This is a genomic window from Enterococcus sp. AZ078 (assembly GCF_051714985.1).
In the GTDB taxonomy this organism is placed as follows: domain Bacteria; phylum Bacillota; class Bacilli; order Lactobacillales; family Enterococcaceae; genus Enterococcus_B; species Enterococcus_B hirae.
Map to the genome: position 1 here is coordinate 807099 of NZ_JBIOSW010000001.1, position 57671 is coordinate 864769.

The following is a 57671-nucleotide window of genomic DNA, read 5'->3' on the forward strand; positions in this document are numbered from 1 at the left end:
TGCATCGATAAATAAATTTTTCGATGCATTGGATCTTCAATGGCATGTGTTTCTCTAAAAGAATGTTCTAAGACATGAATCAGTATTTGGGTCAAGTCATCATCATTGACGGTCAATACTTCTGGTAGTTCGGCTTGAAACTTCACTTTGATATTTCGCTTTGATGCAATTTCTTGATAACGAGCTAAAATAAGATTAGTGAGTTGGTGAGAGGAGTAAGAGAAAATAAATTCAAAATTTCGAGCATTAGTTAAGATAGTTTGCACATAATTTTGTACTTCATCGGTTTCTTCTTCCTTGACCAAATGTTCTAAGTTTTCCATAGTTTGGATAAACTCAGTTCTTAATGTACTGATTTCTTGAATGTGATCACGTAGCTGATCATAATGCTGTTCAAGTAAATCCGATTTTGTTTTCAAGAAATTAACAGTTCGCTGATGCTTATCAAAGCTGATGATGTACTCGATAATATTATAACAAATGATAATAATCAGAATAATCATAAATAGAATAGTAGACCAATTAATATTTGCATTATAAATACCTAATGATGGTTGGATATAAAGCATACAATGGAAAATGGCAATCAGCACAATCCACGGTGTACAAGCAATGAAAAAACGATTATTCCGATAGGCTTCCCCAACACAGACAAGGGAAGTAACTAATGTACTGATTACACTAACCGCATTAACAATGGGCATTAGTTCAGTTAATTCTCCTACTGTCATCAATGAATAAATAAGGACACCTATTTGGATGGAGACTTGCAGAAAACAAAAGAGACCATATATTTTTTGATAATGTTTCATTCGGGATAAATAATACAATACCAGAAATACTGAAGTTAAAATAGTAAATGTATCAGATAAAATCGAATGAACGATTGGTTCAAAAAGGATGCCGCTTAATATATCTTCAGAGATTGATTCAAACCCTAAGACTAACGCAAAACAACTGAGAATGATCAGTGAAATATCTAGTGTCTTTTTTTTGTAAAGCTTAAAAATGGCGTACACCAATATCCCAATTCCTAAAAAGATGGCAATGATCATGGTAACTACTTGAGGAACAGATTGGGAAAAAATAAAGCTGATGATTGGTCCCGTATTTCCAACATAAACTTTTGGTGGAATACCCGAATAGTTTTCATATGGTGAAGTAACTTCGATTTTTAAGTGTTCACCAGCATAATGTGTAGGCAGATCAATAACTGCCAAAGATAAACCAGGATGAAGTTGGTCTTGTTCATTTGTTCGATCATATAAAAGTTGATCATTTAAATAAACTTTTATCCATTGGTTGTTTCCCCGAATCACTAAGTTCGAATCATCCATCTCTTCTTTTAATATAGTTTCCATCACAAAAGTTTCATTTCTTTCAACTGTTGGAAGGTAACTAATATAATGACTATCAAAACGAAAATCAGGTTCATTTTTTAAGTAAAATTCCCATGAATTTTTTATTTCTTTGACCTTTCCACTATCAGAAGGAGTAAAAATATAATAAAAGAAATATACTGTTATCATTAAAAATAACGTTGATAATAGAATGGTGAAAAACCATTTTATCTTTAATGAGTTCGCTTTTTTAAAATATTCAATGTTATTAAAAAAGTTCATAATGTGTCCTTTCTAAAAGTAACATTTTTTTTAGGGTAAACGTTTTTTGTTTTCTAGTCAATCATAAACCTGCATAAAGTTAGATAACCAGAGTTATTTTTTAGATTTTTTTTAAAATTCTTTCAATTCGTTGTAGAAGAAATAGAGTTAAAATTGATAAAATTAAATCGTTATTATATGATGGGAAATAAGAAATGAGTAAAGGGAGTGGAAACTAGTGCCATTTTATAAAAAAATAACCTATATTAGTTCAATTACACTGATTGTTATTTTAGCGATCATTTTGAGCATTATTTTACTTCCTAAAATAGCTGGTCTATCAACCCATATTATTGAAGATCGTGGTATGAGTCCTTACTATAGCCAAGGAAGTTTGATCTATGTACGTCCGAAGAAACCAGAAGAATTGTTGGTTGGTGACGTGATTACGTACTATGAAAACTCAGGAGAGCAAATAACCACCCGACGAGTGATCGCAGTGGAAAAAGACCATCAAGACTTTTATACTAAAGCAGATAGTTCTACGCAGACCGAATCCGGTGTAGTGGGGAGAAGATACATCATTGGAACGCCCATTTTTCAGATTCCCTATATTGGCATTCTTTTATCAAAGTCAGCATTTACTTGGATGCGCTGGCTATTTTTTACCATCGCCTTTTGTTTGACAGGTATTACAGCTTGGAATATGCTAGATGAATTTGAAAAAAAGAAAAGTTTCAATCGGTTTTTTACTCATAGCCAACGAAAAGGAAAGTGAGTGTAAATTTGTTTGCAACTTGTGGATTTGTCAGGTTCTTCGTATAATAATTTGGAAGAGGAGGCAGATTATGCGTAATGAAATGATGCATCGTCCGGTAGTAAAAGAAGAGTTAGTTGATTTTATGCGGACAAAACAGAAAAAACTGTCTGGAGAGCTTGGTTTGATTGAAGAAGAAGCCCATTTAGCGGAAGTACCGATCATTCCCCATGAAACAGTCGTATTCATGCAGTTTTTATTAGGGCAATTAAAACCAAAGAATGTTTTAGAAATTGGTGCAGCTATTGGTTTTTCTTCTAGTTTAATGGCTCAATTAATCAGTGAAAAAGGTCACGTCACGACGATCGATCGTTTTGATGTTATGATCAAAAAGGCCAAGGCAACTTATGAAAGACTTGGCTTAACCGAAAAAGTTACTTTACTAGAAGGACAAGCGGCTGATATTTTACCAGAACTAACTGGGCCTTATGATTTTATTTTTATGGACAGTGCCAAATCGAAATATATTGAGTTTTTACCAGAATGTTTACGTCTGCTAAAAAAAGGTGGCGTATTGATGGTTGATGATATTTTTCAAGGCGGAACGATTTTATTGCCTGATGAAGAGATTCCTAGAGGCAAACGTGCCATTCATCGTAAATTAAATGAATTTTTACAGGTCGTCATGACCCATCCAGACTTGACTTCCACATTAGTGCCGCTAGGTGATGGTGTGATCTTGATAACTAAAGAAAAAGAGCAAATTCATCTACCTTAAGAGTATTTACCTAGTGTCCGACAAAAAGCTTGCTTTTTGTCGGACACTAGGTAAAAGAGGAACGCTTTCTATTGAGCAATCTTTTTTATTGATAAAATAACTATTTCATATTGACAGAACCAAAATGATTCTATATAATTATTTTTGTTCCGAAAAAGCTGTCATAGTAGCTCAGCTGGATAGAGCATCCGCCTTCTAAGCGGACGGTCGGGGGTTCGAATCCCTCCTGTGACGTAAAAAAAACCAAAACCGGTAGAAACGAAAGTTTCTACCGGTTTTTCTTTGTTCTGGTAGTTGGATCAAATGGGTACGTAGCAAGTATTCTTATGATACGCAGTCTAATCAGGTAGGACCTAGGTATGTGTTAAAAAAGAATATATTGGATGTTTTTCTAAGTAAAAGGAGTAGGTAAAATTTTTACTCTACAAATTCATACATTCGTGTATTTTAACTTCGTTTAAGCAGAAATCAGTCCATCCTCTATAGGTGGATGATGTTTGATATCAGGGGATTCAAGGCTTTTTTAATCGCTACAAGTGTGTTTGTTTTTTTATTTTTGAACGGTTCGGCTATACTTATTCTAAGCCGATAAGCAGAAATGAATAGGGGGAGAAAATATGTCGATTATTTCACAAATTATCATTACATTAGTTGCAATTGAATTTTTTTATATCATGTATTTAGAAACCTTTGCTACAACTTCTAAAGCAACTGGCAGAGTATTTAAAATGAGTCAAAAAGAATTAAGTAATTCGTCGGTACAAACGTTATTTAAAAATCAAGGTGTTTATAATGGATTGTTAGGTATTGCTTTATTGTATGCCACTTATATTTCGTCTGCACCAAAAGAAATGGCAAGTTTGTTATTGGTTTATATTGTATTGGTCGCAGCTTACGGTAGTATCACTAGTGACAAACTAATTATTTTGAAACAAGGTGGTCTGGCAATCATTGGATTACTGACTCTTTTGATTTGAGTTAATCTTATTTTATAAAAATTTTCATGAAAACGCCTATAACTTTGTGAAAAAGCTGACATGAGTTAGAAAAATATGCTATTCTAGTAGTTGCGTGTTTCGTAAAATTTTTATAAAAAAGGAGTCTCTAGGTTGTTCAAAAAGTATATTTTTTTACTAAATGAAGAATTTGACGGATATGATCGTCAAAAATTCCAAAAAGATTTATTAGCTGGTATTACTGTAGCTGCAGTAGCTTTACCTTTAGCGTTGGCGTTTGGCGTGTCCAGTGGTGCAAATGCTGCGGCAGGATTAATTACAGCGGTTATTGCTGGACTTATTATTGGTGGCTTGTCAGGTGGTTTTTATCAAATTTCAGGACCAACAGGCGCAATGGCTGCGATCTTGATGTCGATTGCAGCTACTCAAGGGATGTCTGGGGTGTTACTGGCGACATTTTTAGCAGGACTATTATTGCTAGTGGCAGGCATTTTTAGATTAGGAACATTGACCTCTTTTATTCCAGCTCCAGTGATTACTGGATTTACTTCGGGAATTGCTATTATCATTGCCTTGGGTCAAGTGGATAACTTGTTTGGTGTCCATTCAGAAGGTGCAAATGTGATTGAGAAGTTTCTTAGCTATCAGACCTTTGGCTTTTCGATAAATTTTTCCTCCTTTATTATGGGATTATTAGTGATCATCGGAATGATTATCTACCCCAAAAAATGGGCTCAAACTATACCAAGTTCTTTGATGGCAATTATTCTTGCAACGGTTGCGATGTTCTTGTTTCACTTGCCGATAGCAACCGTGGGAAAAATTCCACAGACGTTGATCAGTAGCGATCGCTTAACGTTTGCAGCCTTTCATCTTGATTCTTTAAAAGAAGTGATGGTGCCAGCGATTAGCATTGCCTTGCTTGGCATGGTGGAAAGTTTGCTCTGTGGTGCTTCTGCGGGACGAATGGCAAACAAACCATTGGACAGCAACCAAGAACTTGTTGCGCAAGGAATCGGAAATCTAGTTTTACCATTTTTTGGAGGCATTCCAGCGACAGCTGCGATTGCCCGAACAAGTGTGGCAATTAAATCAGGGGCACAGACTCGTTTAGCTGGTATCATTCATGCTTTGGTTTTGTTTTTATCTATGATTATTTTTGCACCAATTATGTCAAACATTCCTATGCCAGCTTTGGCAGGAGTGTTGATTGTTACTGCTTGGCGCATGAATGAATGGGAAACGATCAACGTCTTGCTCACTAAGAGATATTGGTCTGGCATCTTATTATTTTTGATTACTATGGGATGTACTGTGATTTTTGATTTAAGTATTGCGATCGTCATCGGCATTATCGGTGGCTGTATTTTCTTTGTGATCAAAAGTGCGGCAATCACGATCTCGGTTGAAACAATCGATTGGGAACGAATGGATTTGCCAGAAACAAAAAAATTAGATAATTGGACAGTTGTCTATATTAGCGGACCACTCTTTTTTATGTCTGCTGAAAAATTAAAAAATACATTAGCTGATTTAAATCAAAAAGAGGGGATCATTTTTTCTATGCGTGGTGTTCCAAGTATTGATTTAACTGCCCGGGCTGTTTTTGATGAGTTTCAAGAAAAAGCTGAAATGCGAGAACAAACGATTATTTACACCTCGCTACAACCAGAAGTAGAAAAACAACTACAGCATTTATGGCAAAAAGCTGGCTTTGAGCAACACCAAACAGTAGCGCATGCACTCTCAGCGCTGCATGAACAATATACGTAATCAGTCATGAGCAGGAGAAATGTTTTTGAGAAGCAGGGCAAACAAAGTGTTTTTTGCAGTGTTTAATTAAAATAAGCTATAAAAATTCAAAAATCCCGAAACAGCTTTTTTCTGTTTCGGGATTTTTTACCTATGGAAGCTGTGGCTATTGATTGCTAGGATCTTTCTCGAGATAGTTTGCTAAGGTAAGCCAGTCTTTGCGGATCACGTCAGCTAATGTTCGATTGTAAAAAATAGCTGCAGGATGGAAAAGCGGGAGGATCTGGTAGCTTTTATCACTCCACTCGTAAGCATCTTTTTGTTGATTCAGTTTTAAAATAGGCCCAGTATAAAGCTGACCATGATTTTTAGAGATCGTATAAGCAGAACCTAATAACCGTTGCAAACCGATATTGCCTAATGTAGCAATCAAATGGGGCTCGACATGTTCGATTTCATAATCTAGGATCGGCGCATGAGCGAATACTTCCGCTTTCGTTGGTGTCCGATTCGGATAAACAGTTTCTGCTTGCTGAGTTCGTTTATTGAGTCGTTGGACTGTCCGATAAGGTCGACTTCTGACTGCACTAGTAATATAAACATCTTCTCTTGTCAAACCAGCTAGAGCAAGAGTTTGCATTAGTTCTTTGCCTGCTTGTCCGCTAAAAGGAATATGATTATCGATTTCTGTTTTGCCAGGAGCTTCACCTACCAGCATGAGTTTTGGGTGGAGTGGGCCTTGACCAGCAACGAAACCTTCTACCGCACGACCTTGCATACGAATCGTTGCTTCTTGAACCAATTCATCAGGATAGATCATTCGTTTACCTCCTTCGTCTTCACTAACATTATAATGAGCAAAAGTGAAAATTGCGATTGATTGACTTAAGAAAAGTTCTAGAATCTAGAGTTGACGAATGCGCTGGTTTCTGGTAATCTAGTACTGTTGTAATTGTGGACTCCACAGCTACAACCGCACAGAACGAGTTTGTAAGTACAGGTAACTGTCACTCTGGATGGCGAGTCTAAGTCTATTATAAGGAGGTGCTTTATAGCATGTACGCAATTATTAAAACTGGTGGTAAACAAGTAAAAGTTGAAGTTGGACAAGCAATCTACGTTGAAAAACTTGACGTTGAAGCAGGTGAAAAAGTTGTTTTTGACGAAGTTATCTTAGTAGGTGGCGAAACTACAAAAGTAGGCGCTCCAATTATTTCTGGTGCAACTGTTGAAGGTACTGTTGAAAAACACGGCAAACAAAAGAAAGTCGTTACTTTCAAATACAAACCTAAAAAACATTCACACCGTAAACAAGGTCACCGTCAACCATACACAAAAGTGGTTATCGACGCGATCAACGCTTAATTAGCGCTTGAGAAAGAAGGCCTGAATAATGATCAAAGGAACATTTAAACGTAATGACGCTGGTCAAATCGTTTCATTTACTTTGACAGGGCATGCTGATGCTGGTCCTTATGGGAGTGATATCGTCTGTGCAGGAGTTTCTGCATTAGCGATCAGTACTGTCAATGGGATTGCCTCATTAGCTGGTTTTGAACCAATTGTCGAAATGAATGAAGAAGAGGGCGGTTATTTATATACCGAAGTCACTTCAGGATTGACACAAGAGCAAAACAATATTGCCGAGATTCTATTAGAAAATCTCTTGTTGGGATTACAATCGATAGAAGCTGAAAATTCAGAATATATCCAAATTAAAACAATTAATGATAAATAGGAGGTGCAGACCATGTTGTTATCAATGAATCTACAATTCTTTGCCCACAAAAAAGGTGGCGGTTCTACATCTAACGGACGCGACTCAGAATCAAAACGTCTAGGTGCTAAACGCGCTGACGGACAAACAGTTACAGGTGGATCAATTCTTTACCGTCAACGCGGTACAAAAATTTATCCAGGTGTGAACGTGGGTATTGGTGGAGACGACACTTTATTTGCTAAAGTTGACGGAGTAGTACGTTTCGAACGTAAAGGCCGCGACAAAAAACAAGTGTCTGTTTATCCAGTAGCTCAAGAAGCTTAATGAACAGTTTGCTCTATCCCTTATTACGTAAAGGATAGAGCTTTTTTTATGACTTTTAATGAAAACGGTTGATAAAAAAGGTGCCTAAACATAAAAATCAATACCATTCTTTACTTTTTTATTCAAAATCCTGTGCTTATCATTAGTTAAAATGGAAATTACATATTAAAAAACGAACGTCATTCTAAATGATCGGTTTGAAAAAAATAAAAAACGTTTCTCGTTTGAAGTATAACAATATATGAGTGGAAAAAATCACTACTATTTGTGAATGGTGTATTGTATACTGGGATTTAAAAAGGAGTGATGAATAAAAAAATGAATTTAAATAACGTTTCAAAGCGTTTGTATAAATGGGACAATTTAAAGGCTTTATTAATTTTCCTGGTTGTAGTAGGTCATTTAATTGATCGAGCGAATCAAAAGAGCGACTTGTTAATGAAAATTAACTATTGGATATATATGTTTCATATGCCAGCATTCATCTTTGTTTCTGGTCTATTCAGCAAGAATACAATTCGTAACAAGGATTTCCGTAAAAGTTTTAGATATCTCAAATGGTTTTTCATTTTAAAAATTATATTTTTGATTAGCACTTTTCTCTTCTCAGGTTCTTTAAGCTTTTCCTTTTTAACAGAAAGCGGACTGCCGTGGTATTGTTTTGCTATTTTTGCTTTTCAATTAATCAGCATGGTTATTGATGGATATGACAAATACTGGGTGCTAGGCATAGCTGTTGTAATTGGTTGTTTGGCAGGATATGATGCAAATTTGGGAGATTTTCTATGTTCTTCAAGAATCTTAACTTTCTTTCCATTTTTTTATGCTGGATACTTAATTGATTATCAAAAAATGTCAAATTATCTAAACAATTTTAAGATCAAGTTGTGCGCGTTGTTCCTTTTGTCAGGAAGTTTTTTTGTCGTTTATTTTAAGTTATATGGCACCTCGCTGACGATGGGATTTTTGACCGGTAGAAATGCTTATGCGAATGTAAGCGAATTAGTAGGTCTTTATGGTGGTTTTTTCCGATTTATTTACTATATTGCAGTCTTCCTTATAATCAGTAGTTTGGTTGCTTTGATAAGTAATAAACGACTGTTTATTACGAGTTTTGGAGAATTATCCTTGATCATATATATGTTGCATATACCTATCGTCAGAATAGTGAATGATAAACTTCATTTGGATTTGTTTATTAAAAGTTTTGGTGTACCGCAGAGTATTACGATTCTAATAGTAACTATATGTATTTTCTTTTTGTGCAGAATGGAGTGGGTTCATAAGCCGTTAAACAAAATTCTCTATTTTAATGTTCCTGAAAAAACAGATAATTTGGTAAAAGGAAATGGGTATTTTAAAAGCTTTTTTTATGACCGTACTTTGACCATACTTGATAGTAAAAATGAAGAATAATTAGATGGTATGATGAGCGTATTATTATAGAAGACAAGTGTTTAGGTTATACGATCGGAGTTAATAAAAGTTCACTAGAAAATATTGAATTGGAAGTGATTGTTTATCCGAGCACTCAATAAACAGAATAAATTGAATAAACAATGAACTAAACTCAATGAAAAAAGTTCTCTCTTGTTGATTAAGAGGAGAGCTTTTTTTGTCTGTGTTTCATTACAATAGATAAAATGGTTTATCGGCGCAAGCACTTCGATCCGATCATTTTAAAGAAAAGCTTTAAGTTGAAGGGGACGTTTTTGGATAATTCTAATGAGGCAAAGAGTAGCTGATCCAGTCAATACTTCTTTTAATAAGAGATATTTACTGTAAATAGTTGACGAAATGGAATTAAATTTATAGTATTATGTTTTGAAGCCAGTTAATGAAAAAGGGGCGAAACCAAATGGCGAAGCGCATTGATCGAATTTATACGTATGTCAAAGAAAAAACGGCTCATCTAAAACCGATTGAATATGATCAAGGGGTCACAACGAAAGAGATAGCTGAGGTTTTAGGAATCCAACGGACCAATAGTAGTAAAGATTTGAATCAGTTGGTACGTGAAGGAAAATTGTTGAAAACCGATGGACGACCTGTACGTTACATATATCAAAAAAATGTTGCCTATGAACAACCGACCGCCAAACATGTCATAAGCTATAAAGAAGAAAGAGTACCAGTAGAAAAAGCAAGGATTCAGATTGATACGAAAGATATTTTTGCTAAGATCATTGGCGCAAATGGGAGTATGAAAAACTCGGTTGAGCAAGCGAAAGCCGCCATTTTATATCCGCCGAGAGGTCTGAATTGTTTGATCACTGGACCAACTGGATCGGGGAAAACCTACTTTGCACATGCGATGTTTCATTTTGCCAAAGCCAATCACGTCATTAGTGAAGACAACGAGTTGATCGTCTTTAACTGTGCCGACTACGCTAATAACCCGGAATTATTGATGAGTCACTTGTTTGGGTATGTCAAAGGTGCTTTTACTGGAGCAGAAGAGGAAAAAACCGGAATCATTGACCAAGCAGATGGAGGAATGTTGTTCCTAGATGAAATTCACCGGTTACCACCTGAAGGGCAAGAAATGATCTTTTACTTCATGGATCATGGTACCTATAGTCGATTAGGAGAAACAACAAAATCTCATGAAGCAAATGTTCGGATCGTGGGAGCGACAACTGAGGACCCTGGTTCTTCTCTATTAGAGACCTTTGTTCGAAGAATACCGATCAATATCAAGTTGCCATCTTTTGAAAAACGCCCTGCAAATGAAAAAATCGACCTGGTTAAAATTATGATCGCCCATGAAGCCAACCGTATCCAGCGGCAAATTTCGCTAACTGAAGATGTTGTTAAAGCGTTGATCGGTAGTGTAACCTATGGGAACATCGGTCAGTTGAAATCGAATATCCAATTGATTTGCGCTCGTGGTTTTTTAAATCATATCAATTCTCCAGAAATCTCGATTACGATCGATGATTTGACGGAAGGGATTAGAAGTGGATTGATCCAATTAGCAAGTAATCGAGTAGCGATGTCCGAACTATCGAAGCTATTGGAGCCTAAAATTACGGTGTACCCTAACGACACAATCATGAAGATTCAATCTGATTCTTATGAACTACCCTATAACCTTTATGACATTATTGGGGACAAAGCAGCACTATTAAAGTCTGACGGATTAGATCAAGAAGCCATCAATCATTTTATTTCAACGGATATCAACATCCATTTGAAATCTTTTTACAAGGATCATGGATTCTCGTTCAATGCCGATAATAAACTAGCTGAGTTTGTTGATCCTAAAATCATCGAAGTCACCAATCAAATATATATAATGGTAAAAAATGCTTTGCCATATGAGTTTCAGCAAAATTTTATCTACGCAATGAGTCTGCATATCAGTTCTTTTTTAAAAAGAATCAATATCGGTGAAGAGCGCCATACGAATGATAATATACGTGAAATGGCAATTGATTTTCCGGTGGAATATGAAGTAGCGAAAGAAGTTAGAAAGTATATTGAGGAGTATTTCCAAGTAACGATTCCAGATAGCGAAGATTACTATCTCACTGTCTTGCTTGTGTCGCTAAGGGCAAATCAAGCAAGCGGTCGTATTGGGGTAGTCGTGGCAGCTCATGGTAATAGTACAGCAAGCAGCATGGTTCAAGTGGTCCAACAATTATTAGATGCAGACAATGTACGAGCGGTCGATATGCCATTGGATATGGATCCTAAAACGGCGCTTAGTCGGATCGAACGAATGGTGCAAGAGGTGGATGAAGGCAGTGGAACGATCTTATTAGTGGATATGGGTTCGCTTGCTTCATTTAATTCTCAGATTCAGCGAGATACAGGAATTCCTGTGCGGACAGTTGACATGGTGACGACCTCTTTGGTATTAGAGACGGTTCGCAAAGTTTCTGTGTTAGGTACGGATTTAGATATGTTATACGATTCCTTGAAAAATTTCCGTGGTTATGCAGAAATTTCGATGGAAAAAACACCTGAACCGACCGCACTCAGAAAAAAAGCCATCTTAGCTATTTGTGCATCTGGTGAAGGAACCGCACAACGAATCAAAGAATTGATCGAACGTTCTGTAAGTAAACGGCAAGATGTCGAGTTGACTGTTTTGGCACTCTCTGTTTTAGAATTGGAAAAAGAATTGCCTAAATTAATCGAAAATTACCAAGTCATTGCGACTACTGGAATTACAGATCCGCAGATTGCTGCGCCATTTATTCCATTGGAGCGGTTTATCGATCAAAATATCGAGTTGATTTTAGATCAATTATTACTTGAGGCAGAATTAGATGAAACAGAAGAAGTGCCATTGAGTGAAGAAACTGCAAAACAGACTTGTGTGAAATTTATTGAACAAAATTTTACATTTATCAATGGAACCAAATTGATTGATCCTTTATGGAATTTTAGTGATCAAGTGTCTGAGAAGCTATCGATTGAGAATCATGGATATAGTTTTAAAATCAATTTAGTTTTACACACAGTGGGGATGATTGAACGGATTTTATTAAACGAGCCATTGAATGTTGAATCAGACGAACTGGAAAAAGCGATGGAAGATCCATTGTTTTCGTCTATCCAACAATTGTTATCCCCGTTGGAAAAGACCGTCAGATTTGAAACACCTTCATCTGAAGTTTATTATTCATTAAAGCTGATTCGTAATGAATTGGCAAAAAATGAATACACTAAATGAAAAATACACAAAAAAGATACACTGTTATTAGTGTATCTTTTTGTGTATTGCTTCGAAACGCCTTAAAACCCTTTAGTGTATTGATAAAAAGTTGGCACGGTTCTTGCTTTTATATAAATGTGCCAATAGATGGTTATACACACAGAAAATGAGAGGGGTTTCTGTGAAGTAGTTTAACAAAAGGAGATTTGCTGATGGATATTCGGTTAGCGCGTATAGATGATCGTTTGATCCATGGACAAGTTGCAACGGTCTGGTCAAAATTGACCGGCGTGGAACGCATCATTGTTATTAGTGATTTAGTAGCCCAAGATAAATTGAGAAAGTTTCTTTTAAAAGAAGCTGCTCCACCAGGGATCATCGCAAATGTGATCACGGTGAAAAAAATGATTCAAGTTTATCAAAGCGGTTTACTAGCAACGACGAAAGTGATGCTTTTATTCACTAATCCTCAAGACGTTGAGAAAATTGTCTTAAGTGGTGTACAGCTGGATTCATTGAATATCGGTGGGATGAGTTTTTCTGAGGGGAAGACGATGATCACAAATTTTGTGTCAGTCGACCATAAAGATATTGCATCGTTCCAATTCTTGAATCAGCAAGGTGTAGAATTAGAAATTCGCAAAGTACCCGCAGATAGAAAGATCCTTTTGATGGAATTACTAGCAAAAGCCAAAAAGGCATAATATTGTTGTTGGAAAATGGTCAAATTCATCTGTTGTAATGGTTAGCAATTATTTTAATATTTGATTTGTTACAACAAAAAGAAGTAGGAGGTATAAATATGGTAGGGATTATCCTTGCAAGTCATGGACAATTTGCTGAAGGTATCTTGCAATCAGGTTCAATGATTTTTGGCGAACAAGAAAACGTCAAAGCAGTCATTTTAAAACCAAGCGAAGGTCCAGATGACTTGAGAGCCAAATTAGAAGAGGCTGTTGCTTCTTTTGATAATCAAGACGAAGTATTGTTCTTAGTTGATTTATGGGGCGGAACACCGTTCAATCAATCAAACACATTGTTTGAAGAACACAAAGACAAATGGGCAATTGTTAGTGGTTTGAACTTGCCTATGTTGATCGAAGCTTATGCGTCACGTTTTTCAATGGAATCTGCTCAAGAAATTGCAGCACATATCATTGAAACAGCAAAAGATGGTGTGAAAGTGAAGCCAGAAGAGCTTGAACCACAAGAAGCACCAAAAGCAGAAGTTTCTGATGGACAACCTAAAGGTGCATTACCTGAAGGAACAGTAGTTGGCGACGGTAAGATTAAATATGTTTTAGCACGTGTTGACTCACGTTTATTACATGGTCAAGTTGCTACTGCATGGACAAAAGCTGTTCAACCAAATCGGATCATCGTTGTTTCAGATGCTGTATCAAAAGATGATTTACGTAAGAAATTGATCGAACAAGCTGCTCCTCCAGGGGTTAAAGCAAACGTTATCCCAATTTCTAAAATGATCGAAGTTGCTAAAGATCCAAGATTTGGGAATACAAAAGCTTTGCTATTGTTTGAAAATCCTGAAGACGTGTTGACAGCTGTTGAAGGCGGCGTTGACATCCAAGAATTAAACGTAGGTTCAATGGCCCACTCAGTTGGGAAAGTTGTCGTAAGTAAAGTTTTATCAATGGGCCCTGAAGACGTAGAGGCATTTGAAAAACTAGAAAGCAAAGGAGTTAAATTTGATGTACGTAAAGTACCAAATGACTCTCGCGACAATATGGACGAAATTCTTAAAAAAGCTAAGTCTGAATTATCTAAAGCATAATTCAAAAAACTAATATTTATAGGAGGCTTATCATGTCTATTATTTCAATGATTTTAGTCGTATTCGTTGCCTTTCTAGCAGGGATGGAAGGGATTCTGGATGAATTCCAATTTCATCAACCTCTAGTGGCATGTACATTAATAGGTTTAGTAACAGGTAACCTTGAAGCAGGTATCGTATTAGGTGGTACTCTTCAAATGATCGCTCTTGGCTGGGCAAATATCGGAGCTGCTGTAGCACCAGATGCTGCATTGGCATCAGTTGCATCTGCAATTATTTTAGTATTAGGTGGTCAAGGTGTTCGAGGCGTTCCATCAGCTATTGCTATCGCAGTACCACTTGCTGTTGCTGGTTTGTTCTTAACAATGATCGTACGTACAATCGCTGTTCCTATCGTTCACTTGATGGATGCTGCTGCTGAAGAAGGTAACATCCGCAAAGTTGAAATGTGGCACATCATTGCAGTATGTTTACAAGGTATCCGTATTGCAATTCCTGCTGGAGCATTATTATTCATCCCAGCTCAAACTGTTCAATCTTTCTTAGAATCAATGCCTGCATGGTTAACAGACGGTATGGCTATTGGTGGGGGAATGGTTGTTGCTGTAGGTTACGCATTAGTAATCAACATGATGGCAACTAAAGAAGTATGGCCATTCTTCGTTATCGGTTTTGTTGTAGCTGCAATTACTCAATTAACATTGATTGCCCTAGGTGCTTTAGGTGTTGCTTTAGCTCTTATCTACTTGAACCTTTCTAAAATGGGAGGCTCTTCAAATGGTGGCGGAGGAAGCAACTCAGGTGACCCTCTAGGCGACATTTTGAATGACTATTAATCTTGAAGGAGGAAAATAAAAATGGCAGAAGAAAAAATTACTTTATCTAAAAGAGACCGTTTAGCTGTTGCATGGCGTTCTACCTTCATTCAAGGTTCATGGAACTATGAACGTATGCAAAATGGTGGTTGGGCTTTCTCAATGATCCCAGCAATCAAAAAATTATACAAAACGAAAGAAGAGCGCACAGCAGCTCTTAAACGTCACTTAGAATTTTTCAACACACATCCATATATTGCTTCACCTATCTTGGGTGTTACGCTAGCATTAGAAGAAGAACGCGCAAATGGCGCTCCTGTTGACGATGTAGCGATCCAAGGGGTTAAAGTTGGTATGATGGGACCTCTTGCTGGTGTTGGTGACCCAGTATTCTGGTTTACTGTTCGTCCGATGTTAGGAGCTCTTGGTGCTTCTCTAGCAATGGGTGGTAATATTCTTGGACCAATCATCTTCTTCTTAGGTTGGAACATTATTCGTTGGTCATTCATGTGGTATACACAAGAATTTGGTTACAAAGCTGGTTCTAAAATCACAGATGATTTATCTGGTGGATTATTGCAAGACGTAACAAAAGGTGCATCTATCTTAGGGATGTTCGTATTAGCCGCCTTAGTACAGCGGTGGGTATCGATTAAATTCTTGCCAGTTGTATCAACTGTTAAGTTAGATAAAGGTGCTTACGTTGAGTGGGATAAATTACCTGCTGGTGGCGAAGGAATCAAGAGTGCTTTTGAACAAGTAAACAGTGGTCTAGCACTTAGTCCTGAAAAAGTAACAACTTTACAAGATAACTTAGATCAATTGATCCCAGGGTTAGCTGCTTTAGCATTGACATTACTATGCATGTGGTTATTGAAGAAAAAAGTTTCTCCAATTGTCATTATCTTAGGTCTATTCGTTGTCGGTGTAGTTGGCCATGTTGTTGGTCTTTTATAATAAGAATCTAGCTCGGGCGTAGCCCCGAGCTTTTTTTATCAAAAAGTGGATGCTACTTGAGATTTCAACATTGAAACGATAGTATACTAGATAGATAAAATAATAGGAGTGATTAAATGGTTCAATCAATCAATACAAAAGTTGATTTGGTAATTGATGCCACTGCGTTTACTGGTTTGACTGATTATGGGAAAATCATGATTGGAGACCGAGGATTCGAATTTTATCATGCAAGAGACACTCGGAAATTTGTTCAAATCCCTTGGGAAGAGATTGATTACGTCATCGCATCCGTTATGTTCAAAGGAAAATGGATTCCGCGCTATGCCATTCAAACAAAGAAAAATGGTACATATACATTTTCTTCTAAAGAACCCAAAAAAGTACTTCGCGCTATCAGAAAATACGTAGATCCTAGTCGTATGGTTCAATCCTTGAGCTTTTTTGATGTAGTGAAACGTGGTGTCAAAAGTATCTTCAAACGCAAGTAGAAAAACACGAATGGATGCTCTTCGCAGCATGTCATTCGTGTTTTGTTTTGTGTTTCGCTTTTTCTTTTGTGTGCGTGTCATTATCTAGGTCAGCTTCAACGCTGGTTCAATCATTTGCTCCTAATAATTTTCCTATGCTAGAATGAAACTGTAAAGAAGGAGGTTATTAGTATGGGTTGGATATGGACTTTAATCGTTGGTGCAGTCATCGGAGCCATTGCTGGAGCAATTACCAGTAAAGGAAATTCTATGGGTTGTATCACAAATATCATTGCTGGATTGATTGGTTCAAGTATCGGTCAAGCAATTTTTGGTAACTGGGGACCACATGCAGCTGGTATGGCACTTATTCCATCAATTTTAGGCGCAGTTATTTTAGTGGCAGTTGTTTCATTCTTTTTTGGGAAACGATCATAATCAAATAGATTAACGCTTAGCCAATAGTTTTGCAGATAGAAGTAAATAGTTAAGGCAGATCTGAAACTGATTTGTCTTAACTATTTTTGTTTTACTAAGTTTATTAAGAAAATTTGTTTTATCTGCTGTGTCAGAAAGAAAATTTGCTATAATAGAAAAAAGAGAGCAAAGAAAGAAGGAATTTCATTTATGATGCTACGAGTAGAAAAATTGCGTAAAAAAATGCAAGAAGAAAATTTAGATTCATTTTTGATCACTAGTCCATACAATCTTCGTTATTTGACTAATTTTACTGGTACGACAGGCTTAGCGGTCATCACATTGGAAAAAGCCTTTTTTATTACTGACTTTCGTTATACCGAGCAAGCAGCAGCTCAAGCTCAAGGATTTGAGATCATCAAAAATGTAGGACCGATTTTTGAAGAAGTAGCTGACTTAGTTCAAAAAGAAGGACTACGTGAACTTGGTTTTGAAGAAACAACTGTTTCCTTCTTAGAATATTCGGTATTAGAAGAGATCATTGATGCGCAACTGATTCCTATTTCGGGCATGATTGAAGAACTTCGAGAAATCAAAGACGAAGAAGAAATTGCGATTATTGAAAAAGCTTGTAGTATTGCAGATTTGGCATATGACCATATTCTCAAGATGATTCAACCGGGAATGACAGAGATCGAAGTTGCCAACCAATTAGATTTTTATATGCGTTCACTAGGAGCGTCAGGTGTTTCTTTTGAAACAATCGTTGCTAGTGGTTTACGCTCAGCTATGCCGCATGGAGTTGCTAGCAAAAAAATCATTGAACAAGGCGATTTGATCACAATAGATTTTGGATGCTACTATGAAGGTTATGTTTCTGATATGACACGAACATTTGCGATTGGTGACCCAGGAGAACAATTAAAAGAAATTTATCAAATCGTTCTTGAAGCCCAGCTAGCAGTTCTGGAAGTAGCTAAACCAGGAGTTACCGGTAAGCAACTAGATGCTGTAGCTAGAGATTACATTACGAAACATGGTTATGGCGAAGCTTTTGGACACTCAACAGGACATGGAATTGGCTTAGAGATCCATGAAGGACCCAATGTTTCAGTTCGAGCTGAGAAACAATTTGTTCCAGGAAATATTATTACCGACGAACCAGGCATTTACTTACCAGGTATCGGTGGCGTTAGAATCGAAGATGATTTATTGATTACTTCTGATGGAAATCGCGTGTTGACGCATTCACCAAAAGAGTTGATTATTTTATGATGAGCGTAGCCTAAAGCATCATTCACTCAGACTTTGTTATAGAAAATCACTTGATTTAATGATACACTATAGAAGACAGCAAGCTTTGAAAACAAAGCGTAATTTGTTTGAGAAAAAGACTCTCAAATAGGCAAGTGAACAGTTTACCTTTATACGTTTCGAATGAAGAATAAGTGAAAGAACGGTTCATTCGTAGGCAACAATCTGTGTAGAGGCAAAAGGAGGAATAGATAAAATGGCAGAGGACAAAAATTTAATTTTGAATGCGACTCAAGAGCTTGGTGAAATTGTCATTGCGCCAGAAGTCATTGAAGTGATTATTGGTATCGCTGCTTCAAAAGTAGAAGGCGTTTATGGGATGCGTGGAACATTTGCCAGCAACGTAACGGAATTATTAGGGCGTGCAGCGCATGGTAAAGGTGTCTATTTAGTAAATGATGAAGATGGGTTAAAAGTAGATCTTTATTGCTATTTAGAATATGGGGTTTCTGTTCCCAGAGTAGCGATGGAAATGCAAGAACGCGTGAATCAGCAAGTTCTTTTCATGACAGACATTGCTTTAGCAGAAGTCAATGTTCATGTGGTAGCAGTCGTACCGGAAAAACTAGAACAACCAGCAATTGAAGAACTTTTTGAAGACGAAGAGGAAGAAAATGAATAAAGAATTATCAAGACACGAAATTCGTGAAATGGCTTTACAAGCATTATTTCCATTAGATTTTAATGCTGATTTGACCAAAGAAGACGCAATTTTCCATGCAATTGAGTTGGATCACAAAGAAATGATCAATGAAGAGGAGTCAGAGTTTGTTCCTGTTTATTTAGATACATTGGTTGGCGGTGTGTGTGCGAAAAAAGGCGAATTAGACCAAACCATTGAGAAGCACCTCAAAGGAAACTGGCGCATCAATCGTATCTCTAAGATGGATTTGATCATCTTGCGTATCGCCATCTTTGAAATGAAGTACATTGAAGATGTACCATCCGCAGTCGCATTGAATGAAGCCATTGAATTAGCCAAAACTTTTAGTGATGATCAATCACGTAAGTTTGTCAACGGTGTATTATCTAATGTTTTAAAAGAGATTGAAGCTGGGGCATAGTCCCAGCTTTTTTCTATGAAAACAAGGAAACGGGTTCTAAAAGCTTGTTTATCTATGGTAGAATGAAAGCACAAAAAAATCTGGGAGTGATCGTATGGCAGAATTGATTAATGGAAAAGAACTAGCTGAAAAAATGCAAGCAGAGATTGCGATAAAAGTGAGCGAATTAAAAACAAAATCGATCTCCCCCGGATTGGTCGTTTTATTAGTAGGAGAAAATCCAGCCAGTCAGGTTTATGTACGTAATAAAGAGCGTTCCGCAAAATCAATCGGGATCCATTCAAAAGTTGAACGTTACCCAAGCACGATCTCTGAAGAAACGTTGTTAGCTGAAATCGAAAAATATAATCAAGACCCAAATTTTCACGGGATTCTTGTTCAGTTGCCATTGCCAAAACACATTGATGAAGAAAAAGTCTTATTAGCAATTGATCCTAAAAAAGATGTAGATGGTTTTCATCCAATGAATTTAGGACGATTATTAGCTGGTAACCCGGATAAGATTCCTTGTACGCCATATGGCATCATGAAAATGTTCGCAGCTTATGATATCGATTTGGCAGGGAAGCGGGCGCTGGTGATCGGACGTAGCAATATTGTAGGGAAACCAATGGCACAATTATTATTGATGGCAGATGCTACAGTAACGATTGCTCATTCAAAAACGGCTAACCTTGCTGAACTTGCAAAAGAAGCTGATATTTTAGTCGTAGCGATTGGGCGAGGCCATTTTGTTACTAAGGAATTTATCAAACCAGGCGCAGTGGTGATCGATGTTGGTATGAATCGTGATGAGCATGGGAAATTGATCGGTGATGTAAAATTTGATGAAGTAGAACCTTTAGCAAGCTATATCACTCCAGTGCCTAAAGGAGTAGGACCTATGACGATTACGATGCTGATGTATCAAACCGTGCTGGCTGCTGAAGCAGGTGAGTAGATGACACAAGAATATTTAACAGTAACCACATTAACCAAGTATTTAAAAAGGAAATTTGATGTAGACCCTTATCTTGAAAGGGTCTATTTAACAGGTGAAATCTCGAATTTTCGTTTGAGAGCAAATGCACATCAATATTTTAGTTTAAAAGATGACCATGCGAAAATCTCAGCAATCATGTTCAAAGGTGCATTTCAAAAATTACGTTTTCAACCTAAAGAAGGGATGAAAGTATTAGTTGTCGGACGGATTTCTCTTTATGAAGCTTCTGGTTCTTATCAGATTTACGTTGAACACATGGAACCTGATGGTGTAGGAGCGCTATATCAAGAATTAGAAGAACGAAAAGAAAAATTGCGAAAAGAAGGTCTTTTTAAGCCGGAACATAAGCAAGCTCTTCCACGTTTTCCAAAAAGAATTGCAGTTTTGACCAGTCCAAGCGGTGCAGTTATCCGAGATATCATCACAACTGTCAAAAGACGTTACCCCATCGCCCAACTCGTCCTATTCCCAACGGTGGTGCAAGGAAATCAAGCAGCTGACAATATCGTTGAAAATATCCGTCGTGTTGAAGAACTGGGAGATTTCGACACGATGATCATTGGACGTGGCGGCGGATCGATTGAAGACTTGTGGCCATTTAATGAAGAAAGAGTAGCACGTGCCATTTTTGAGGCACGAACACCTGTGATTTCTTCAGTTGGACATGAGACGGATACTACTATTGCTGATTTAGCAGCAGATGTACGAGCAGCCACACCGACGGCGGCAGCTGAATTAGCTGTTCCTGTTTTATCTGAAGTATTGTTGAAGCTGAAAGAACGGCAAGCAAGGCTTGAACAGGCCTTTTTGCGTCAAATTCAACGCAAACAAGAACGTTTTGAACGAGCAAAACAATCATATGTTTTCCGTCAACCGGAACGTCTGTATGAAGGACAAACAATTAAGCTTGATCAGTTCAAACAGCGCTTGTTCCAAGCGACACAACAAATTTATCATTTGAAAGAAAAACAAACGGTTCGTTTGAACCATCAGTTGGTACAAGTTGCACCGACTTATCGAGTGAAATCTGCCAAGCAAGAAACAGACTACTTAGAGAAGCGGTTAGCTGAAAAAATGGAACAATATATGCAGAGCCAGCAGCAACGTTTCCAACAAGCGATTCAATCATTAGATTTGCTTAGTCCGTTGAAAATCATGGGGCGAGGATACAATTACACAACAATCGAAGGTCGTGTCGTGAAAAGTGTGACAGAGATGAAGCCTGAGGATACGATCACGATCCATTACCAAGACGGACAAGTGAATGCTACGGTACAAGAAGTAGAAGAAGGAGAATGATCAATATGGAAAATCCGACATTTGAGGAATCATTACAAGAATTAGAAAAAATTGTCATGGAATTAGAACAAGGTGATGTACCTTTAGAATCTGCTTTAGATGCTTTTAAACGAGGAATGGAATTAAGTAAGCATTGCCAAGATACTTTAACTAAAGCTGAAAAAACCTTGACGAAAATGATGTCAGAGGCAAATGAAGAAGTTACTTTTGAAGGAAATGAGGAAGCATAATGAAGTTGGCTGATTTTTCAACGATCCATCTATCTTCTGTAGAAGAAGAAATTTTTTCTTTTCTAAATGACTACACTTCTGATGAACAGTTGAAAGAAAGTATGCTTTATTCCGTTCGCGCTGGAGGCAAACGGATTCGTCCTTTGCTTTTACTTAGTACAGTAGCTGCGTTTGGCGAATCGATCAATACAACAACTTATCAAGTAGCAGCTGCTTTGGAAATGATCCACACGTATTCGTTGATTCACGATGATCTTCCGGCAATGGACAATGATGATCTACGCCGCGGGAAACCAACAAACCATAAAGTCTACGGGGAAGCACTGGCTATTTTAGCAGGAGATGGGTTATTGACAGGTGCCTTTCAACTCATCAGTATGGCTCATTTAGCGCACTCACCAAAACTTTTACTGCTGCAACAATTAGCAATCAATGCGGGAACCCAAGGGATGGTTGCTGGTCAAGCAGCGGATATCGAGGGAGAAACAAAACAATTAACATTAGAGGAATTAATGTTTATCCACGAAAGAAAAACTGGTCGCTTGATGCACTACGCTTTATTAGCGGGAGGAGTTTTAGCAAATCAACCGGAGGAAGTTTTAGCTAGCCTACAAAAATTAGCCAGTCATCTAGGCCTTGCTTTTCAAATCCGTGATGATCTGCTCGATGTGGTTAGCACGACTGAAGTATTAGGTAAAACAGCTGGTAAAGATGCTAAAATGGAAAAAACGACTTATCCAGGTTTATTAGGTATCGAAGAAACAAAAAGCGCACTTGAAAATGAGATTGATGCGGCGAATCGAATGATTGATCAGTTAGAACAAACGGTGTGTTCATTTGATGGGCAACTTTTACGTCAATTAGTTCAGCAATTCAGTGTATAGAAATGGAGAAAAAAATGGAAAAAGAACGCGTAGACGTTTTAGCAGTCAAACAAGGCTTGTTTGAAACGAGAGAGCAAGCCAAACGTTCAGTTATGGCTGGTTTGATCTATAACGAAAAAAATGAACGTTTCGATAAGCCAGGGGAAAAAATCCCTGTAAGTAGTGAATTACAGATCAAAGGCAAAAAATTACCTTATGTTTCTCGTGGAGGATTGAAATTAGAAAAGGCACTAAAGGTCTTTGATTTATCTGTAGAAGGTAAAATATTATTGGATATTGGAGCATCAACGGGTGGTTTTACCGATGCGGCTTTACAAAATGGTGCAAAAATGAGTTATGCTCTGGATGTTGGGTATAATCAATTAGCTTGGAAAATCAGACAAGATGAACGAGTTGTAGTAATGGAAAGAGCGAATTTTCGTTATGCCAAACCAGAAGATTTTCAAGAAGGAACCCCAGAGATTGCCGTCATCGATGTATCATTCATTTCTTTACGTTTGATGTTAGTGCCATTACACGAAATTTTAGTTGACGGTGGCGAAGTGATTGCTTTGATCAAACCACAATTTGAAGCGGGGAAAGAAGCAGTTGGCAAGAATGGGATCGTTCGTGACCCTCAAACGCATGTACAAGTGATTGAGGATATTTTACACTTTGCTGCGATGCATGGGTATGATGTATTAGATTTAAGTTATTCGCCAATAACCGGTGGAGAGGGGAACATTGAATTTTTAGCCCATTTGAAAAAAGTTTCTGATCAAGGAACGTTATCTCCAGATGTGGCGCCCGAAAAGATCGTCCAAGAAGCCCACAACCAGTTTAACCACAAATAATGACGGGTAAGCAATAAAGAAGACAGCGGATTCTTCTTTATTAAGCGTTTGAAATAAGCTATCATAGTAAGGAAGAATACGTAAAGGAGCGAAGAACGTATGCGAAAAAAAGATCGGCATCGTTTGATTACCCGGCTACTAAATGAAAATGATATCAGAAAACAAGAAGAATTTGTGGAGATCCTGAAAAACAAAGGGATTTCAGTGACCCAGGCAACGATTTCCAGAGATATCAAAGAACTCAAACTCATCAAAGTTCCTGCAGCTGATGGAGGTTATCGCTATAGTCTTCCTGCAGAAACTACTGAAGACGTTAGTACGAAATTAGAAAAGTTATTGAAAGATGCATTTGTGGCTGTTGATCAAATGGAAAAGTTTGTCATTTTAAAAACTTTACCAGGCAACGCTTCTGCTGCGGCTAATTTAATTGATAAACGATATAAAAAAGAATTGTTTTCCATCATTAATGATGACGATAATGTGTTGATGATCACACGAACAGAAGAAGATGCAGTTGCATTGAAAATGGATTTTTTACATTACCTTTGAGTTGAGGAGTGGTTGCCTTGTTACAAGAGATCAGTATTACTAATTTTGCGATTATTCCGGAATTGCATTTGTCTTTCCATAAAGGAATGACAGCTCTAACTGGCGAGACTGGGGCAGGTAAATCGATTATCATTGATGCCCTTGGATTACTGGCTGGTGGTAGAGGCTCCAGTGATTATATTCGCCAAGGAGCCGATAAGTGTATCTTAGAAGGGTTGTTTGAATGGCCAAGTCAAGAAGGATTTACTGAATTGATGGAAGAACTGGGCATCGAATCAGATGGTGATAACTTGATTGTTCGTCGTGATATGGCATTAACGGGTAAAAATGTCTGCCGAGTCAATGGACATATTGTTACGCTGGCAAACCTTAGAAGGATCGGAAGTTATCTAGTTGATATTCAAGGACAAAATGAACACCAGGAGCTATTACAACCAGAAGCCCATTTAAATTTATTGGATCGTTTTGGTGATCGTACTTTTCAACAACAAAAGAAAAAATATCAAAAAGAGTATGCTATCTATCGTGAGCTCGAACGAAAAATGCGGAAAGTCCAACAAAATGAAAAATCATTTGTTCAACGGATCGACATGCTTCATTTTCAACAAGAAGAAATCGCAGCAGCTGATTTACAAGTTGGCGAAGAAGAACAGTTAAGCGAGGAAAGAGAAAAATTAAGCAATTATCAAAAGATCGTGGATAGTTTTGCTAGTGGTTATAGTGCATTGAGTGCGGGAGAACCCAGTAGTGTGGATAACGTTGGTTTAGCTGTTTCTGAACTACAAAGCATTGCTCATCTAGATAATGAATATGAAGCAATCGTTGAGAATGTTCAAAGTGCTTATTATTTACTTCAAGATGCCATTGGTGACATGAGTCGCCAAATCGATCTGCTGGAATTGGATGAAAACCGATTAGAAGAAGTCAATCAACGGCTTGAATTGATTCGTCAGTTGAAACGCAAATATGGGGAGTCAGTGGAAGCAATCCTTGATTATTACGAAGAAATCACTAAAGAACTGGATTCTTCTGATTTCTCAGAAGGTCAACTAGAAAAAATGCAACTGGAATTAACTAAAAAAGAAACGTTCTTGCAAGAACAAGCATTAGCACTGCATAAAACAAGAAAAAAAATCGCTAAAGAACTAGAAAAATCAATCTTAACGGAATTAAAAAGTCTATATATGGAAAACACGGAGTTTGAAGTCCGTTTTTCATCTGAAAAAAATGGACAATTAGATGCTAATGGATTGGACCAAGTGGAATTTTACATAACCACAAATCCTGGAGAACCATTGAAGCCATTAGTAAAAGTTGCCTCGGGTGGGGAACTATCACGTATGTTGTTGGCGTTAAAAACTATTTTTTCTTCAGAACAAGGTGTGACTAGTATCATTTTTGATGAAGTGGATACAGGAGTAAGCGGTCGAGTTGCCCAAGCGATTGCAGATAAGATCTCACAGATCTCATGTCACTCACAAGTTTTGTGTATTACCCATCTACCGCAAGTCGCTGCAGTTGCCGATTTTCAATACTATATTCAAAAAGAAGTCATTGATGGGCGTACCCAAACATCGGTTACCGAACTACAACCCACACAACGAGAAACCGAAATTGCCCGAATGTTAGCTGGAAGTGAAATTACCCCACTAACAGTCGAGCATGCCAAAGAATTATTACGCTTAGCAAGTAAATAGAAAAATAGGTAGAAGCCTGAGCATTCTAAGAGAAGAGGATATCTTAGAATGAACAGTTATTTGACTCAGAGATGCTACTTGTATGGCAGCAACTAAAACGACACTTGGCTTTCTTATAAAAAACGAACCATTAGCAAGCGAACATTCTTTCCTAGCAGGGTAATAAACAAGTCCCGCACTTCTTTTTAGGAAGTGCGGGACTTATTGGTTTTTAAGCCATTCTTACATGACACTCATAACTGCAGTCAAGACAACTGAACCAATCGTTAAGATCAACATGGTCCAAACAACGAATTTAGTGATTTTTGAAAAAGTACTTGTTTGTTTATTCTCGCGCATAATTTTTACCTCGAAATTTTTTAGTTGTCTTTAGTTTAACTCCTTTTACTTTTCTTCACAAGGGGACGGTTACAAAAACTTTCCCTTTTTTAAATAATAAGCAGTAGCGATACTGATAAAAATCATCAGTAGAATAATCCATAAAAACGCATCGTCCCTTCCTGCAATAGGAAGCTTGATATTCATTCCATATAGACTACCAATGATGGTCGGGATCGTTAAGATGATCGTTAGAGAAGTTAAAATTTTCATAATATTGTTTAGATTATTAGAAACAATCGCTGAAAAGGTTTGATTCATTTGTTCAACTAGTTTTAATTGAATTCGAGCGGTAGTGCGTGATTGTTCGGTTTCAATAATCACATCATGGAGATGATTTTTTAAAGCGTGGTTTTCTTGAATCGTTTTGTTTTTTACTAAGGTTTTTAAAGTGGTCAAGTTAGCCGTTGTTGCTTCTTTGAAATAAACCAAGCTTTTTTGGATATCCATGATTTGATACAGTTGACTATTTTCTGTTGAGACACGCAATTGTTTTTCCAAGACATCGCATTGTGATTGTAAGGTGCTGAGATAAGTATTGTAGGAAAAAGTAATTTGCCACAATAATTGCATGAAGATATTTAAGTTGGCTGGTAAATCATTTTCAGCAAAAGCTTGACTAAATACTTTTTTCAAAAAGAGTGGTTCATGATTCGTAATTGTGATAAGCTTTTTTTTAGGTGTCACAATAATAGAAAAAGGGTAAGTATCTACTTGAAAATAGCCGCTTGGGCTTGTTTTTGGAAACGGGTATTGCAATAATAATAACGCTGGTTTTGTTAATTTGGTCTGATTAAATTCTTCTTCTCGTGAATTTTCAGCATCGTCTAAAATAGAAGTAATGTAATCAGACGGAATTTGAAATTGGTGTGTGATTTGCTGGATTTCATCTTCACTCGGACGTTCGACGCAATACCAAATCGTATCTGCTGTTTCTTTTTGAGTATTGACCAATTGTCGATCCTCGATAGAAAAATACTTGATCATTTTTGAACCTCCTAATACGCTCTTTCATCTATTATAACGAATATCAGAATAGAACACAGTGAAAGAGCTTGGAAAATGGGATTGGCTAGGAACAGGAAAAAGGTAGTATTAAAGGAGTGGACTCATACAATTTGGATTAGATTTTTATCTAAGAAGTAAAAATAGTAGAAAACTTTATAAATTTAAAATAAATGAAATAGTTGTGTAAAATACATCAGGTATACTTGAACCAACTATGAAAGGGAGTTTTGTTAGATGGGCACTTTTACGCCACTTGTTTTATTTTGGTATATCTTTCCAGCCATCGTGTTGTTTGGCTGTAATTTTTTAGTGAAAATTTTTTCATTAGATCGTCGTTTTAAAATCAAAGCGCCTGATCTTGCCGTTCCTTTTTTATGGGGAGGGATGCATGCATTGTCACGCAATTCTGCGACAGTTTCCTTCCTGCCTTTCTTTATGATTTCACTTTTGTTGATGGCGATTTGTATCGCTGTATTCCAGGCGTATTACTATGATGAAATTATCTATTCACGTTATCTTAAAATGACTTGGCGTTTAGCTTTCTTGTTAACAAGTGGTTTTTATGTCGTTTTAATCGTCTTAAATCTTCTCTCGTATCTTTGATAAAAAGCCAATCAAGCTGTAAAAAGACTTTTTAAAGACTTTTTACAGCTTGATTCTTAAAATTTTTTTTACTAATAAAAAAGTTATTCTCTGATTTCCCATAAAAGGTGGTAGAAAGTGGGGGATTGTGGTAGACTAATTTTAGTTAGTGGAGAGATGGGGGTAGTTTCAATGTTCATGGGCGAATTTCGGCATAATATTGATACAAAAGGTCGTATGATCGTACCTTCAAAACTTCGTGAAGAGTTAGGTGAACAATTCGTTCTCACGCGTGGATTAGATGGCTGTCTTTTTGGCTATCCAATGAAAGAGTGGGCGAATTTAGAAACAAAACTGAACGACATGCCTTTAGCGAAAAAAGATGCTCGAACTTTTGTGCGTTTTTTTTACTCGGCGGCCACTGAATGTGAATTAGATAAACAAGGACGAATCAACATTCCCAGTACATTAAGAAACTACGCTGCTTTAACGAAAGAATGTGTTGTCATTGGTGTATCCAATCGAATCGAGATTTGGGATGAGGCACGATGGCAAGAATTTTCTGAAGTGGCAGCAGAAAACTTTGATGAAATTGCTGAAAATATGATTGATTTTGGACTATAAGAATAGGAAGAGGCTGACTAATGACTGAGACATTTCAACACTATACAGTCATGTTGAAAGAAACGGTAGATGGCTTGAACATCAAACCAGATGGCATTTATGTAGACTGTACACTAGGCGGTGCCGGACATAGTGAATATCTTTTGAGCCAATTAAATACAAACGGGCACCTTTATGCATTCGATCAGGATCAAAAAGCCATTGATCATGCAAAAGTACGGTTAGCCCCATACATTGAAAAAGGTATGGTTACTTTTATCAAAGCGAATTTTCGTGAATTAGAAGCAAAGATAAAAGAGCATGTTCCTCAAGTCGATGGTATTTTGTATGATTTAGGCGTATCTTCTCCACAATTAGATGAAGCTGAAAGAGGTTTTAGTTATCATCAGGATGCTCCTTTGGATATGCGTATGGATCAATCAGCACCTCTGTCAGCGTATGACGTTGTTAATGAGTATTCCTATAATGAATTAGTAAAAATCTTCTTTCGTTATGGCGAAGAAAAATTTTCTAAACAAATTGCTCGAGAAATTGAACGAGTTAGAAAAATCCATCCGATCCAAACAACTGGTGAATTAGTAGAAATCATTAAAGATGTGATTCCTGCACCAGCAAGAAGAAAAGGTGGACACCCAGCTAAACGAATTTTCCAAGCAATAAGAATTGCAGTAAATGATGAATTAGGTGCAGAAGAAGCTTCATTAGAACAGGCGATTCGGCTATTAAAAATCAATGGAAGAATCAGTGTGATCACCTTCCATTCATTAGAAGATCGGATTGTCAAAAGTATGTTCAAAGAATACAGTACCGTTCAAGATTTACCACCCGGATTACCGGTTGTTCCTGAAGAATTTCAGCCAGAGCTGAAGTTGATTAATCGAAAACCGATTCTTCCATCAGAAGAAGAACTAAGTGAAAATAATCGATCACGTAGTGCAAAATTACGGATTGCTGAAAAAATACGAGTGAAAGAGGAGTAGCGTAATGGCAGAATTAAAAAAAGTCCAAGAATATCCATATGATTTACCAGAAGTGGTTGATCAACCAGAACAACAATTGCCAGATTCAAATCAAGAAATCGTACGCCCTCAATCACCGGCTAAACGCCTAAAACATATTTCTGTTTTAGAAAAATTAGCAGTAGTAAGTATTATTTTTTCAGTGATCGCACTATGTGTCTTAACAGTCATGTTACGAACAAATATCAGTGGTGTCGAAAAAGCAATCACAACGATTCAAACAGAAATCACTCAAAAAAACCAAGAAAAAACTAGTTTAGTACAGGAAAAAAATGAATTATCACGTACTGAACGAATCAAAAAAATCGCAGAAGAAAAAGGGTTGTCAATCAATGACGACAATTTAAGGAAAGTGAAGTAAATGAGTCTTAAAAATAAATTCCGGCGGTTTATGGAAAAGAAAAATCTAAATCCGACGAACAATCGCAAAAAAGTAGGTATCATTTTATTTGCTACGAGTATTGGATTGTTCTTTTTATTTGCCGTTCGTTTTTCTTATATCGTGATCGGTGGTCACGTGGCAGGAACCTCTTTGGCAGAAAAGACCGAACAACTTTACAAAGGGAGCGAGGTCGTAAAAGCAAAACGAGGAACGATCTATGATCGGAATGGGGTCGCTTTGGCAGAAGATGCCACTTCTTACTCAATCAAAGCAATCCTTTCAAAAACTTATACTTCTGGTGACAAAAAATTGTATGCCGAAGAAAAGAACTTTGACAAAATCGCCGAGATACTAAATAAAAATCTCTCTATAGAAAAGAACGATGCCTTACAAATCTTAAAAGATGGCGCCAAAAATAATCTATATCAAGTTGAATTTGGTTCTTATGGAAAAAATATCAGTCAAGAGACCAAACAGAATATAGAAGACGATATGAAGAAAGCAGGAGTAGTCGGTCTGTATTTTGAAGATCATCCCGCACGGATGTATCCTAACGGCGAATTTGCTTCCCACTTTATCGGCTATGCTGTTCCAGATAAAAATGAAAATGGCTTAGTTGGAAAGCTCGGACTAGAAGCTGCTTATAATGATATTTTAAGTGGTAAAAATGGGAAGATCGTTTACCAAAAAGACAACTACCAAAATCCTCTACCAGGAACAGTGGCAGAAGAAGTGAAAGCAGTTGACGGACAAGATATCTATACGTCGTTGGATAGTCGTTTACAAAGTTATCTTGAAACGCTTATGGATCAAGTGAATGAAGAATACCAGCCAGAAGAATTAACAGCCATGTTGATGAAAGCGAAAACTGGAGAAATTCTAGCAATGGGTCAACGACCTACTTTTAATCCTGAAACGATGGAAGGCTTAACCGGCAAGGATGCTGTTTGGCGTAATTTCTTAGTGCAAGATAGCTATGAGCCTGGTTCAACTATGAAAGTCTTCACGACTGCAGCAGCGATCCAAGAAGGGAAATTCAATGAGAATGAAACGTACCAATCTGGGAAAATAAAAGTTGCTGATGCGACGATCAACGACCACGATTTTGGAGCAAAAGGAGTTCTTACGATGCGACAAGCGTTATCTTGGTCAAGTAATGTTGGGATGGTAATGCTAGAGCAACGAATGGGCGGTACTTGGTACAACTACCTACAAAAATTAGGTTTTGGTCAAAGTACTCATTCAGGTTTAGATGATGAAGTAAATGGTGCTTTGCCAACAGAAAATATCGTTGACCGCGCAATGAGTTCTTATGGGCAAGCGATTGGTGTTACAAATTTCCAAATGATGAAAGCTTTCACTTCCGTCGCAAATAATGGAACAATGATCCAACCACGCTACATCAGTAAAGTTGTAGATCCTGCAACGAATGAAGAGCGTACAACGCAAACGGAAGTTTTAGGGCAACCATTTTCAAAAGAAACGACCGAAAAAGTACGAGAATATATGCGTGACGTAGTTGAAAGCGAAAATTACGGTAGTGCATATGGGGTATATAGTGTGCCGGGTTATAATGTTTCAGCTAAAACTGGTACGGCACAGATTGCTTCTGATAAAGGTGGGTACCAAACTGGCGATACAGCGTACTTATATTCCATCGTCGAAATGGTTCCATCTGAAGATCCAGAGTATGTTTTATACATTACGATGAAACATCCTAAGACTTACGATCGAATGGCTTTAGCTAAAATCGCTAATCCATTGATGAAACGTGCGATGGACTTCCAAGAAAGTGAAGAAGAAAATTCACCAGAAGCAAAAACAGAAAAAATCACTGTAGCAGATTACCGTAATCTAAGTGCTGACGTTGCCGCAGCAGATGCACAGAAAAGTGGATTGCAACCTATCGTTGTAGGTGATGGGAAAAAAGTGAAGAAACAATCTACTGCAAATGGTGATCAATTGATTTCTGGCGAAAAACTGATCTTGTATACAGGCGGAGAAAAGCTAATGCCTGATGTCACCGATTGGTCCAAAGCAGATATTATGAAGTTAGGGAAAATCTTAGGGGTTGAAGTCACCTTCCATGGCGATGGTTACTGTAAGGAGCAAAGTTTAGCACCCTATGAAAAAATCACTGATAAAAAATTAAGTTTTACATTAGAAGAATAAGAATAGAATTGGGAGAGAAAAAGAGTATGGAGTGGACACAAGCATTGATTCCTATCGTTAGTAGTTGTGCAATGACTATTGCAGCAATGCCACTATTTATTGGGTATTTTCAAATGAAAAAACAAGGGCAAGCGATTCGTGAAGAAGGACCAAAATGGCATAATGTAAAAGCCGGAACTCCAACGATGGGTGGATTGGTGTTTTTAGTTGCAGCAATATTAACCGGAATTTGGGTTGGCGCTTGGCAAAATCAGTTGACGCCTACTCTTTTCATCCTACTATTTGTTTTAGCTTTATATGGTGTGATCGGATTTTTAGATGATTTCATTAAAATCTTTAAAAAACGAAACATGGGGCTAAACTCTAAACAAAAACTGCTAGGGCAGATCATTGGCGGGATCATTTTTTATCTTGTCTATCGTTCAGAAGGCTATCCTGGTACGTTAAATTTCTTTGGCATAGAGTTGCCACTTGGACTATTCTATGGGGTATTTGCTATTTTCTGGCTTGTTGGTTTTTCAAACGCGGTTAATCTGACAGATGGGATTGACGGATTAGTCGCTGGACTAGGAACGATCTCTTTTGCAACGTACGGGATCATTGCTTGGCATCAGCAACAATATGATGTCTTAGTTATTTGTTTAAGTGTGCTTGGTGGGTTACTTGGCTTTTTTGCTTATAATCGTAAACCAGCCAAAATATTCATGGGCGATGTTGGTTCTCTGGCATTAGGTGGATTATTGGCAGCAATTTCTATTATGCTAAACCAAGAGTGGACATTGTTATTAGTTGGTTTGATTTATGTTATGGAGACAGCAAGTGTGATGCTTCAAGTTACTTCTTTCAAATTAACAGGAAAACGTATCTTCAAAATGTCTCCTATCCATCATCATTTTGAAATGTGTGGTTGGTCGGAATGGAAGATCGACATCATTTTTTGGTTAGTAAGTATTGTAACTTCTTTAATAACACTATGGTTCATTTGGTAGGAGATGACAGGAAATGAAAAAAATTTCAACATATGAAAACAAAAAAGTCCTTGTTCTTGGATTAGCGAAAAGTGGATTTAGTGCGGCCAAACTGTTACATGAGTTGGGCGCACTTGTCACTGTTAATGACGGAAAGCCGTTTGATGAAAATCCAGAAGCACAAGAGTTGCTATCACTGGGAGTCAAAGTGATTGCTGGAAGCCATCCAATTGAATTATTGGATGAAGAATTTTCTTTGATGGTGAAAAATCCGGGGATTCCGTATAGTCATCCATTTGTTCAAAAAGCACAAGAACTGGGTATTCCGGTAATTACGGAAGTGGAATTAGCTTACGAGGTAGCGGAATGTCCGATTATTGGGATTACAGGAACGAATGGTAAAACAACAACAACAACTATGACAGGCTTGTTATTGAACGCTGGTGATTTGCCAGGAACAGCTCGCCTAGCCGGAAATATCGGTTATCCAGCTAGTAGTGTGGCGCAAGAAGCAACAGCTGACGATAAAATCGTTATGGAACTATCTAGTTTCCAATTGATGGGAATCACTGATTTTCGTCCCCATGTAGCAGTAGTAACCAATATTTATGAGGCTCATATCGATTACCACAAAACGAGAAAAGAATATGTAAAAGCAAAATGGCATTTACAACAGAATATGACAGAGAAAGATTATTTGATCTTGAATTGGAATCAAGAAGAGCTAAGAGAACTCAGTAAAAAGACTAAAGCAACGGTGTTGCCTTTTGCGACGGAACAAAAACTACCTAAAGGTGCCTATTCTTTAGATGGTAGTATCTACTATAACCAAGAACAAATCATGGACATTACAGAATTGGGTGTTCCTGGTTCACACAATGTTGAGAACGCACTAGCTGCCATCTCAGTTGCTAAATTATATGGTATCTCAAATGAAGCGATCAAAAATGCTTTACACCATTTCCATGGAGTACCGCATCGTACACAGTATGTGGGGGAATTTCAAGGAAGGAAGTTTTATAACGATTCAAAAGCAACTAATATTTTAGCTACTAAAATGGCATTAAGTGGTTTTCAGTTAGATCAATTAGTATTAATCGCTGGAGGTCTGGATCGGGGAAATTCATTTGATGAGTTGATACCAGCTTTAAAAGGCATCAAAGCGTTGATCACTTTTGGGGAAACTCAAAATAGATTAGCAGATGCGGGCAAGAAAGCAGGTATCCCTGTGATCAAGACAGCTGAAAACGCAGAAGCCGCTGTACCGATCGCCCTTGAATTGAGTGAAGAGGGTGATTCGATCTTATTGTCACCAGCAAATGCAAGTTGGGATCAATACCCTAATTTTGAAATTAGAGGCGAACGGTTTATGGAAGCTGTCAATAAACTAACTATACAAAAGTAGAAACGAGCGAGAATGAATGAAAATTTTGGTTACTGGTGGCGGAACTGGCGGGCATATTTATCCAGCACTAGCCTTCGTCAATTATGTAAAAACAAAAGAGCCGAATACTGAGTTTATGTACGTTGGAGCGCAAAGAGGCTTAGAAAATAAGATTGTTCCTGAGACCGGGATGCCTTTTCGTACGCTAGAAATACAAGGATTTCAGCGAAAACTTTCGCTACATAATCTGAAGACTATCCAACTTTTTTTAAAAAGTATTCGAGAAGCAAAAAAAATTTTAAAAGAATTTAAACCAGATGTGGTGATTGGGACTGGGGGCTACGTGTCGGGTGCAGTAGTCTATGCGGCATCTAAGTTAGCGATTCCTACGATCATCCATGAACAAAATAGTGTGCCTGGCATCACCAATAAATTTTTAAGTCGCTATGTGGATCGAATCGCACTTTCTTTTGAAGATGCTGCTCCATTTTTTCCTGCAGAAAAATCGTCTTTGATCGGTAATCCTCGGGCGCAAGAAGTTGCGGATATGGATAAATCGAAAATTTTAGCAACTTATGGACTTGATCCAGAGAAAAAAACAGTCTTGATTTTTGGTGGTAGTCAAGGGGCTTTAAAAATCAATCAAGCAGTGACAGAATTTTTAATGTCGTTCGATCAGGAATACCAGGTTCTGTATGCCTCAGGCGAACGCTATTATAAAGATATCCAAACGAAAGTTCCTGCTTGTGCCAATGTCAGCATACAGCCTTATATCAATAAAATGGCAGAAGTAATGGCATCAAGCGATCTATTGGTTGGTAGAGCAGGTGCGACTTCGATTGCTGAATTAACAGCTTTAGGTTTGCCAGCTATTCTAATTCCAAGTCCTTATGTGACGAATGACCATCAGACAAAAAATGCAATGAGCTTAGTCAAAAACAATGCAGCGAAGATGATCAAAGATGACGAATTAGATGGACGTTCCCTAAAACAAGCGATTGAAGAGATCATGACCAATGATCAATTACAAAAACAAATGTCTTTAGCTTCTAAACAGCAAGGAATCCCAGACGCATCAGAAAGAATGTACGAGCTAGTAAAATCATTAATTCAAAAATAAAGGTGGTGTGGTCTTAGTGAGTAAGAAAAAAAAGCCAGACAAGCTGCCAAATGAATCTGAGGGTGAACAAAATCTAACTCCTTGGCAAAAGGCCAACCGGAAATATTTGGCAGAACACGAAAAAAAGGAAGAACAAAAAGAAGAGCAAAAAGAAGAAAAAAATGAAAATACAAATGAGCCGGCAGCATCCACTTCCGCTACTAAAGAAGCAGACTCAGCGGAAGGTGAGAAGCAAGAAGCAACCGCTTCTGATCCAATGAAAAAAGGGGACTCTGAGCCATTTGAAAAAATTGAACAGCCAAAAATTGGTAGTCCTTATAATGGCTCTTTTTTAAATCGGCTACCGAATCTGAAAAATCAACGAAATAAAGTTCTTTATCGAAGACTGACTTTTATTATTTCAATCCTAACGATCCCACTGATTTTTTTGATTTATTATGTTTCCCCTTATAGTCGACTGCAAGGGATAACAGTTTCAGGGAACCAAATGATTACGAGTCAAACAGCCATTGCCGACTCTCATTTGGCAATTGATGGAAATGTTTGGAGTCAGTATTTCCATAAAAACCAATATCTTGATACATTGAAAAAAGAACAGCCAAGAGTAGAGAGCGCACAATTACATTTTAAGTCAATCAATACTTTTGAGTTGGCTATCAAAGAATACAAAGAGATTGCTTTAGTGATGAAGGACGGCGAATATTTTCCAGTAATCGAAAATGGGAAAGTCTTAAAGGAAAAAGTAGCAAATCCGACTAAGAATTTACCAATTCTAGAGAATTTCACAGATAACGCCAAAATTAGTCAATTGGTTAAAGAATATAATCAATTAACTTCAGAATTACAAAAAGCAATTTCAGAAATCAAATATACACCAAAAGAGAGCAATAAAAATTTGATCCAACTAAATATGAATGATGGGAACCAAGTGATCGTCAATATTCAAAATCTAGCCAGTCAAATGAAATATTATCCACAAGTCGCTAAAGAGATGAAGGAAAAGGGCGTCATTGATATGGAGGTAGGGATTTTCTCTTATCCTTACAGTGAAAGCAAGAAGGAGAATGGCGAAGCAACAGATTCATCTGTGCAGACAAGTTCTACCGAAAATCTCCCAGGACAATCGGGAGCATCAAGTGATCAGTCAGACCAATCTTCGGAATCAGTTGAGTCAAATCAAGCAGGTCAGTCAGAGAATACAAGTGAATCTAGCCAAATCGATGACAATTCAAGTTCATCGTCTTCAGATTTAACCGAAAATTAATAAAACAGCTTTAAAAAGTGATAATCTACTTTCTAAAAACCGGTAATTTATGGTAGAATTGAAGGCAGTGAATATATCTATTAAAGTATATTTAAAAACGGACGTTAGTTGTTCGCTTGTATATGGAATAGTAAGTAGGAGGGAATCCCGTTCATGGCAAAAACAGGAATGTATGTAGGCCTTGATATTGGAACGACATCTGTCAAAGTTGTCGTGGCTGAATATATCGACAGCCAAATGAATATTATTGGAGTAGGAAACGCAAAATCAGAAGGGATTAACCGCGGCATTATCGTTGATATCGATAAAACGGTCCAAGCGATACAACGAGCAGTAAGACAAGCAGAAGAAAAAGCAGGAATACAGATCAAAGGGGTTAGTGTTGGTCTACCAGCAAACTTGCTTGAAGTGGAAAATTGCCAAGGAATGATTGCAGTAAACGGGGATTCGAAAGAAATCACCGATGAAGATGTCAGAAACGTGGCTTCAGCTGCCCTTGTTCGTTCAATTCCTCCTGAACGTCAAATCGTATCAATTTTGCCACAAGACTTTACCGTTGATGGATTCGAAGGAATCAAAGATCCTCGTGGAATGATCGGTGTCAGATTAGAAATGTATGGCTTGTTATTTACTGGGCCAAAGACGATTGTTCATAATATCCGTAAATGTGTAGAAAATGCAGGATTGGTTGTCAATGAATTAGTCATTACACCATTAGCTTTAACAGAAACAATCCTTTCAGATGGAGAAAAAGATTTTGGAACGATCGTGATTGATATGGGCGGTGGACAAACGACAACAGCTGTTATGCATGACAAACAATTGAAGTTCACTAGTCTAGATCAAGAAGGTGGCGAGTTCGTCACAAAAGATATCTCGATTGTGTTGAATACGTCATTCAATAATGCTGAAGCGTTAAAAATCAATTATGGGGATGCTTATCCAGAACGTACTTCTGCAAATGAAGAGTTTCCAGTAGATGTGATCGGTCAATCTGAACCTGTCAAAGTGGATGAACGCTATTTATCAGAAGTGATTTCAGCCCGTATGGAACAGATTTTCAATAAAGCCAAAGAAGCGTTAGACCAAATCGAAGCACTAGAGTTACCTGGTGGTATCGTACTAACTGGTGGTGCTGCAAGCCTTCCAGGTGTTGTTGATCTGGCACAAGAGATTTTTGGTGTGAATGTTAAGCTATATGTACCTAACCAAATGGGACTTCGTAATCCAGTCTTTACTAATGTAATCAGCATCGTGGATTACTCAGCTAACTTGAGTGAAGTCTATCAATTGGCTAAAATTGCTGTGACAGGTGAAACAGTGGTCGCGCATCACACAACTGTAGAACAAGAAGTGACATCATATGATAATGATAGCTATGATGTTCCAGAAGAAACGGTCTACGACGAACCTGAACAAAAGAAATCAGACGAAGATGTAACAACTAAAATTAAAGGTTTCTTTTCAAAAATTTTTGATTAATTCATCCTGGGAGGAATATAATATGGAATTCTCAATTGATAATAATATCAATGACGGCGCAGTAATCAAAGTCATCGGTGTCGGTGGCGGCGGTGGAAATGCTGTTAACCGTATGATTGAAGAAAATGTAAAAGGTGTTGAGTTCATCACTGCCAACACAGATGTCCAAGCATTGAAAAATTCAAAAGCTGAAACAGTTATCCAATTAGGACCTAAATATACACGCGGACTAGGTGCAGGCTCTCAACCAGAAGTTGGTCAAAAAGCTGCCGAAGAAAGTGAACAAGCTTTACGCGAAGCCTTAGATGGCGCTGACATGATTTTCATTACTGCAGGTATGGGAGGCGGAACTGGTACAGGTGCTGCTCCAATCGTAGCAGGAATTGCTAAAGAACTTGGTGCTTTAACTGTCGGTGTCGTAACTCGACCATTCACTTTTGAAGGACCAAAACGTGGCAGATTTGCTGCTGAAGGTATCGCACGTTTGAAAGAAAACGTCGATACATTATTGATTATCTCAAACAACCGTCTTCTTGAAGTAGTTGACAAGAAAACACCAATGTTAGAAGCTTTCCGTGAAGCTGATAATGTATTACGTCAAGGGGTTCAAGGGATCTCAGATTTGATTACAGCCCCAGGTTACGTTAACCTTGACTTTGCTGATGTGAAAACTGTTATGGAAAACCAAGGAACAGCGTTAATGGGTATCGGTGTAGCAAGCGGTGAAGAACGTGTGATCGAAGCAACGAAGAAAGCTATTTCTTCTCCACTTCTTGAAACATCAATCGATGGAGCTGAGCAAGTCTTGCTTAACATCACTGGTGGATTAGACATGACTTTATTTGAAGCTCAAGATGCTTCAGATATCGTAGCAAATGCTGCTACAGGCGATGTTAACATCATTCTAGGTACATCAATCAATGAAGAAATGGGCGATGAAATCCGTGTAACGGTTATTGCAACGGGTATCGACGAATCAAAAAAGGAACGCAAGTCTAGTCGTCCGGCTAGACAAACACAAATGCAATCATCTACTCAAAAAACAGTTTTAGATATGGATCAAGCAAAACCAATCTCTGCTGAAGAAGAAAATAGCAGTTTTGGTGACTGGGACATCAGACGTGAACAAAATGTCCGTCCTAGAGTTGAAGAAACGAATTTTGAACCTATCGAAAAAAAAGAATTTGATACATTCAATCGTGAAGAAACAAAAGCAAAAGGTGACGATGAATTAAGTACACCACCATTTTTCCGTCGTAAAAAATAAAGGAGGAAGAGCACATGATTGCTGACAACTTGCTAAAAATCGAGCAAGAGATTCAGGACTCGTGTGCTCTTGTTCATCGTGATCCGAAAGAAGTCACACTAGTCGCTGTCACCAAATCAGTGGATTCTGCTACGGCAGAAAAATTGATTGAACAGGGTGTAAAAAACTGCGCAGAAAACCGCGTAGATAAATTGTTACAAAAAAAACAAGATTTAGTTAATTATCCTGATGTAAAGTGGCATTTAATTGGTAATTTGCAGCGTAGAAAGGTAAAATTGATTATAAATGAAATTGATTGCTTTCACGCATTAGACAGTTTGAAATTAGCAGAAGAAATACAAAAAAGGGCAACAAAACCCCTCGATTGTTTTGTGGAAGTGAATGTATCTGGTGAAGCATCCAAACATGGTTTTTCGCCAGAAGAGCTGGTTCCTTTTATCGAATCTTTAGTTGCTTTGTCTAAAATAAAGGTTGTTGGTTTAATGACGATGGCACCTAAAGAGGCTTCTGCTAAACAAATTCGCAAAGTATTTGGAACGCTGAAAGAATTGCGTGATCTTGTTCATTCGAAAGGTTTTTCTCATGCACCATGTACGGAATTAAGCATGGGAATGAGTCAGGACTTTCAACTGGCAATCGAAGAAGGTGCCACATTCATCCGTGTAGGAACAGCGCTATTCAAAGACGAGGAGGAACAATAATGCCACTTTTAAATAGAGGTGCGATTGCTAATTTTTTCGGATTAGCTGATGAGGAAGAGTACGAGGAGTATCCTGAAACATCTAAGCCGGCTGTAGCACAGCCTACAACAAAAAAGAAACCAATACAGCCAACACAATCTCAAATGAGCCAGCCAAGAGCTGTCTCAAAGCCACGTGCGCAACAAACAACACGTCCTGTTGCTCGTGAAAGTGTAGCGGCAAATGAAACAAAAAAAGTGATTGAATTACATCAAACACCAGCTAAAAAAACACGTAAAGAAGAAACAGCAAAAACTTCTTTTACACCTAAAACAAATTTAGCTGGAAAAATTACGGTCATGGAACCACGAGCTTATTCTGAAGCAATGGCTATTGCCAAACGAATCATTGCTGGTGAAGCAACATTAGTAAATTTCCATTTAGTAGAAGAAAAACAAGCGAGAAGAATCGTTGATTTTTTAACTGGCACTGTCTATGCATTAGATGGTGACATTAAGCGAGTAGGTGACGAGATTTTTCTATGCACGCCAACTGGAATGGAAATCGATAGTTCAACAGCACAATCTTTTGCAGACGTGAACCTATTTGACCTATAAGAGGAGGAACGACAATTTATATTATTTTTATATTACTTAATCTGCTAGGACGAGCAGCCTACTTTTACAGTCTTTTGTTAATGGTTTATGCACTTTTATCCTGGTTTCCAGGAGGATATCAATCAGGGATTGGTCGCTTTTTAGCAAAAATCTGTGAACCGTATATCCAGTTATTTGATCGGCTTCCACTTCGATTTGGTGGAATTGATTTTACGATTCTAGCTGCGATCTTGATTTTAAACTTAGCAGTACAAGGTCTTCAACATATCGTTTTATGGATAGTCATGGCAATTTATTAAAACGATCAAAGGAGTAGCTGATAGGAGGGGAAAATATGGACGCTAATGTTTATCAGCATTTCCGTGCAGATGAACGTTCTTTCATCGATTCAGTAGGTGATTGGATCGAACAGGTACAAGGGCAATATGCACCTTATCTTACTGACTTTCTTGATCCAAGACAATCCTATATACTAGAGACGCTGATCCGTCAAGATAGTGAATTACACTTTTCATTTTATGGCGGTTATGAGCAAGCAGAACGGAAGCGATGTTTGATTTTTCCTGACTATTATGAGCCTACTGACGAAGATTTTGAGGTGTCACTTTATGAAATCCATTATCCGAGTAAGTTTGCTAGTTTGACTCATGGAAAAGTATTAGGTACATTGGTTGGTACAGGTATCAAACGAGCTTACTTTGGTGATATCATTTCTGATGGTGATCGCTGGCAAGTGTTCATTGCAAGAGAAGTTGAACAGTTTGTAGCAACGCAAGTAACAAAAATCGGCAAAGTCTCTGTTCGGATGGAGCCAATCAAGTATACGGAATTACTTGTGCCAAAAGATGGTTGGACACAAGAAAGAGGTACAGTGACTTCATTGAGACTAGACAGCGTGATCTCGGAGATTTATAATATTTCCAGACAGCGTTCGAAGCAGCTGATTGAGTCTGGAAAAGTAAAAGTAAATTGGACAGAAAATACACGCCCTGATTTTTTACTTGAGTTATTAGATATCGTTTCGATCAGAGGATTTGGTCGAATCCAAATTCAAGAACTTGAAGGAAAAACCAAAAAAGAAAAATACAGGGTATTATTTGGTGTATTACGTAAATAAAACAAAAAGGTGGTTTACACATGGCTTTAACTCCATTAGATATCCAAAACAAAACATTCCCCACAAAAATGCGGGGATACAATCAAGACGAAGTAGATGATTTCTTAGATTTAGTTGTTCGTGACTATGAAGAAATCACGCAACGAAACCGTGAACTTGAAAAAGCAGTGAAACATTCAGAAGAAAAATTAGAATATTTCAATGAACTAAAAGATGCATTGAATCAGTCAATCATCGTGGCACAAGACACAGCGGATAAAGTTAAAACAAGTGCAAGTAAAGAGTCCGAAGTAATCGTGACATCTGCTCAAAACAAAGCGGATGAATTAGTGGCTACGGCTGAAAAACGTGCGCACCAATTAACGACAGATGCGGAAGAAAAAGCAAGACAAATCCTAACAGATGCAACTGAAAAAGCAAAACAGCTAGCAGTTGAAACAGAAGACTTAAAGAAAAAAACACGAGTTTTCCACCAACGAATCAGCTTGATGTTAGAATCTCAATTAGAACAAGTAAAAAGTCCAGAATGGGATGAAATTTTACAACCTTTCTCAAGCTATGTGTCAGATAGTCATGAAGTGATCAAAGAAGTTTTAGCAAAACAACTTGACAATGAAAATCAAACTGATGTAAACTCAGACACAGGCATCATGGAAGCACCAATGACTGCATTTGATACACAGGCGATCGATATTTCGATCATTCCTGGTGATGACGAAGAGTAGAACAGAAAAGCATTTTGTCATTCTTTTCAGCGAGCCGATGATAGTGGAAGTTCGGCAAGACCCTGCAAAGTGAAAGATCCTCTACGAAAATTGTTTCTGAAATAGGAGTAAGAAACAACGGTTGACCTCGTTATTGGTTTTTAAGAGTTACATGATTATGTAACTGAATTTGGGTGGTACCACGGCATGTTCGTCCCTTTGGATGAACATGCTTTTTTGTGTTCTTTAAAATGATGAAAGAAGGAGCGTAACTGGTTTATGAAAATGAAAGAAACCTTACAACTAGGTAAAACAAAATTCCCAATGCGTGGTAATTTGCCTAATCGTGAAGCGGATTGGCAAAAAGAATGGGAAGAAAATAAAATTTATCAAAAAAGACAAGAATTAAATGAAGGAAAGCCAAGTTTCATCTTACATGATGGACCTCCTTATGCAAATGGAAATATCCATTTAGGACATTCATTAAATAAAATCAGTAAAGATATCATTATCCGTTCAAAATCAATGTCAGGATTTCGTGCACCTTATGTTCCAGGTTGGGATACTCACGGTTTACCGATTGAACAAGTATTAGCCAATAAAGGGATCAAACGAAAAGAAATGACAATGTCAGAGTACTTAGAAAAATGTCGTGAATATGCCCTTTCACAAGTCGACAAACAACGAGAAGATTTCAAACGACTAGGAGTGGCAGGCGATTGGGAGCATCCATATGTCACGTTGGATCCTTCTTACGAAGCGGCACAAATCCGTGTTTTCGGTAAAATGGCTGAAAAAGGCTATATCTATAAAGGATTGAAACCAATCTATTGGTCTCCGTCAAGTGAATCTTCACTTGCTGAAGCAGAAATCGAATATAAAGATGTGAAGTCTCCTTCTATCTTTGTGGCTTTCAATGTGAAAGATGGTAAAGGGTTGTTAGATGAAGATACAGCTTTCGTTATTTGGACAACTACGCCATGGACATTACCAGCAAACCAAGGGATTGCAGTAAATCCAACTTATACGTACGTTTTAATCGAAGCAGATGGACGTAAATTTGTCGTTGCAAAAGATTTATTAGAAAAAGTTCAAACTGAAATCGGTTGGTCTGATGTTCAGGTGTTGAAAGAGATTGCTGGTCAGGAAATGGAATACATGACTGCTTGGCATCCGTTTTATGAGCGGGAATCATTAGTCATCTTAGGTGACCATGTAACTTTAGACGCTGGTACTGGATTAGTCCATACAGCACCAGGTCACGGGGAAGATGACTATATTGCAGGAAACAGATATAAATTGCCAGTAGTTTCTCCAGTAGATTCAAAAGGGGTTTATACAGAAGAAGCACCAGGATTTGAAGGGGTCTTTTACGACAAAGCGAATCCAATGATTACTGATTTGTTACAAGAAAAAGGTGCTTTATTAAAACTTGACTTCTTTACGCATAGTTATCCTCATGACTGGCGTACGAAAAAACCTGTGATTTATCGTGCTACACCACAATGGTTTGCATCAATCGACGATTTCCGACAAAATATTTTAGAGGAAGTAGAGAAAGTAGATTGGATCATTCCTTGGGGGAAAACACGTCTTTATAATATGATCCGTGATCGTGGCGACTGGGTTATTTCACGTCAACGTGCATGGGGTGTGCCATTGCCAATCTTTTACGCTGAAAATGGGGAAGCAATCATTACGCCGGAAACGATTGAACACGTAGCGCAATTGTTTGCTGAACATGGTTCAATCATTTGGTTTGAGAAAGAAGCGAAAGATCTTCTTCCAGAAGGCTTTACGCATCCAGGATCACCGAATGGAGAGTTTACGAAAGAAACAGACATCATGGATGTTTGGTTTGATTCAGGTTCTTCTCACGAAGCAGTCTTACGTCAACGTCCAGAACTATCTTTCCCAGCTGATATGTATCTAGAAGGTTCTGATCAATACCGAGGCTGGTTCAATTCAAGTATTACCACAAGTGTGGCAATCAATGGGGTTGCACCGTATAAATCTGTCCTTTCTCAAGGGTTCACTCTGGATGGCGAAGGGCGTAAGATGAGTAAGTCGTTAGGTAACACGATCTTGCCAGATAAAGTGATCAAACAATTTGGCGCGGATATCTTACGTTTGTGGGTAGCTAGTGTGGATTATGAAGCAGATGTACGTGTATCCATGGACATTTTAAGCCAAGTAGCAGAAGTTTACCGCAAAATCAGAAATACGATGCGCTTCTTGATTGCAAATACTGAAGACTTCGATCCACAAAAAGATACGATTTCATTTGAAGAATTACGTTCTGTAGATAAATATATGACTATCCGATTGAACGAAGTGATTAAAGAAATTCGTGAAGAAGGATATGAGAAATATAACTTCATGCACATCTATCGTACCGTAATGAACTTTTTAACAGTAGATCTATCTGCGTTCTATCTGGATTTTGCTAAAGATGTTGTTTATATTGAATCAGAAAATGATTACCAACGCCGTTGCATGCAAACTGTGTTTTATCAAACAGCAGTAGCTTTAACAAAATTATTAACACCGATTATTCCACATACTGCAGAAGAAATTTGGTCTTTCTTAAAAGAAGAAGAAGAGTTTGTTCAATTAAGTGAACTTCCAGGTTACCAAGAGTATCCAAATCAAGAAGAATTGATGGATACTTGGGCAGCATTTATGGACTTCCGTGATAAAGTGTTAAAAGCTTTAGAAGAAGCACGAAACAATAAATTGATCGGTAAATCTTTGGAAGCGAAGTTGACGATCTATCCAAATGAACAAGTTCGTGGATTGCTGACAGCTGTGGATGCGGATATTCCACAATTGTTGATCGTGTCACCAGATTACTATGAAGTGATGTCAGCTAACGCAGAAGTACCAGAAACTGCGGTGAAATTTGATGACGTAGCCATTTTAGTAGAAAAAGCTGACGGACAAACATGCGATCGTTGTCGTCAAATCCGCAAAGACGTAGGCGTTGATGAAAAATTACCACACTTATGTGGACGCTGTGCGCACATCGTTGAAGAAAACTATCCAGAAGCAGTGGCAGAAGGATTTGAATAAAAATTTGGTCATGTTTGGTGACTAAAGGAAAGTTATCTAAAAAACATCAAAGTTAGTAAGAGTTACTAGCTTTGATGTTTTTTGTTTTAATAGAGTGATTTCATTATCCATATAGAGCCGAGAGGAGCCAAAAAGTCTGGGATATTAATCAGAACATAACTGATTAATATCCCAGACTCTTAATGTTAGTAAATTTTTACTTTTAAACGTTACACACAGCTAGTCTTCTAGCTTTCCACGATCACGGTACCAGCCATCTGGTTGCCAGATCCATTCAAACCCATCTTTTTCCAGCAATTCAAATGCAGCTTCTGGTCCCATTGTTCCAGCTTTATAATTAGGGAAGTCAGGTTCCACTTGATCCCAAGCTTTACGAATGACATCCACGATATGCCAAGATTGAGCAACTTCTTCCCAATGTGAAAAGTTCGTGCCATCGCCTTTTAAAGCATCTAAAAGCAGCTTTTCATAAGCTTCAGGACTGTTTTCGACCATTTCAGCGCTATTGCGGTACTCTAATCGTCTAAATTCAGTATTAAATCCTTGTCCAACCTCTTTTCCATTTAAAGTTAAAGAGAAACCTTCCGTTGGTTGGATATAAATCGTTAAAACATTTGGTGGTAATGTCCTATCTTCACAAGGTTCATCTTCGACCGAAGTTTTAAAAACATTGACTGGGACTTGTTTAAAGACGATATTGATCCGAGTTCCTTTTTCTGTCAAACGTTTCCCAGTGCGCACATAAAAGGGAACACCTGACCAGCGGAAATTGTCAATGACAAACTTCCCAGCTACAAAAGTTTCGGTAGTAGATTCAGGATCTACTTTATCTTCTTCACGATAGCCTTTAAATGTATTACCATCTAACTCACCAGGTGCATATTGCCCACGGATAAAGTTTTTTAATGCTTCAGATTTTTCATAGATTCGCACAGCTTTCAGTGCCTTGATTTTTTCTGCACGAATTTCTTTTTCAGAAAAGGCGACAGGAGGTTCCATCGCTAAAAGTGCTAGTACTTGTAGAATGTGGTTTTGGACCATATCTTTTAAAGCACCACTGTGATCATAGTAGCCACCACGATCTTCAACACCTAAAGCTTCACCGAATGTAATCTGAATATTATCGATATAGCGATTGTTCCATTGTGATTCAAAAATGTTATTAGCAAAACGAATTGCTGAGATATTTTGGATCATTTCTTTACCTAAATAATGATCAATCCTAAAAATATCTTGTTCAGGGAAGACTTGACGGATCTTTTCATTCAGCTCGAATGCAGATTGATAATCTGAACCAAATGGTTTTTCGATGATCAAGCGATTATAACCATTTTCAGTAACGATATGTTGCGATTTAAGATGAGAAACGATCGTACCGAAAAATTCTGGAGACATGGCTAAATAATAGATGCGATTGCCAGCTAATTGGTAGGTTTCATCTAAGCGGTCAGCTAGGTCTTTTAAAGTATTGTAGTGGGTAGAATCATTTACATCATGTGATTGATAGTAGAAATGACTAGCAAATTCTTTTGCTTCTTCTTCAGTCGGATTCAAGGACTGGATCGTCGAAGCGACCACTTCACGATAATGTTCATCGCTCCAAGGTCTACGAGCAGTACCGATTACTGCAAAATGTTTTCCTAGATTTCCTTTTTTATAAAGGCGGAACAAGGAAGGATACAATTTGCGTTGTGCTAAATCACCTGTACCACCAAAGATTGTAAATAAGACATTTTTTTCATTAGCCATATGGGTGTACTCCTTTATAATTTGTCGACAAAAATCGTACTGGCTGCTTTAAAGCTGACAGGGATTTTCTTTTGTTGATTTTGGATTGTGATCGGTCCTTCATAAGCGGCAACATCTACAATCTCATATTCTTCATCAATGTTTAAGTCAATCGTCACAAGATAGTCCAATAGTTCTTTTTCATCCAACACTCGAGCGATGCGAACTTTAGAACCAACTGGATAAGACTCTAATGTTTGTCTACGTTCTTCATGAACCACTTGTTCTTTTTTAGGAATAATTCCACCATGTGGACAGTGCATAGGATGATTCAAATAGTCTTCTAAATGGTCAGCAAGTTGTTCTGAAGTCACATGTTCCAACACCTCAGCATCATCATGGACTTCGTTCCAGCTATAATCTAAATGTTCGACTAAAAAAACTTCCCATAAACGATGTTTGCGAATCAAACTACTTGCCTTTTGTAAGCCAGTCTCCGTAAGTTGAACTCCTTGATAAGGAGAATGCTCAACGAGTTGTTCTTTCACAAGTTTGGAAATCATTTCGCTAACAGAAGCTGGGGACACAGCAAGACTGGAAACGATTTGTTTATTATTTACTTTTGTCGTGTCTCCGCCTAATTCCAAAATGATTTTCAAGTAATCTTCTCGATTTGGTGTCATGTTTAATCATCCTTTCATGGTATGAAACCATCATTAGTAAGTTTATCAAAAAAAACATCAAATGACTATTTTTCTAGACAAAAAACGTAAAATAAACGAAGAAATACAGAAAGGTAAATCAATGATGAAGGGAATGAAAAGAGTTTGGGATATAGGACTTGCTCTAAAAGTCGTTCAAGAAGTGGCTCTATCAAAAATAAGCCGAAGAATTCCAAAAACAGGAGGAGATTTTTGGAAATTCTTCGACTTATTTCTCAGAGTTAGCCGCTCTTGTCACACCCTCTTTTGAGGAACTATTTTGTTTTGTCAACGTATAAGAAGTATCGGATGATTCATCATAAAAGGTCGTATCACTGTATGATAGAATCAAATAAAAACCATATTGATCTCGCAAGACGAGTTGCTGAGGGGTGAGTTCGACCAATTCCGTTACTAAGGAGCGACCGTTGATAGATAAATCAAACGTTTCTGTGACCAGTAGTTGTTGTTTTTGTTTATTTTTATCTATAAAGGTCCAGGTTCCATGATATTGCGTTGGATCAAAGTCTTTGGTGGTTGGCTGTTTCTTTTTCAGAAAGAATTTTCCAAATAAAATAGCAAAAAATGCAAGGATTCCATAAAGTGTTTTTTTACGTATCATACGACTGTCACTCCTAACCTCTTTTAATTCCAACGATCATTTTCTGTCAGTTTCATTGTACCTAAAAAAAATAAAGATTTCTCTAGGACTTTCGACTGGTTTTTCAAGAGTTTTTTGTGAAATTATGGTAGGATACATAGTAGGAAGAAAGGTGACCGTTTTTGAAGTACCAGCAAGTAGAAATCGCTTTTTTTATTGAACGACCGAATCGTTTCATCGCTCATTGCTTGAACCAACAAGGAGAAGTGATCGTAGCCCATGTGAAAAACACTGGAAGAGGTAAAGAAGTCCTGCTCCCAGGAGCGAAAGTAGCGGTTGCATATACACCTAGTTTAAAACGGAAAACAGATTATGATTTAATTGCTGTGAAAAAAGGGGATAACTGGTTCAATATCGATAGTCAACTTCCCAACCGTTTGGCATTAGAAGGAATTTTATCTGGAACAATCCAGTTGCCATCGTTGATCGGAAAAATCGTTAAGTTCAAGCGTGAAGTCCGCTATCGACAGTCCATATTTGATATTTATTTAGAAACAGATTCAGGACAAAAAGTGTTCGTCGAAGTAAAGGGAATGACTTTAGAAAATAAAGGAATTGGGGCGTTTCCTGATGCGCCAACGTTACGAGGTTTAAAACATGTGAAAGAATTAGTGGAAGCGCGACAGGAAGGCTATGAAACTTACGTGTTGTTTATCGCACAGTTTGAACACCTTCATCTGGCAACAATCAACGAAGCAATGCAACCGGAGTTAGCCAATATCATACGCTACGGACAGTTAAACGGCATGAATGTTTTAGCCTATAATTGTCAGGTAACAGCGGATTGTGTCAATTTGAAACAAGCCATACCATTTGATGTAGAGGCATCGTTTGAAGACCCGAATAAATAGAAAGAAGGTAAATGAAATGATCAATTTAGGAATTATTGGTACCAACTGGATCACCCATCAATTTGTGCAAGCAGCATTAAGCACGAAACAATATGAATTAACAGCAGTTTATTCGAGACATTTAGAAAAAGCACAAGAATTTGGCGCCAAGTATGAGGGAGATATTGCCTATGCGACAGATTTAGAAACTTTTTTTGGTCTGGAACATCTTGATACGGTATACATTGCTTCGCCTAACAGCCTGCATTTTCAACAAGCAAAACAAGGCATTTTAGCAGGGAAAAATGTCATTGTTGAAAAACCGGCATTTAGTACGCCTAAAGAAATGGACGAAATCATTCATCTAGCGAATGAGAAAAATGTTTATTTTTTTGAAGCTGCACGAAACATCCATGAAGCAGGATTCAAAAAAATTGCTGACTATCTTCCATTGAAAGATGAGATCCTCGGTGCCAACTTTAGTTATATGAAATATTCTTCTCGTTACGATCAAGTACTAGCAGGAGAAGTACCAAATATTTTCTCTACCCGTTTTTCTGGTGGTGCGCTGATGGATCTGGGCGTTTATCTCGTTTATGCTACGATAGGATGGTTTGGGATGCCTTCAGAAGTTCACTATTTCCCACGAAAGATCTCAACTGGTGTTGATGGATTAGGTTGGGGGATTTTGCGTTATGAGACCTTTGATGTCACGATTCAACCTGGTAAAATCGGGGATTCTTACTTACCTTCAGAAATCTACTTTAATTCAGGAACATTAGTCATGAATGGGGTCAATGCGATTGAAAAAGCAGAGTTCCATGATCGAGAACATCAGGAAATTGATGCATTAGCAATTACCGCAGCTGAAAATCCCATGGCAGAAGAGGCAGCTGATTTTGCCAATGTGATCAATCATCCAAACGATCCAGCTTGGGGATTACGATATGAAGAATGGATCGAACTTGCTCGCAATGTGAACCAAGTAGTTTACGATCTTAGAATAAATGGTGGCATCAAATTTGATGCCGATAATGAGGACGATTTTTAAAATGAATGAATTTGTAAAAAACTTTCCACAAGCTTGGCAAGAAAAATGGCAGGACAAGGGATTTCAAACACCCTCTCTGATCCAACAGGCTGTTTTTCAACTGCTTAAAGAAAAAGAATCAATTATTGGTATTTCACCAACCGGCTCAGGCAAAACATTAGCTTATCTTTTACCTTTGCTGCTGAATGTCCCTAAAGAGGGGGGAAGTACTTTACTAATCCTTGTTTCTTCACAAGAATTAGCAATTCAAGTCGCAGAAGTGGCTCGTGAGTGGTCAAAAGGATTGGCATTAAAAGTCCAATCACTTGTGGGCGGAGCTAACGTCAAAAGGCAGATTGAAGGTTTGAAAAAACGACCAGAAGTGCTAGTAGGAACTCCTGGACGAGTGTTGGAATTGATGAAGACCAAAAAATTAAAAGCTCATCAGTTGCAAACGATTGTTTTTGATGAAGCAGATCAATTGTTTGATGAGGGGAATCGTTCATTAGTGGAACAAATTTTGCGACAAGCCCCTGTGGACTATCAATTAGTATTCTTCTCAGCAACAGCTGATCGCTCAATCAGTAAAATTGAAGAAATCACAAAGGCTTCCATCCCAGTTGTTGATGTCACAAAAGACGATGACTCTAGAAAAGGTCAGCAACATTACTATTTAAGGATACCACCTCGTAAAAAAGAAGAGTATTTGAGACGGCTTGCTTATGTCACAGATTTTCATGGACTAGTCTTTTTCAACCAACTCAATGAATTAGGGACAATGGAGGAAAAATTACAATTTCGTGGTGTTTCAGTTGGCAGCTTAGCTTCCGATCAAAATAAATTGTTACGTAAAGCAGCACTTGATCAATTCAAGAATAAAAAAATCACGATGTTGTTCACGACTGACGTAGCAGCCAGAGGATTAGATATCGAACAATTACCTTATGTTGTGAATGCCGAAATTCCCTTAACAGAAGAAGCTTATCTGCATCGTTCAGGGCGAACCGGACGGATGGGGAAAGACGGAACCGTGATCACGTTTGTGCAAGATCATACGGTTAAAGAGTTGAAAAAATTAACACGTCATATGGCGATTGATATGGAAGAGATTTTTCTTCATGGTGGACAATTAGTCAAAGAATTGCCACAAAAAGAACTCTCACAAAAAGAAGAAGTCAATGACAAAAACACAAAAAAAACTGCTCCATTTGGTCCTTCGAAAAAAGAACAAGTTGAAAAAAATAGTACGCCAAAGAAAAAGCTTAAAAACAAACAAAAAAAGCAGAAAAATAAAGGAGCAAGGCGCAAATAAGCGCCTTTTTGTGTTATTATATTGAAAACGCAATCAGCGTTATTTGAGGATAGTGGGGGATTGTATGAACGAAAGACAAGAAGAAATATTGGATCTATTGCATGAGAAACAGCAAGGATTGACGGCAAGTGATGTGGCAAAACATCTAAAAATCGATCGAAGTAATGCAAGTCGATATCTCAGCGATCTCTATAAAGACCGCTATATTATCAAAAGTTCCGGCAGACCAGTCGTCTATTCATTGCCTCCGCAAAAAACAGCCTCTGACAAAGTTCACGTTGATGCATCGACCCAAGTGACGTTTGATACACTAGTTGGTGAAAATGATTCTTTGAAAGTAAGCATCCAGCAAGCTAAGGCAGCCATATTATATCCTCCTCGAGGATTGCATACAATCATTTTTGGTGAGACAGGAACGGGTAAATCGATGTTTGCAGAATGTATGTATCATTTTGCGATTGATTCTGAAATGCTCTCAGAAGATGCACCTTTTGTTTCATTTAACTGTGCGGATTATGCGCAGAATCCACAGTTACTGTTTGGACATATTTTTGGAATCAAAAAAGGAGCTTATACTGGGGCATCGCAAGATAGTCAAGGGTTGATTGCGAAAGCGAATGGTGGGATCTTGTTTCTTGATGAAATTCATCGTTTACCACCGGAAGGACAAGAAATGTTGTTTACTTTTATTGATAAAGGGGTCTATCGTCCGTTGGGAGAAAGCGCCCACGTCCATGAAGCATCTGTTCAGATCATTGGAGCAACCACCGAGTCATCCGAAAGTTTTTTGACAACCTTTAATCGCCGAATTCCTATGGCAATCACATTACCAAATCTGGCTTCTCGTTCATTAGATGAACGTTATGAAATCATTTCTTTATTTATCAAACAAGAAGCCAATCGTTTGAATCAACGTATAGATATCGAAAAAGAAGCCATTTTGGCATTTATGCTTTATGATGCAGAAGGAAATATCGGACAAGTCAAGCGTGATTTGAAATTAGTGTGTGCGAAGTCATTTTTACATTATCGGACACATAATGAAGAAAAACTGATCATTCGTAAAGAAGAACTGTCTCTCCAAGTACAAAAAGGGTTGTTGAAAATCAAAGAAGTACCTGAACGTTTGGATCGCTTTATGGATAGTAAGAGTCAATACCTGACTTTTGAGCCTGGTTTTGCTGATGTTGTTTGGTCACAAGATCCAGAACGAAACATGCAGGTCTATAATGATATCGAAGAAAAAATGCTTTCTTTATCAGAAACGGGTGTCGAAAGTATTGATTTAGAAACTTTGATCTCGAAAGATGTGGATGCTTATTTCCAAACTTATGTCAAAGAGTTGACAAAGAGTACGATTCCAAAAGATCTGTTACCAGATGATATTTGGCGGTTAACCAACGAGTTATACGATGTTGCAGAAGCTAGGTTGGATCGAATCTACAATGAAAAAGCTCGATTTGCCTTTGCCCTTCATTTGCAAAGTACATTGGATCGGGTCAAAGAAGGACACATGATTGTTCATCCTGATCTCAACAACGTACGCAAAAATTTTAAAAAGGAATTTCAAGTAGCCATTGATTTATCTACGATCATTGAAGAAGAACAACAAATTGAAATTCCGTTTGACGAAATTGGTTTTATCAGTATGTTTCTTTCCATTAATCTTGGCGAAAGTGAACCAGTAAAAGAAAATAAAGTTGAGGTCTTAGTTTTGATGCACGGCAGACAAACCGCCTCAAGTATGTTGGAAATGGCGCAAGAATTATTAGGAACGAAATTAGGTACAGCATTTAATATGCCGTTAGCCATGGAAGTCCAAACGATGTATGAAGAAGTGCTGGCTTATGTTCAAAATCGTCAGGCAAGTCTGACGAATGGATTGATCTTACTGACGGATATGGGTTCTTTAAATACCTTTGGTGACTTGATTTTTGAAGAGACTGGAATCAAAACGAAAGCAATTACAATGAGTAGTACGATGATCGTGATTGAGGCATTACGGATGGCGAATGTTGGTCGGAGCTTGGAAGATATCTATCAAAGTATCCAGATTTCCTTTGAAACGATCGTCAAGGACCAATTCAAAGAAGAACAAACAGAGACCTATGAACGTAAAAAAGCGGTGATCGTTACTTGTTTTACTGGGGAAGGTGTAGCAGCTAAATTATACCAGCGGATTGTTCCTGTAATCGACCAGAAAAAGGTCGAAGTGATCCAAATGCAGTTTTTAGAACGAGAATCATTTAAGCGACACATTGATGCATTATTAGAAGAATATGAGATCAAAGCCATTGCGGGCACGGTAGATGTGGATTACCAAAATATTCCGTTTTTCTCAGCGTATGATGTCTTCAACGATGAGAAATTGAATATGCTCAAGCGGATCGCTGATGATGAAGTTCCAACTGCCAAAATCGTTGATTCATTAAAAGATTCTTTAAATTCGATTTCTTCGGTAGAGATTTTGATCCATTCTTTACAAAAAAACATCCAGCAAATCCAAACGGATCTCTCAATTATAGTAGAGCCAGGAGTAGATATTGGGATCGTGATTCATTTAGCCTTTTTACTGGATGGACTGATCAAGCATGAGAAGACCCGAGAATTTGAGAATCTGTCTACTTTCTCAAAAATTTATCGTTTAGAAATGGACATCGTTCGAACGAATCTTATTGGATTGGAACGGAAATATCAGGTGAATATCCCAGAAAATGAGATTGCCTTCTTAACGCAAATGTTTATTGAAAATAAAATTAAAAAATAAAACACACTAATCTATTTTTTTACACAGATAACATCAGTGTGCGCACAGAAAAGAAGGACCAAAGGCTATGAAAACGCTATTTTGGTTCTTTTTTTGTTTGGCATGCTTCTTGCATTATAAAAATGTGTAAAACAAATTAAAAGGAGTGGAGAAAATGGCGAAAAAAACGATTATGTTAGTATGCTCTGCGGGGATGAGTACAAGTTTGCTAGTTACGAAAATGCAAAAAGCTGCAGAAGAAAAAGGAATGGAGGCAGATATTTTTGCTGTTTCAGCTTCAGATGCTGATAATAATCTTGAAGCAAAAAATGTCGATGTCTTACTTTTAGGACCTCAAGTCCGGTTTATGAAAGCTCAATTTGAGCAAAAATTAGCACCGAAAGGGATTCCGCTAGATGTAATCAATATGCAAGATTACGGCATGATGAATGGTGCAAAAGTACTAGAACAAGCCGAAAATTTGATGCAATAAATCTATAGGAAATGGAGGGAAAAATGTGGAAGATCAACAAAATCTCGAAGCCATCATGGGACTCATCATGTTTGGTGGTAATGCCAAGAGCGATGCAATGGAAGCGATTTCTGCGGCTAAAAAAGGTAATTTCGAGTTAGCGGATCAAAAAATAATGGATGCAAAGGAATCATTAGTCCAAGCCCATCATTCACAGACGCAAATGTTGACACAAGAAGCACAAGGAAACCATGTTCAGGTCACGTTATTGACCGTACACAGTCAAGACCATTTAATGACGTCGATTGCTTTTACTGATTTAGCAGAAGAACTTATTGAACTTTACCGAAGAATCAATGTCGAATAAAGACAGATGAACGAAAATAGAACCTTCTTTTTTGAACGGAAGAAGAAAAAATTTTGAACGGATTTTTTTAATTTGGTATGAGGAAGCAATTCTTTATATAAACAACTTATAGGAGGATATAAAAATGAACGGATTAACAAGTTGGATGGAGAAATACATCCTTCCGGTTGCCGCAAAAATTGGCGCGCAGAAACATTTAGTTGCTTTGCGTGACGCTTTTATCGGTACTTTACCTGCAACAATGGCGGGATCAGTCGCTGTAATGATCAATGCAATTATTCGAGATTTACCACAGCAATTTAATAGTACGTATGCAGATAGTTTAGCAGCGGACAAAGGAATTTTTGCAGTATTAAATGTTATTATTGGAATTAATGGATTTGTATGGAATGGAACTTTAGCAATTGCCGGCTTGATTTTTGCCTTTTCTTGGGGATACAATCTTGCGAGAGCTTATGGGGTCAATGACCTAGCCGGAGGGATCGTTGGTCTGGCAACTTTGATCCAAGGAATTTCTTTTGGTCCTTCATTGTCAGCCGCTTTGAACGTGAATGTTCCTCAAAATATCGTTGATGCCATCAATGGAACAGAATTAGGGGCAACGATCGCGGATGGAAATTTATCTGTTGGTCTTTGGGGTTGGCTAAAACTTGATCATTTAAATGGAAACTCTTATTTCACAGTCATGATCATGGGTGCTATTTCTGTCATTATTTTCTGTAAATTAATGTTAGCCAACATTACGATCAAAATGCCAGATTCTGTACCACCAGCAGTATCGAAGGCTTTTGCCGCAATTCTGCCAGCAACGATCGCTTTATATGTCATTGCTATTATTAATTATATCGTTGGCCGTATCGCTGACGGACAATTGATCATTGATTTAGTTCAAAAATATATCGCTGAACCTTTCTTGGGATTATCTCAAGGGATCGGTGCTGTTTTGATCGTTACGGTCTTTGTTCAGATCTTCTGGTTCTTTGGTATTCATGGACCAAACGTGTTAGCTCCAGTTTTAGAAGGAATTTGGGGTCAAGCACAATTGATCAATATCGATATTTTCCAAAAAGGTTACAATGGCAAAACAGGAACACCTGCAGTCTTAGATGCAATTGAAGATGGTAAGGCTTATATGTGGGTTCGTGGATCCTTTGATGCCTTCGCTTGGTTCGGGGGTTCTGGTGGTACGATCGTTCTATTGATTGCTATTTTACTCCTTTCTAAACGTGCCGATTATTTGACAGTTGCCAAATTGTCGATCGGACCTGGTATTTTCAATATCAATGAACCAGTTATGTTTGGTTTACCGATTGTATTGAACGCTATCATGTTCATCCCATTCTTATTAGCACCTGTTGTTGCAACAGCTATAGGTTGGGGAGCAACTTACTTTGGTTTGGTCGCCCCAGTATCGCAGTCAGTCGTGTGGGTTGTTCCACCATTCTTACTCTCGTTCCTAGCTACCGGAGCAGACTGGCGTGCGCCAATCGTGACATTAGTATGTATGATCGTGACTTTCTTAATCTGGGCACCGTTCGTTATCTCAGCGAATAAGATGGATCCAGCAGCAGGCGAACAATAAAAATCAATGAGCAGAAGCATTTTTTGCTTCTGCTCTCTAAACAATAATCTAGGAGGAACTAAAATGATTTCAATCGCAAGTGCCATGCAACAAGATGCTATCAAAGAGTTATTAGAAGGTTACAATGAAGATGGCTTTTCATATACATTTAAAGAAAAACAAGGGATCAAATTGTTTTTTGAGACGAGCGCACAAGATAAAGAAGCAGCAGCACAAAAAGCAAAAGCATTAATCAAAGCACAACCATGGGGCACTGTTTTATATTTTCAAGCAACAGCAGTTTAACTGGTTGTAAGATAGGAAGGGTTCAAAATGATGAAAAACGGCTTATTTTTATGTAGTATTGGTTCACTGATCGTATTGTATTGTTTAAATCCTAGTTCGCAAAACTATGATTTGTATAGTATGGCTACAGGACTATTTCTGGCAGGTTTAGGTATACATTTCTTTTTAAAAGGGAAAAAAAGAGAAGAAGCAAAGGGGAAAAATAGCTAATGGAAATCGTTAAAACTTTAAATATTCCAGCATCCTTTTTCTATGATAAA

At 37.8% G+C, this 57671-nt stretch carries 59 protein-coding genes, 1 tRNA gene and 2 other annotated features (2 of these 62 cut by a window edge); of the genes, 53 read left to right on the forward strand and 7 right to left on the reverse strand.

From position 1 onward, the window contains the following. Positions 1–1622, reverse strand: the 5' portion of a protein-coding gene (locus IGJ18_RS03915) for a GHKL domain-containing protein (RefSeq protein ID WP_034698783.1). It extends 229 nt beyond the left edge of the window; only the first 1622 of its 1851 coding nucleotides appear in the window; its start codon is at positions 1620–1622; its stop codon lies off the left edge, out of view. 217 nt (positions 1623–1839) lie between these two features. Here IGJ18_RS03915 and IGJ18_RS03920 point away from each other — a divergent pair, with 217 nt between their 5' ends. The 5 genes from IGJ18_RS03920 (at position 1840) to IGJ18_RS03940 (ending at position 5865) form a co-directional block, all read left to right on the forward strand. Continuing rightward, positions 1840–2379: a signal peptidase I gene (locus tag IGJ18_RS03920; protein ID WP_010719813.1), complete on the forward strand. Its 540-nt coding sequence runs from the start codon at positions 1840–1842 to the stop codon at positions 2377–2379. Positions 2380–2449: 70 nt separating this feature from the next. Next, a complete protein-coding gene (locus tag IGJ18_RS03925) occupies positions 2450–3136 on the forward strand; it encodes an O-methyltransferase (protein ID WP_034698785.1) in 687 nt (228 codons plus the stop codon). Between the two features lie 160 nt (positions 3137–3296). Further along, a tRNA-Arg gene (locus tag IGJ18_RS03930) sits at positions 3297–3370 on the forward strand. A gap of 383 nt (positions 3371–3753) precedes the next feature. Beyond that, positions 3754–4113 carry a DUF1304 domain-containing protein gene (locus tag IGJ18_RS03935; RefSeq protein WP_342081569.1) on the forward strand — a complete coding sequence of 120 codons (360 nt, stop codon included), beginning with the start codon at positions 3754–3756 and terminating at the stop codon, positions 4111–4113. Positions 4114–4245: 132 nt separating this feature from the next. Next, positions 4246–5865, forward strand: coding sequence for a SulP family inorganic anion transporter (locus tag IGJ18_RS03940; protein ID WP_438842924.1), 1620 nt, complete (start codon positions 4246–4248; stop codon positions 5863–5865). A 145-nt stretch (positions 5866–6010) separates the two neighbouring features. On the opposite strand, the gene IGJ18_RS03945 is transcribed toward IGJ18_RS03940, so the two are convergent. Then, the gene (locus IGJ18_RS03945; protein WP_010719809.1) at positions 6011–6664 is read right to left on the reverse strand and encodes a uracil-DNA glycosylase; all 654 of its coding nucleotides are present in this window, start codon (positions 6662–6664) and stop codon (positions 6011–6013) included. Between the two features lie 141 nt (positions 6665–6805). Next, positions 6806–6881, forward strand: a sequence feature (ribosomal protein L21 leader region). Positions 6882–6900: 19 nt separating this feature from the next. On the opposite strand from IGJ18_RS03945, the gene rplU reads away from it, so the two are divergent. From rplU to recN, 21 genes are all read left to right on the forward strand, one after another. After that, complete coding sequence (gene rplU / locus IGJ18_RS03950; RefSeq protein WP_010719808.1) at positions 6901–7209, forward strand: 50S ribosomal protein L21; 309 nt, start codon at positions 6901–6903, stop codon at positions 7207–7209. Positions 7210–7237: 28 nt separating this feature from the next. Further along, positions 7238–7582 carry a ribosomal-processing cysteine protease Prp gene (locus IGJ18_RS03955; RefSeq protein WP_010719807.1) on the forward strand — a complete coding sequence of 115 codons (345 nt, stop codon included), beginning with the start codon at positions 7238–7240 and terminating at the stop codon, positions 7580–7582. 12 nt (positions 7583–7594) lie between these two features. Continuing rightward, the gene (gene rpmA, locus IGJ18_RS03960; RefSeq protein WP_010719806.1) at positions 7595–7888 is read left to right on the forward strand and encodes a 50S ribosomal protein L27; all 294 of its coding nucleotides are present in this window, start codon (positions 7595–7597) and stop codon (positions 7886–7888) included. Positions 7889–8194: 306 nt separating this feature from the next. Next, a complete protein-coding gene (locus IGJ18_RS03965; protein WP_438842925.1) occupies positions 8195–9304 on the forward strand; it encodes an acyltransferase family protein in 1110 nt (369 codons plus the stop codon). Between the two features lie 442 nt (positions 9305–9746). Beyond that, entirely contained in the window at positions 9747–12572 is a 2826-nt protein-coding gene (locus tag IGJ18_RS03970) for a sigma 54-interacting transcriptional regulator (RefSeq protein WP_438842926.1), read from the forward strand. 194 nt (positions 12573–12766) lie between these two features. Further along, positions 12767–13258, forward strand: a complete 492-nt coding sequence (locus IGJ18_RS03975; protein ID WP_010719803.1) for a mannose/fructose/sorbose PTS transporter subunit IIB — start codon at positions 12767–12769, stop codon at positions 13256–13258. A gap of 98 nt (positions 13259–13356) precedes the next feature. Then, on the forward strand, positions 13357–14346 hold the full coding sequence (locus tag IGJ18_RS03980) for a mannose/fructose/sorbose PTS transporter subunit IIA (RefSeq protein ID WP_010719802.1): 990 nt from the start codon (positions 13357–13359) through the stop codon (positions 14344–14346). A gap of 32 nt (positions 14347–14378) precedes the next feature. Continuing rightward, the gene (locus tag IGJ18_RS03985; RefSeq protein WP_010719801.1) at positions 14379–15182 is read left to right on the forward strand and encodes a PTS mannose/fructose/sorbose transporter subunit IIC; all 804 of its coding nucleotides are present in this window, start codon (positions 14379–14381) and stop codon (positions 15180–15182) included. Between the two features lie 21 nt (positions 15183–15203). Continuing rightward, positions 15204–16118 (forward strand): PTS system mannose/fructose/sorbose family transporter subunit IID, encoded by a 915-nt coding sequence (locus IGJ18_RS03990; RefSeq protein ID WP_010719800.1) that lies wholly within the window; start codon positions 15204–15206, stop codon positions 16116–16118. Positions 16119–16234: 116 nt separating this feature from the next. Beyond that, on the forward strand, positions 16235–16609 hold the full coding sequence (locus IGJ18_RS03995) for a DUF956 family protein (protein WP_010719799.1): 375 nt from the start codon (positions 16235–16237) through the stop codon (positions 16607–16609). A gap of 171 nt (positions 16610–16780) precedes the next feature. Then, on the forward strand, positions 16781–17026 hold the full coding sequence (locus IGJ18_RS04000; RefSeq protein ID WP_010719798.1) for a GlsB/YeaQ/YmgE family stress response membrane protein: 246 nt from the start codon (positions 16781–16783) through the stop codon (positions 17024–17026). Between the two features lie 189 nt (positions 17027–17215). Next, a complete protein-coding gene (locus IGJ18_RS04005; protein WP_010719797.1) occupies positions 17216–18280 on the forward strand; it encodes a M24 family metallopeptidase in 1065 nt (354 codons plus the stop codon). Between the two features lie 235 nt (positions 18281–18515). Further along, positions 18516–18941: an Asp23/Gls24 family envelope stress response protein gene (locus IGJ18_RS04010; protein ID WP_063626745.1), complete on the forward strand. Its 426-nt coding sequence runs from the start codon at positions 18516–18518 to the stop codon at positions 18939–18941. Next, complete coding sequence (gene nusB, locus IGJ18_RS04015) at positions 18934–19383, forward strand: transcription antitermination factor NusB (protein WP_010719795.1); 450 nt, start codon at positions 18934–18936, stop codon at positions 19381–19383. The genes IGJ18_RS04010 and nusB overlap by 8 nt, the downstream gene beginning before the upstream one ends. A 94-nt stretch (positions 19384–19477) precedes the next feature. After that, positions 19478–20323: a bifunctional methylenetetrahydrofolate dehydrogenase/methenyltetrahydrofolate cyclohydrolase gene (locus IGJ18_RS04020; RefSeq protein ID WP_063626747.1), complete on the forward strand. Its 846-nt coding sequence runs from the start codon at positions 19478–19480 to the stop codon at positions 20321–20323. Continuing rightward, positions 20324–21664, forward strand: a complete 1341-nt coding sequence (xseA, locus tag IGJ18_RS04025; RefSeq protein ID WP_207427062.1) for an exodeoxyribonuclease VII large subunit — start codon at positions 20324–20326, stop codon at positions 21662–21664. Positions 21665–21669: 5 nt separating this feature from the next. Then, complete coding sequence (locus tag IGJ18_RS04030) at positions 21670–21894, forward strand: exodeoxyribonuclease VII small subunit (protein ID WP_010719792.1); 225 nt, start codon at positions 21670–21672, stop codon at positions 21892–21894. After that, a complete protein-coding gene (locus IGJ18_RS04035) occupies positions 21894–22778 on the forward strand; it encodes a polyprenyl synthetase family protein (protein WP_342081567.1) in 885 nt (294 codons plus the stop codon). The genes IGJ18_RS04030 and IGJ18_RS04035 overlap by 1 nt, the downstream gene beginning before the upstream one ends. Before the next feature lie 14 nt (positions 22779–22792). Continuing rightward, positions 22793–23611 carry a TlyA family RNA methyltransferase gene (locus tag IGJ18_RS04040; RefSeq protein ID WP_010738204.1) on the forward strand — a complete coding sequence of 273 codons (819 nt, stop codon included), beginning with the start codon at positions 22793–22795 and terminating at the stop codon, positions 23609–23611. Positions 23612–23710: 99 nt separating this feature from the next. Further along, on the forward strand, positions 23711–24160 hold the full coding sequence (argR, locus tag IGJ18_RS04045; protein ID WP_010719789.1) for an arginine repressor: 450 nt from the start codon (positions 23711–23713) through the stop codon (positions 24158–24160). Between the two features lie 17 nt (positions 24161–24177). Next, entirely contained in the window at positions 24178–25857 is a 1680-nt protein-coding gene (gene recN / locus IGJ18_RS04050; protein WP_010719788.1) for a DNA repair protein RecN, read from the forward strand. 222 nt (positions 25858–26079) lie between these two features. Here recN and IGJ18_RS04055 read toward each other — a convergent pair whose 3' ends face one another. Together IGJ18_RS04055 and IGJ18_RS04060 are read right to left on the reverse strand one after the other, a co-directional pair. Then, positions 26080–26196, reverse strand: coding sequence for a DUF4044 domain-containing protein (locus tag IGJ18_RS04055; protein ID WP_010719787.1), 117 nt, complete (start codon positions 26194–26196; stop codon positions 26080–26082). 69 nt (positions 26197–26265) lie between these two features. Then, a complete protein-coding gene (locus tag IGJ18_RS04060) occupies positions 26266–27222 on the reverse strand; it encodes a magnesium transporter CorA family protein (protein WP_010738203.1) in 957 nt (318 codons plus the stop codon). Positions 27223–27477: 255 nt separating this feature from the next. Here IGJ18_RS04060 and IGJ18_RS04065 point away from each other — a divergent pair, with 255 nt between their 5' ends. The 17 genes from IGJ18_RS04065 (at position 27478) to ileS (ending at position 45697) form a co-directional block, all read left to right on the forward strand. Beyond that, positions 27478–27846 carry a DUF3397 domain-containing protein gene (locus IGJ18_RS04065; RefSeq protein WP_010719785.1) on the forward strand — a complete coding sequence of 123 codons (369 nt, stop codon included), beginning with the start codon at positions 27478–27480 and terminating at the stop codon, positions 27844–27846. Positions 27847–28017: 171 nt separating this feature from the next. Next, on the forward strand, positions 28018–28449 hold the full coding sequence (gene mraZ / locus IGJ18_RS04070; protein ID WP_014834189.1) for a division/cell wall cluster transcriptional repressor MraZ: 432 nt from the start codon (positions 28018–28020) through the stop codon (positions 28447–28449). Positions 28450–28469: 20 nt separating this feature from the next. Further along, complete coding sequence (gene rsmH, locus IGJ18_RS04075; protein WP_053766114.1) at positions 28470–29429, forward strand: 16S rRNA (cytosine(1402)-N(4))-methyltransferase RsmH; 960 nt, start codon at positions 28470–28472, stop codon at positions 29427–29429. A 4-nt stretch (positions 29430–29433) separates the two neighbouring features. Next, the gene (gene ftsL / locus IGJ18_RS04080; RefSeq protein ID WP_010719782.1) at positions 29434–29829 is read left to right on the forward strand and encodes a cell division protein FtsL; all 396 of its coding nucleotides are present in this window, start codon (positions 29434–29436) and stop codon (positions 29827–29829) included. After that, positions 29830–32022, forward strand: a complete 2193-nt coding sequence (locus tag IGJ18_RS04085; RefSeq protein ID WP_438842928.1) for a penicillin-binding transpeptidase domain-containing protein — start codon at positions 29830–29832, stop codon at positions 32020–32022. 26 nt (positions 32023–32048) lie between these two features. After that, complete coding sequence (gene mraY, locus IGJ18_RS04090; protein ID WP_010719780.1) at positions 32049–33011, forward strand: phospho-N-acetylmuramoyl-pentapeptide-transferase; 963 nt, start codon at positions 32049–32051, stop codon at positions 33009–33011. Between the two features lie 13 nt (positions 33012–33024). Then, positions 33025–34395, forward strand: coding sequence for a UDP-N-acetylmuramoyl-L-alanine--D-glutamate ligase (gene murD, locus IGJ18_RS04095; protein ID WP_438842929.1), 1371 nt, complete (start codon positions 33025–33027; stop codon positions 34393–34395). 16 nt (positions 34396–34411) lie between these two features. Next, the gene (gene murG, locus IGJ18_RS04100; RefSeq protein ID WP_010738199.1) at positions 34412–35494 is read left to right on the forward strand and encodes an undecaprenyldiphospho-muramoylpentapeptide beta-N-acetylglucosaminyltransferase; all 1083 of its coding nucleotides are present in this window, start codon (positions 34412–34414) and stop codon (positions 35492–35494) included. Positions 35495–35510: 16 nt separating this feature from the next. Further along, positions 35511–36758 (forward strand): cell division protein FtsQ/DivIB, encoded by a 1248-nt coding sequence (locus tag IGJ18_RS04105; RefSeq protein ID WP_438842930.1) that lies wholly within the window; start codon positions 35511–35513, stop codon positions 36756–36758. A 153-nt stretch (positions 36759–36911) separates the two neighbouring features. Then, a complete protein-coding gene (gene ftsA, locus IGJ18_RS04110; protein WP_010719776.1) occupies positions 36912–38240 on the forward strand; it encodes a cell division protein FtsA in 1329 nt (442 codons plus the stop codon). Positions 38241–38262: 22 nt separating this feature from the next. Then, complete coding sequence (gene ftsZ / locus IGJ18_RS04115; protein WP_010719775.1) at positions 38263–39507, forward strand: cell division protein FtsZ; 1245 nt, start codon at positions 38263–38265, stop codon at positions 39505–39507. A 14-nt stretch (positions 39508–39521) separates the two neighbouring features. After that, a complete protein-coding gene (locus tag IGJ18_RS04120; RefSeq protein WP_010719774.1) occupies positions 39522–40208 on the forward strand; it encodes a YggS family pyridoxal phosphate-dependent enzyme in 687 nt (228 codons plus the stop codon). Next, positions 40208–40804, forward strand: coding sequence for a cell division protein SepF (locus tag IGJ18_RS04125; RefSeq protein ID WP_010719773.1), 597 nt, complete (start codon positions 40208–40210; stop codon positions 40802–40804). Before IGJ18_RS04120 ends, IGJ18_RS04125 begins: the two co-directional genes overlap by 1 nt. A 29-nt stretch (positions 40805–40833) precedes the next feature. Continuing rightward, positions 40834–41103, forward strand: a complete 270-nt coding sequence (locus tag IGJ18_RS04130) for a YggT family protein (protein ID WP_034686156.1) — start codon at positions 40834–40836, stop codon at positions 41101–41103. 35 nt (positions 41104–41138) lie between these two features. Beyond that, positions 41139–41921 carry an RNA-binding protein gene (locus IGJ18_RS04135; protein WP_010738197.1) on the forward strand — a complete coding sequence of 261 codons (783 nt, stop codon included), beginning with the start codon at positions 41139–41141 and terminating at the stop codon, positions 41919–41921. 20 nt (positions 41922–41941) lie between these two features. Next, a complete protein-coding gene (locus tag IGJ18_RS04140) occupies positions 41942–42646 on the forward strand; it encodes a DivIVA domain-containing protein (protein ID WP_010719771.1) in 705 nt (234 codons plus the stop codon). Further along, positions 42630–42847: a binding site (T-box leader), on the forward strand. Its footprint overlaps the gene before it by 17 nt. A 57-nt stretch (positions 42848–42904) precedes the next feature. Further along, positions 42905–45697, forward strand: a complete 2793-nt coding sequence (gene ileS, locus IGJ18_RS04145) for an isoleucine--tRNA ligase (RefSeq protein WP_438842931.1) — start codon at positions 42905–42907, stop codon at positions 45695–45697. 219 nt (positions 45698–45916) lie between these two features. Here ileS and zwf read toward each other — a convergent pair whose 3' ends face one another. From zwf to IGJ18_RS04160, 3 genes are all read right to left on the reverse strand, one after another. Beyond that, positions 45917–47446 carry a glucose-6-phosphate dehydrogenase gene (gene zwf / locus IGJ18_RS04150; protein ID WP_010719769.1) on the reverse strand — a complete coding sequence of 510 codons (1530 nt, stop codon included), beginning with the start codon at positions 47444–47446 and terminating at the stop codon, positions 45917–45919. A gap of 14 nt (positions 47447–47460) precedes the next feature. Continuing rightward, complete coding sequence (locus tag IGJ18_RS04155) at positions 47461–48108, reverse strand: metal-dependent transcriptional regulator (RefSeq protein WP_010719768.1); 648 nt, start codon at positions 48106–48108, stop codon at positions 47461–47463. Between the two features lie 247 nt (positions 48109–48355). Further along, the gene (locus IGJ18_RS04160) at positions 48356–48748 is read right to left on the reverse strand and encodes a DUF4828 domain-containing protein (protein ID WP_438842932.1); all 393 of its coding nucleotides are present in this window, start codon (positions 48746–48748) and stop codon (positions 48356–48358) included. Between the two features lie 161 nt (positions 48749–48909). Between IGJ18_RS04160 and sfsA the strand changes: the two genes are divergently transcribed. The 10 genes from sfsA to IGJ18_RS04210 all read left to right on the forward strand — a co-directional run. Continuing rightward, positions 48910–49638, forward strand: coding sequence for a DNA/RNA nuclease SfsA (sfsA, locus tag IGJ18_RS04165; RefSeq protein WP_178306107.1), 729 nt, complete (start codon positions 48910–48912; stop codon positions 49636–49638). A 16-nt stretch (positions 49639–49654) separates the two neighbouring features. Next, a complete protein-coding gene (locus IGJ18_RS04170) occupies positions 49655–50668 on the forward strand; it encodes a Gfo/Idh/MocA family protein (protein ID WP_010738192.1) in 1014 nt (337 codons plus the stop codon). Position 50669: 1 nt separating this feature from the next. Next, positions 50670–51959, forward strand: a complete 1290-nt coding sequence (locus IGJ18_RS04175; RefSeq protein ID WP_438842933.1) for a DEAD/DEAH box helicase — start codon at positions 50670–50672, stop codon at positions 51957–51959. A 64-nt stretch (positions 51960–52023) separates the two neighbouring features. Next, entirely contained in the window at positions 52024–54726 is a 2703-nt protein-coding gene (locus IGJ18_RS04180; protein WP_207433119.1) for a sigma 54-interacting transcriptional regulator, read from the forward strand. Positions 54727–54880: 154 nt separating this feature from the next. Next, entirely contained in the window at positions 54881–55198 is a 318-nt protein-coding gene (locus IGJ18_RS04185; protein WP_010719763.1) for a PTS sugar transporter subunit IIB, read from the forward strand. Positions 55199–55223: 25 nt separating this feature from the next. After that, positions 55224–55544 carry a PTS lactose/cellobiose transporter subunit IIA gene (locus IGJ18_RS04190; RefSeq protein WP_010719762.1) on the forward strand — a complete coding sequence of 107 codons (321 nt, stop codon included), beginning with the start codon at positions 55224–55226 and terminating at the stop codon, positions 55542–55544. Between the two features lie 124 nt (positions 55545–55668). Next, on the forward strand, positions 55669–57126 hold the full coding sequence (locus tag IGJ18_RS04195) for a PTS sugar transporter subunit IIC (protein ID WP_034698839.1): 1458 nt from the start codon (positions 55669–55671) through the stop codon (positions 57124–57126). A 63-nt stretch (positions 57127–57189) separates the two neighbouring features. Continuing rightward, entirely contained in the window at positions 57190–57411 is a 222-nt protein-coding gene (locus IGJ18_RS04200) for a hypothetical protein (protein WP_010719760.1), read from the forward strand. A gap of 27 nt (positions 57412–57438) precedes the next feature. Further along, positions 57439–57621 carry a DUF3188 domain-containing protein gene (locus IGJ18_RS04205; protein ID WP_010719759.1) on the forward strand — a complete coding sequence of 61 codons (183 nt, stop codon included), beginning with the start codon at positions 57439–57441 and terminating at the stop codon, positions 57619–57621. Further along, on the forward strand, positions 57621–57671 hold the start of the coding sequence (locus tag IGJ18_RS04210; RefSeq protein ID WP_010719758.1) for a DUF3284 domain-containing protein. The gene runs 363 nt beyond the window's last position; only the first 51 of its 414 coding nucleotides appear in the window; it begins with the start codon at positions 57621–57623; its stop codon lies off the right edge, out of view. The genes IGJ18_RS04205 and IGJ18_RS04210 overlap by 1 nt, the downstream gene beginning before the upstream one ends.

Bases quoted from the DNA above. Each gene is read 5' to 3' on its own strand.
- IGJ18_RS04040 (WP_010738204.1), top strand. From the start codon at position 22,793: ATGGAAAAAGAACGCGTAGACGTTTTAGCAGTCAAACAAGGCTTGTTT.
- xseA (WP_207427062.1), top strand. From the start codon at position 20,324: ATGACACAAGAATATTTAACAGTAACCACATTAACCAAGTATTTAAAA.
- IGJ18_RS04185 (WP_010719763.1), top strand. From the start codon at position 54,881: ATGGCGAAAAAAACGATTATGTTAGTATGCTCTGCGGGGATGAGTACA.
- IGJ18_RS04195 (WP_034698839.1), top strand. From the start codon at position 55,669: ATGAACGGATTAACAAGTTGGATGGAGAAATACATCCTTCCGGTTGCC.
- IGJ18_RS04055 (WP_010719787.1), bottom strand. From the start codon at position 26,196: ATGCGCGAGAATAAACAAACAAGTACTTTTTCAAAAATCACTAAATTC.
- IGJ18_RS04155 (WP_010719768.1), bottom strand. From the start codon at position 48,108: ATGACACCAAATCGAGAAGATTACTTGAAAATCATTTTGGAATTAGGC.
- IGJ18_RS04060 (WP_010738203.1), bottom strand. From the start codon at position 27,222: ATGATCAAGTATTTTTCTATCGAGGATCGACAATTGGTCAATACTCAA.
- IGJ18_RS04065 (WP_010719785.1), top strand. From the start codon at position 27,478: ATGGGCACTTTTACGCCACTTGTTTTATTTTGGTATATCTTTCCAGCC.
- IGJ18_RS03955 (WP_010719807.1), top strand. From the start codon at position 7,238: ATGATCAAAGGAACATTTAAACGTAATGACGCTGGTCAAATCGTTTCA.
- IGJ18_RS04125 (WP_010719773.1), top strand. From the start codon at position 40,208: ATGCCACTTTTAAATAGAGGTGCGATTGCTAATTTTTTCGGATTAGCT.
- IGJ18_RS04005 (WP_010719797.1), top strand. From the start codon at position 17,216: ATGATGCTACGAGTAGAAAAATTGCGTAAAAAAATGCAAGAAGAAAAT.
- rpmA (WP_010719806.1), top strand. From the start codon at position 7,595: ATGTTGTTATCAATGAATCTACAATTCTTTGCCCACAAAAAAGGTGGC.
- murD (WP_438842929.1), top strand. From the start codon at position 33,025: ATGAAAAAAATTTCAACATATGAAAACAAAAAAGTCCTTGTTCTTGGA.
- IGJ18_RS04140 (WP_010719771.1), top strand. From the start codon at position 41,942: ATGGCTTTAACTCCATTAGATATCCAAAACAAAACATTCCCCACAAAA.
- mraZ (WP_014834189.1), top strand. From the start codon at position 28,018: ATGTTCATGGGCGAATTTCGGCATAATATTGATACAAAAGGTCGTATG.
- rsmH (WP_053766114.1), top strand. From the start codon at position 28,470: ATGACTGAGACATTTCAACACTATACAGTCATGTTGAAAGAAACGGTA.
- ileS (WP_438842931.1), top strand. From the start codon at position 42,905: ATGAAAATGAAAGAAACCTTACAACTAGGTAAAACAAAATTCCCAATG.
- IGJ18_RS04200 (WP_010719760.1), top strand. From the start codon at position 57,190: ATGATTTCAATCGCAAGTGCCATGCAACAAGATGCTATCAAAGAGTTA.
- IGJ18_RS03945 (WP_010719809.1), bottom strand. From the start codon at position 6,664: ATGATCTATCCTGATGAATTGGTTCAAGAAGCAACGATTCGTATGCAA.
- IGJ18_RS04035 (WP_342081567.1), top strand. From the start codon at position 21,894: ATGAAGTTGGCTGATTTTTCAACGATCCATCTATCTTCTGTAGAAGAA.
- IGJ18_RS03975 (WP_010719803.1), top strand. From the start codon at position 12,767: ATGGATATTCGGTTAGCGCGTATAGATGATCGTTTGATCCATGGACAA.
- IGJ18_RS03995 (WP_010719799.1), top strand. From the start codon at position 16,235: ATGGTTCAATCAATCAATACAAAAGTTGATTTGGTAATTGATGCCACT.
- rplU (WP_010719808.1), top strand. From the start codon at position 6,901: ATGTACGCAATTATTAAAACTGGTGGTAAACAAGTAAAAGTTGAAGTT.
- IGJ18_RS04030 (WP_010719792.1), top strand. From the start codon at position 21,670: ATGGAAAATCCGACATTTGAGGAATCATTACAAGAATTAGAAAAAATT.
- IGJ18_RS03965 (WP_438842925.1), top strand. From the start codon at position 8,195: ATGAATAAAAAAATGAATTTAAATAACGTTTCAAAGCGTTTGTATAAA.
- IGJ18_RS04085 (WP_438842928.1), top strand. From the start codon at position 29,830: ATGAGTCTTAAAAATAAATTCCGGCGGTTTATGGAAAAGAAAAATCTA.
- mraY (WP_010719780.1), top strand. From the start codon at position 32,049: ATGGAGTGGACACAAGCATTGATTCCTATCGTTAGTAGTTGTGCAATG.
- IGJ18_RS04120 (WP_010719774.1), top strand. From the start codon at position 39,522: ATGATTGCTGACAACTTGCTAAAAATCGAGCAAGAGATTCAGGACTCG.
- IGJ18_RS04205 (WP_010719759.1), top strand. From the start codon at position 57,439: ATGATGAAAAACGGCTTATTTTTATGTAGTATTGGTTCACTGATCGTA.
- IGJ18_RS03980 (WP_010719802.1), top strand. From the start codon at position 13,357: ATGGTAGGGATTATCCTTGCAAGTCATGGACAATTTGCTGAAGGTATC.
- IGJ18_RS04170 (WP_010738192.1), top strand. From the start codon at position 49,655: ATGATCAATTTAGGAATTATTGGTACCAACTGGATCACCCATCAATTT.
- nusB (WP_010719795.1), top strand. From the start codon at position 18,934: ATGAATAAAGAATTATCAAGACACGAAATTCGTGAAATGGCTTTACAA.
- IGJ18_RS03990 (WP_010719800.1), top strand. From the start codon at position 15,204: ATGGCAGAAGAAAAAATTACTTTATCTAAAAGAGACCGTTTAGCTGTT.
- IGJ18_RS03985 (WP_010719801.1), top strand. From the start codon at position 14,379: ATGTCTATTATTTCAATGATTTTAGTCGTATTCGTTGCCTTTCTAGCA.
- IGJ18_RS04020 (WP_063626747.1), top strand. From the start codon at position 19,478: ATGGCAGAATTGATTAATGGAAAAGAACTAGCTGAAAAAATGCAAGCA.
- murG (WP_010738199.1), top strand. From the start codon at position 34,412: ATGAAAATTTTGGTTACTGGTGGCGGAACTGGCGGGCATATTTATCCA.
- ftsA (WP_010719776.1), top strand. From the start codon at position 36,912: ATGGCAAAAACAGGAATGTATGTAGGCCTTGATATTGGAACGACATCT.
- IGJ18_RS04180 (WP_207433119.1), top strand. From the start codon at position 52,024: ATGAACGAAAGACAAGAAGAAATATTGGATCTATTGCATGAGAAACAG.
- IGJ18_RS03935 (WP_342081569.1), top strand. From the start codon at position 3,754: ATGTCGATTATTTCACAAATTATCATTACATTAGTTGCAATTGAATTT.
- ftsL (WP_010719782.1), top strand. From the start codon at position 29,434: ATGGCAGAATTAAAAAAAGTCCAAGAATATCCATATGATTTACCAGAA.
- IGJ18_RS04000 (WP_010719798.1), top strand. From the start codon at position 16,781: ATGGGTTGGATATGGACTTTAATCGTTGGTGCAGTCATCGGAGCCATT.
- IGJ18_RS03970 (WP_438842926.1), top strand. From the start codon at position 9,747: ATGGCGAAGCGCATTGATCGAATTTATACGTATGTCAAAGAAAAAACG.
- IGJ18_RS04160 (WP_438842932.1), bottom strand. From the start codon at position 48,748: ATGATACGTAAAAAAACACTTTATGGAATCCTTGCATTTTTTGCTATT.
- IGJ18_RS04175 (WP_438842933.1), top strand. From the start codon at position 50,670: ATGAATGAATTTGTAAAAAACTTTCCACAAGCTTGGCAAGAAAAATGG.
- ftsZ (WP_010719775.1), top strand. From the start codon at position 38,263: ATGGAATTCTCAATTGATAATAATATCAATGACGGCGCAGTAATCAAA.
- IGJ18_RS04010 (WP_063626745.1), top strand. From the start codon at position 18,516: ATGGCAGAGGACAAAAATTTAATTTTGAATGCGACTCAAGAGCTTGGT.
- IGJ18_RS04135 (WP_010738197.1), top strand. From the start codon at position 41,139: ATGGACGCTAATGTTTATCAGCATTTCCGTGCAGATGAACGTTCTTTC.
- IGJ18_RS03925 (WP_034698785.1), top strand. From the start codon at position 2,450: ATGCGTAATGAAATGATGCATCGTCCGGTAGTAAAAGAAGAGTTAGTT.
- zwf (WP_010719769.1), bottom strand. From the start codon at position 47,446: ATGGCTAATGAAAAAAATGTCTTATTTACAATCTTTGGTGGTACAGGT.
- argR (WP_010719789.1), top strand. From the start codon at position 23,711: ATGCGAAAAAAAGATCGGCATCGTTTGATTACCCGGCTACTAAATGAA.